The sequence below is a fragment of the Paracidovorax cattleyae genome (assembly GCF_900104515.1).
Classification (GTDB): Bacteria; Pseudomonadota; Gammaproteobacteria; order Burkholderiales; family Burkholderiaceae_C; genus Paracidovorax; species Paracidovorax cattleyae.
In genome coordinates this window covers 1-57671 of sequence record NZ_FNJL01000031.1, presented here as the reverse complement: position 1 = coordinate 57671, position 57671 = coordinate 1, and the positions used below count along the sequence as shown (strand labels likewise).

Genomic DNA, 57671 nt, shown 5'->3' with positions numbered 1-57671 from the left:
CCTTGCAGCGCACGCCGCAGGTACGGCCGCGCCACCTCGCAGGCCTCGGCGGTCAGCAGTTCCTCGATGGGCCGGCCCTGGATTTCCTCCTGCGTCATGCCGAGCCAGTCGAGATAGGCCTGGTTGGCGAAGCGGTTGCGCAGGTTGCGGTCCCAGTAGGCCACCAGCGAGGGCAGGTTGTCGAGGATGGTGCGCATGTCGTGCTGCGCGCGCTGCAGCTGGGCGGCCACGTTCTGCCGGCGCATCAGCTCGCGCGCGAACAGCAGGGCGAGGCCCAGGCACGCCGCCATGAGCAGGGCGGCGAAGCATCCCAGGATCACCGCGTTGCGCTGCCACTTCGAGAGGATGCTGTCCACCGACTGCGCCACGGACACCACGAGCGGGTAGTCGCCCACGTGCCGGAAGGCGTAGAGCCTGGAAATGCCGTCCTGCGCATCGCCCTGCAGCTCGGTGAAGTGCCCTTCGCGGCCCTGCACGAGGTGCTTCAGGTGGTGGGCGGTCATAGGCTGGCCGATGCCGGGAGCCTTCCCGGGGAATCGCGAGATCGAGGTGCCGTCCGTGCGGACGATCTCCGCCAGGCTCTGGGGCCCCAGACCGAGCGATGCGAACAGCTCGTTGAAGTAGTTGATCCGGATGGTGCCGACGACCACCCCGCCGAAGCTGCCGTCCTGGTTGAAGTAGGCGCGGCTCATGGCCAGGCTGTACTCGCCCGTCACCCGTCCCTGGATCGGCCGACCGATGTACACGCCCCGGTCCTTCTCGCGCATGTGGAACTGGAAGTAGTCCCGGTCGGCCAGATTGGGAATGCTCTTGGCAGGCGTAACGCCGGCCGATACCACCACGTTGCCCCCGGGGTCGATGACTGCCACAGAGCCCAGGCCCCGTGTGCGCAGCGAGTGGTCGAACAGCATGGCGTGCTGTACGTCGGGCGGCAGGCTGGGAAGATCCGGCCGGGCCAGGACCTCCACCACGCCCGCCAGCGAGTGGTCGAAACTGTCGAGCGTGCGCCCGATGTTCTGCTCGAGCGTGCGCGCGAGTGCCGCGTTGGCGTCGCGCGCGTAGTTCCATTCATCGTCGCGGATGGTCAGGATGGCCCGCGCGAAGAGCGCCCCGATGCCGACCGACAGCGCGACGGCCAGCAGGAGCATTCGGTAGTGCGGAGGCAGGCGCAAGGACATGTGCAGCGGGCGGCACGGGTCCGCGCGGAAACGGCAGGGGGAAGGGCTGCCGCGGCGCGGCGGGCTCCCCCGTATTGTCACCGCCCGTGGGTGTGCGGCGCAAACAGGTCCCAGGTGGCGATGAACAGCGCCGCGATGACCGGCCCGATCACGAAGCCCGTGAGCCCGAACAGCGACATCCCGCCCAGCGTGGAGATCAGCACGATGTAGTCGGGCATCTTGGTGTCCTTGCCGACCAGGACCGGGCGCAGCACGTTGTCCACCAGGCCGATGACGCCGATGCCGAAGGCCGCCAGGCCCGCGCCCTGCCAGACGGCGCCGGTGGCCAGCAGGTAGATCGCCACCGGTGCCCAGATGAGCCCGGCACCCACGGCGGGCAGCAGGGACAGGAAGGCCATGAGCACGCCCCAGAGCACGGGGGCCTGGATGCCCAGGAACCAGAAGGCGAGCCCGCCCAGGGCGCCCTGCGCGGCGGCCACCGCGATGTTGCCCTTGACGGTGGCGCGGATCACGGTGGTGAACTTGGTGGCCAGCTGGCGCTTGTGGCCTTCGTCCAGGGGCGTGGCCTCGCGGATACGCGCCGCCAGGGCCGGGCCGTCGCGCAGCAGGAAGAACAGCAGGTACAGCATGATGCCGAAGCTCACTACGAACTGCAGGGTGTTCTGGCCGAAGTCGATCGCCTTGCTGCCGACGAATTGCGTGGCCTGCACGGTGACGGACGACAGCCGCGCCTGCAGCTCGGACGCCGTGGTCAGGTTGAGCCGGTCGAGGATCTGCATGGCCCAGGAGGGCATGGCCTGCATCACCTGGTGGAAGTAGGCGGTGAAATCCAGTTGCCCGGAGCGGATGCGCTCGTACACCAGGCTGGCCTCCTGGACCAGGGAGACGGTGATCAGCGTCATCGGCAGGATGACGATCAGCAGGCACAGCGACAGGGTGCAGAGCGCTGCGAGGTTGGCCCGCCGGGGCATGCGTTGCAGCAGGCGGCGGTGCAGGGGCGCGAAGAGGATCGCGAGGATGATTCCCCAGAAAACCGCACCGTGGAACGGCCAGAGGATGGCCAGGAAGGCCAGGCTGACGGCGATCAGCAGGGCGATGAACGTGCGGTTCTGCAGCAGGGTGGTCTTCATGGCAGGGCGGTGGCGGAAGTTCGCGCAAATGTACGCGAGACGGCCGCTGCGCCCTGTGGGACACCGCCGTGTAGGCGCCGTCCTGCGATCGGTGGCACAATCGTGGGCGCAAGATTTAAGGCCCTTCCCCGAGCCACAGTCGCATCCGCCAACCGGTTCAGCCGTGTCGCGGAAGGTTTCACCAACCAGCTAATGCTTCCCGCAGGGAAGCGGAGGTCAGCGGAAATGAGCGAGACGACGTCCGTCTATCAAGCCTACCAGGGCAACACCTACCTCTTCGGCGGCAATGCGCCCTATGTCGAAGAGATGTACGAGAGCTATCTCGTCAACCCGGGCAGCGTGCCCGACACGTGGCGCGAGTACTTCGACGCGCTGCAGCACGTGCCCGCCGTGGATGGCTCCAACGCCAAGGACGTCCCCCACCAGCCCGTCATCAATGCCTTCGCCGAGCGCGCCAAGCAGGGCGGCACCCAGGTCGTGGTGGCCACCGGCGCCGATTCCGAACTCGGCCGCAAGCGCACCGCCGTCCAGCAGCTCATCTCCGCCTACCGCAACGTCGGTCAGCGCTGGGCCGATCTCGATCCCCTGAAGCGCACCGAGCGCCCCTCCATTCCCGAGCTGGAACTCTCCTTCTACGGCTTCACCGATGCCGACCAGGAGACCGTGTTCAACACCAGCAACACGTTCTTCGGCAAGGAATCGATGCCGCTGCGCGAGCTGATCAACGCGCTGCGCGAAACGTACTGCGGCACGATCGGCGTCGAGTACATGTACGCCTCCGACCAGAACCAGAAGCGCTGGTGGCAGGAAAAGCTCGAGACCATCCGCAGCAAGCCCAGTTTCAACGCCGAGAAGAAGAAGCACATCCTCGACCGCCTGACCGCCGCCGAGGGCCTCGAGCGCTTCCTGCACACGAAGTACGTCGGCCAGAAGCGCTTCTCACTCGAAGGCGGCGAGAGCTTCATCGCCGCCATGGATGAGTTGATCCAGTCGGCCGGCTCGCGCGGCGTGCAGGAGATCGTGATCGGCATGGCCCACCGCGGCCGCCTGAACGTGCTGGTGAACACCCTGGGCAAGATGCCCAAGGACCTGTTCGCCGAGTTCGACCACACCGCTCCGGAAGACCTGCCGTCCGGCGACGTGAAGTACCACCAGGGCTTCAGCTCCGACGTGTCCACCGCGGGCGGCCCGGTCCACCTGTCGCTGGCCTTCAATCCCTCCCACCTGGAAATCGTGAACCCCGTGGTGGAAGGCTCGGTGCGCGCCCGCATGGACCGCCGCGGCGACCCGCACGGCCAGCAGGTGCTGCCGGTGCTGGTGCACGGCGACGCGGCCTTCGCCGGCCAGGGCGTCATCCAGGAAACGCTGGCGCTGGCCCAGACCCGTGGCTATTCCACGGGCGGCACGGTGCACATCGTGATCAACAACCAGATCGGTTTCACCACCTCCGACCCGCGCGACAGCCGCTCCACGCTGTACTGCACGGACGTGGTCAAGATGATCGAGTCGCCCGTGCTGCACGTGAACGGCGACGATCCGGAAGCCGTGGTGCTGGCCACCCAGCTGGCCCTCGAGTTCCGCATGGAGTTCAAGAAGGACGTGGTGGTGGACATCATCTGCTACCGCAAGCTGGGCCACAACGAGCAGGACACGCCGGCGCTCACGCAGCCGCTGATGTACAAGAAGATCGGCCAGCACCCCGGCACGCGCCGCCTCTACGCCGACAAGCTGGCCACGCAGGGCCTGGGCGAGACGCTGGGCGACGACATGTCCAAGGCCTACCGCGCCGCCATGGATGCCGGCAAGCACACGGTCGATCCGGTGCTGACCAACTTCAAGAGCAAGTACGCCGTGGACTGGAGCCCGTTCCTGGGCAAGAAATGGACCGACGCCGGCGACACCGCGATTCCGCTCACCGAATGGAAGCGCCTGGCCGAGCGCATCACGACCATCCCGGAAGGCGTCACGCCGCACCCGCTGGTCAAGAAAGTCTATGACGACCGCGCCGCCATGGGCCGCGGCGAGATCAACGTGGACTGGGGCATGGGCGAGCACATGGCCTTCGCGTCGCTCGTGGCCAGCGGCTTCCCGGTGCGCCTGTCGGGCGAGGACTGCGGCCGCGGCACGTTCACGCACCGCCATGCCGTGATCCACGACCAGAACCGCGAGAAGTGGAACGAGGGCACCTACGTGCCGCTGCAGAACGCCAGCGAGAACCAGGCCCCGTTCGTCGTGATCGACTCCATCCTGTCCGAAGAGGCGGTGCTGGGCTTCGAGTACGGATACTCCTCCAACGACCCCAACACCCTGGTGATCTGGGAAGCGCAGTTCGGCGATTTCGCCAACGGCGCGCAGGTGGTGATCGACCAGTTCATCGCTTCCGGTGAAGTGAAGTGGGGCCGCGTGAACGGCATCACGCTGATGCTGCCACACGGCTACGAAGGCCAGGGCCCCGAGCACAGCTCGGCCCGCCTGGAGCGCTTCATGCAGCTGGCTGCGGACGCCAACATGCAGATCGTGCAGCCCACCACGGCCAGCCAGATCTTCCACGTGCTGCGCCGCCAGATGGTGCGCCACCTGCGCAAGCCGCTGGTCATCATGACGCCGAAGTCGCTGCTGCGGAACAAGGACGCGACCTCGCCGCTGTCCGAGTTCACGAAGGGCAGCTTCCAGACCGTGATCCCGGAGCAGAACGAAGCCATCGACAAGAAGGCCGACAAGGTCAAGCGCGTGATCGCCTGCTCGGGCAAGGTGTACTACGACCTCGTGAAGAAGCGCGAGGAAAAGGGCGCCGACGACGTCGCGATCCTGCGCGTGGAACAGCTCTATCCGTTCCCGCACAAGGCCTTCGCCGCCGAGATCAAGAAGTACCCGCACGCCACCGAGATCGTGTGGTGCCAGGACGAGCCGCAGAACCAGGGCGCCTGGTTCTTCGTGCAGCATTACATCCACGAGAACATGCTCGACGGGCAGAAGCTGGGCTACTCCGGCCGCGCTGCCTCCGCATCGCCCGCCGTGGGCTACTCGCACCTGCACCAGGAACAGCAGAAGGCGCTGGTCGATGGCGCGTTCGGCAAGCTCAAGGGCTTCGTCCTCGCCAAGTGAGCGCGTGAACTCCGACCCCGCGAACCGCATCCCACAGCGACACAACACGTTCTGAAAGAATCGAAAGAATCGTCATGGCTATCGTAGAAGTCAAAGTCCCCCAACTGTCCGAATCCGTGGCCGAAGCCACGATGCTCTCCTGGAAGAAGAAGGCCGGCGAGGCCGTCGCCATCGATGAGATCCTGATCGAAATCGAGACCGACAAGGTCGTGCTCGAAGTGCCCGCGCCGGCGGCGGGCGTGCTGGCCGAGATCGTGCAGGGCGACGGCGCCACCGTGGTGGCCGACCAGGTCATCGCCAGGATCGATACCGAAGGCAGGGCCGGCGCTGCTGCGCCCGCGCAATCCGCACCGACCGCTGCTGCCCAGGCTCCTGCCGTGGCCGCCGCCGCGGCCGACGCGGCTCCCGCCGCGGGCGGTTCGAAGGGCGACGTGGCCATGCCGGCCGCCGCCAAGCTGCTGGCCGACAACAACCTCTCCGTCTCGGCCGTGTCCGGCACCGGCAAGGATGGCCGCGTGACCAAGGGCGACGTGCTGGCCGCCGTGGCCGGTGGCGCTGCCGCCAAGCCTGCAGCCGCACCGAGCGCCATCCCCACGGGCGTGCCCGCCAAGTCGCTGCCCCAGGTGGCGTCGCCCGCCGCGCCGAACCTGGGCGACCGCCCCGAGCAGCGCGTGCCCATGAGCCGCCTGCGCGCCCGCATCGCCGAGCGCCTGCTGCAGTCGCAGTCCACCAACGCCATCCTGACCACCTTCAACGAGGTGAACATGGCCCCGGTGATGGACCTGCGCAAGAAGTTCCAGGACAGCTTCACCAAGGAGCACGGCACCAAGCTGGGCTTCATGAGCTTCTTCGTGAAGGCGGCAGTGCACGCGCTCAAGAAGTTCCCGGTGCTGAACGCCTCGGTGGACGGCAACGACATCGTCTACCACGGCTACTTCGACATCGGCATCGCCGTCGGCTCGCCCCGCGGCCTGGTGGTGCCGATCCTGCGCAATGCCGATCAGATGAGCTTCGCCGACATCGAGAAGAAGATCGCCGAGTTCGGCAAGAAGGCCCAGGAAGGCAAGCTCGGCATCGAAGACATGACCGGCGGCACGTTCTCGATCTCCAACGGCGGCACCTTCGGCTCGATGCTGTCCACCCCCATCATCAACCCGCCGCAATCGGCCATCCTGGGCGTGCACGCCACCAAGGACCGCGCCGTCGTGGAGAACGGCCAGATCGTGGTGCGCCCGATGAACTACCTGGCGATGTCGTACGACCACCGCATCATCGACGGCCGCGAAGCCGTGCTGGGCCTGGTGGCGATGAAGGAAGCGCTGGAAGATCCGGCCCGCCTGCTGTTCGATATTTGATGGACCAACCCCCTGAGGCGCCTTGCGCCTTCCCCCTTCTCTCGGCTTGCTGCGCAATCCGGGAAGGGGGACACCGCCGGCGCTGCGGGGCGGCCCTTGCGCGGCGGTCGCTGGCCTGGGCCGTGCGCATGGCGCGGGCAGGGGTGTTGCATAGCGCGGTGAAAACCGGAATCCATTGACGGACCCACATGCATGGTTGGCCTCGGGCCAACCGCGCGGTGGGTCTTTCTCCAACTGACACAGTGAGAACGACATGAGCAAACAATTCGACGTGATCGTCATCGGCGGCGGCCCCGGCGGCTACATCGCGGCCATCCGCGCGGCCCAGCTGGGCTTCAACGTGGCCTGCATCGACGAGTGGAAGAACGAGAAGGGCGGCCCCGCACCGGGCGGCACCTGCACGAACGTGGGTTGTATCCCCTCCAAGGCGCTGCTGCAGTCCTCGGAGCATTTCGAGCATGCCAACAAGCATTTCGCCGAGCACGGCATCACGGCCACCGACGTGAAGATCGACGTGGCCAAAATGATCGGCCGCAAGGACGCCGTCGTGAAGCAGAACAACGACGGCATCCTGTACCTGTTCAAGAAGAACAAGGTCAGCTTCTTCCATGGCCGCGGCTCCTTCGTGAAGGCAGCCGAGGGCGGCTACGAGATCCAGGTGGCCGGCGCCGCCCAGGAAACCCTCGTGGGCAAGCAGATCATCGTGGCCACGGGTTCCAACCCGCGTGCGCTGCCCGGCGTGCCCTTCGATGAAGAGAAGGTACTCTCCAATGACGGCGCACTGCGCATCGGCGCCACGCCCAGGAAGCTGGGCCTGATCGGAGCCGGCGTGATCGGCCTTGAAATGGGCTCCGTGTGGCGCCGCGTGGGTGCCGACGTGACGGTGCTCGAAGGCCTGCCCACCTTCCTGGGCGCGGTCGATGAACAGATCGCCAAGGAAGCCAGGAAGGCCTTCGACAAGCAGGGCCTGAAGGTCGAGCTGGGCGTGAAGATCGGCGAGATCAAGACGGGCGGCGAAGGTGTCACGGTGGCCTACACCGATGCCAAGGGCGAGGCCCGCGAACTGGCGGTGGACAAGCTCATCGTCTCCATCGGCCGCGTGCCCAACACCATCGGCCTGAACCCGGAAGCCGTGGGCCTGCAACTCGACGAGCGCGGCGCCATCGTGGTCGATGCCGACTGCAAGACCAACCTGCCCGGCGTGTGGGCAGTGGGCGACGTGGTGCGCGGCCCGATGCTGGCGCACAAGGCCGAGGAAGAGGGCGTGGCGGTGGCTGAACGCATCGCGGGCCAGCACGGCCACGTGAACTTCAACACCATCCCCTGGGTCATCTACACCAGCCCCGAGATCGCGTGGGTGGGCCGCACCGAGCAGCAGCTCAAGGCCGACGGCGTGCAGTACAAGGCCGGCACTTTCCCCTTTCTGGCGAACGGCCGCGCCCGCGCGCTGGGCGACACGACCGGCATGGTCAAGTTCCTGGCCGACGCGACCACGGACGAGATCCTGGGCGTGCACATCGTGGGCCCGATGGCCAGCGAGCTGATCTCCGAGGCCGTGGTGGCCATGGAGTTCAAGGCCAGCGCCGAGGACATCGCGCGCATCTGCCACGCGCACCCCTCGCTGTCCGAGGCGACCAAGGAAGCGGCCCTGGCCGTGGACAAGCGCACGCTCAACTTCTGACGGCGCCGATCGGGAGCGCGCCGCGCTTCCACGGGCTGCCGGTGCGCGCATCCGCGTGCCGGCAGCCGTTGTTTTTCATGTGGATGCGTGGATCGATTGCGTGGGAGAGACGTCCGTGAACGTGAAGCAGGCGTATGAGGCCGAGCTGGCCGCCAAGGGGTTCCGCAGCGACCCGGCACAGCTGAGGGCCGTCGAGGCGCTGCAGCGCTGCGCGGACGACTGGGCCGCGTACAAGGAGAAGCGTTCCAATGCGCTCAAGAAGCTCATCCACCGCCCCGACGTGCCGCGCGGCGTGTACATGTACGGGGGCGTGGGCCGCGGCAAGAGCTTCCTGATGGACTGCTTCTTCAACGCAGTGCCCATCCGTCGCAAGGTGCGCCTGCACTTCCATGAGTTCATGCGCGAGGTGCACCGCGAACTGGCGGGCCTGCAGGGCACGGTGAACCCGCTGGACGTGCTCGGCGAGCGCATCGCCAAGCGCTACAAGCTCATCTGCTTCGACGAGTTCCACGTGGCGGACATCACGGACGCCATGATCCTGCACCGCCTGCTGGCGGCGCTGTTCCACAACGACGTGGGTTTCGTCACCACGTCCAACTTCAAGCCCGACGACCTGTACCCGGGCGGCCTGCACCGCGACCGCATCCTGCCGGCCATCGACCTGCTCAACGAGAGGCTGGAAGTGGTGAACGTGGATAACGGTACCGACTACCGCCGCCGCACGCTGGAACAGGTCCGGCTCTACCACTGCCCGCTGGGCCCGCAGGCCGAGGCCGAGATGGAGGCCGCCTTCGACCAGCTCGCCGAAAGCCGCGACGAGGATCCGGTGCTGCACATCGAGGCGCGCGAGATCCGGGCGCGCCGCAAGGCCGGCGGCGTGGTGTGGTTCGATTTCGACGTGCTGTGCGGTGGCCCGCGCTCGCAGAACGACTACCTGGAGATCGCGTCGCAGTTCCATACCGTGCTGCTGTCCAACGTGCCCTACATGCCGGTGGCCATGGCGTCCCCGGCGCGGCGCTTCACCTGGCTGGTGGACGTGCTGTACGACCGGCGCGTCAAGCTCATCATGTCGGCCGCCGTGCCGCCCGAGCAGCTCTACACGGAGGGGCCGCTCGCGCACGAGTTTCCGCGCACCGTGTCCCGCCTCAATGAAATGCAGTCCAAGGAATTCCTGGCGCTCGAGCGACGGGTGGTGGACACGGGTCTGACCTGAAGTCGCCCGCAAAGGATTCCCGCATGCCCAACTCTTCCCCGTCTTCCGTTTTTCGCACCCTGGCACTGGCGGTGTCCTGGGCGCTGCTGACCGCCGCCGGCCCGGCGGTGGCGGCCGCCGCCCAGGACGACGCGGAGCAGGCCAGGTCCGCGTTCGAGGTGGCGCAGGCCGCCAGGACTGCGGAGCGCACGCGCATCCAGCAGGAGCGCCGCGCGCTCGAGGCGCGCAAGAAGAAGGAAGAGGCGGTCTGCTACCAGCGTTTCTCCGTGGAGGACTGCCTGGAGACCGTGCGTTCGCAGGTGCGGGACGCCGACGGGGTGCTGCGCAAGCGGGAGGTGGAACTGAACAATGCCGAGCGGCGCGAGAAGGCCACGCTGCGCATGCAGTCCATCGAGCAGAAGCAGGCCGAGCAGCGGCAGAAGATCGAGCGCGGCGAGCGCCCGGCGCCCATGCGCTCCGAGTCGCGTTCCCAGACCCAGGCCGAAGACCGCGCGCGGCGCGAGGAGGAGGCGCGCATCCGCGCGGCGCAGCAGCGCGCCCGGGAGGAATCCCACCGCAGCAGCGAGACCGAGCGCGCCGCCACGCAGCCGGCCCGCTCCGCGGAGGCACGGGCCCGCTACGAGGCCAAGCAGCAGGCTGCACGGGAGCGCCGGGAAAAGCGCGAACGCGCCAATGCCGAGTCCGCGGCTTCGGGCCGCAAACCGGCCGCCCCCTTGCCGGAGCCGGTCGATCCCGCTCCCCTGCCGGCGCCGGCCGGTTCCGCACCGGCCCGCTGACCGGGAGGACGCGTGGCGTCGCGGGACGCATGCATCCGCTCAGGCCAGCTCAGCGCTGGGCGGGCAGGGGCCGGGCGCCCACCGCTGCGGCGGCGTCGGCGAGCGTCTCGATCTTCACGATGGCGAGCGACAGGTTGTCGCCGCCTCCGCGTGCGCGGCTGCGCGCCTTATCGATGAGGAATTCGGTCGCTTCGCGCGGGGTGAGCGAGTCCACGACGGAGCCGAGTTCCGCGGGCGAGAAGTAGTGCCACACCCCGTCGCTGCAGGCCATCAGCGTGTCTCCGGGCACCAGCTGCGCGATGGTGTGGATGGCCACGGGCGGGTCGCTCTCGGTGCCCAGGCACCCCACCAGGATGTTCGAGTGCGGATGGGTGTTGGCCTCGGCCTCGGTGATCTCTCCCCGGTCCACCAGCGCCTGGACGTAGGAGTGGTCGCTGGTGCGGTGGACGAGCTGCGAACCACGGAAGTGGTAGATGCGGGAGTCGCCCGCATGCGCCCAGTAGCAGTCGCCGCGGGGGTTGATGAGGAAGGCTGCCACCGTGCTGTGGGGCTCCTGTTCCGCGGAAATGGCGGTCAGGCGGATCACGATGTGCGCTTCTTCCACCATGTGCCGGAGCATGGCGACCGAATTGTCGCTGTCGGGCGCGTAGCGCTCGAAGAGCTGGCGCGCGGTCATCATGACCTGGTCGGAGGCCTTGCGCCCCCCGCTGCGCCCGCCCATGCCGTCGGCCACCACGCCGAGCACGCAGCCGTTGTACCGGGGGTGCGCGATCAGCGCCACCTGGTCCTGCTGGTAGTCGCGGTCGCCTTTGTGGATACCGGTCGACGCAGTGAGGCGAAACGGTTTGTTCATGGCGTCATGGCGGTATCTGAAGGGGCGGGAAAAGGCCTGGGGCGGGCCGCACGCGGCCGGGAGCCCTATTATCGAGGGATGCACCGCGTTTTCTGTGAACTGTCTCGCGCCTGCGGCGTCCTGCGGGGCCGTGGTTGAGCGCCGGCGCGGAACACCCCGGCACGCTCCTGCAGGCAGTGTCGGCCGCTTTCGCGGAAGACGGGCCGCTGGCGATCGCGCAGGCGCGCTTCCAGCCGCGGGCGGGGCAGGCCGCCATGGCCGCGGCCGTCGCGGAAGCCATCGACCGGGGCGGAGCGCTCGTCGTGGAGGCCGGCACGGGCGTCGGCAAGACCTTCGCCTACCTGGTGCCCGCATTGCTCAGCGGGGAGCGCGTGCTGATCTCCACCGCCACCAAGGCGCTGCAGGACCAGCTGCACGGCCGCGATCTCCCCCGGCTGCTGCAGGCGCTGGCATTGCCCGCGCGCACGGCCCTGCTGAAGGGGCGCGGCAGCTACCTGTGCCTGCACCGGCTGGGCATCGCGCGCCAGCACCCTTCGGCGGCCGACACCGCCGTCGCCCGGTTGCTGGCCCGCGCGGAGGTGTGGGCGCAGGCGACCGCCACCGGCGATCTCGCCGAACTGCCGGGCTGGGACGAGCGATCGGCCGCCACGCCGCTGTTCACGTCCACGCGTGACAATTGCCTCGGATCGTCCTGCCCGCGCCTGCGTGAATGCCATGTGTACCAGGCCCGGCGCGAGGCGATGGCGGCCGACGTGGTGGTCATCAACCACCATCTTTTCTTCGCGGACCGCGCCATCCGCGGCTCGGGCGTGGCGGAACTTCTGCCCAGCGTGCGCGTGGTGGTGTTCGACGAGGCCCATCAGCTCAACGAGACGGGCGTGCAGTTCATGGGCACGCAGATGGGCTCCTCGCACTGGCTGGACCTGGCGCGGGACGTGCTGGCCGCGGGGCTGCAGTTCGCGCGGGGCCTGGCGGACTGGCAGGGCGCCGCTGCCGCGCTGGAGCGGGCCGCGCGCGACTGGCGCGTGGCCGCCGGAGCCCGTGCGCCGGGCACGCGGCTGCGCTGGGCCGGACCGGTGCCCGACGGCGTGGATCGCGCGGCCTGGGACGATGCCCTCGGCCGCTTGTCGGCCGCCGCGCGCGAGGCGCTGGCGGCGCTCGATACGGTCAGCGAGATCGCGCCCGATTTCGTGCGGCTGCACGAGCGCTGTGTGGAAGGGATGGAACGGCTCGCCCTGTTCCTGGACCCGGCTCCGCCGGACGCCGTGCGCTGGGTGGAGGTGGGGCAGCACCAGGTACGCGCCTGCCTGGTGCCCCTGGACATCGCGCAGCCGCTGCGCAGGCTGTGGTTTCCGCAGGAGCAGGCCGCGGAGCCGCCCGCCGATGCCGGTATCGACGGCACCCCCGGCACGCGGGATGACCTGCCCTGGATCGACGAGGGCGCCGACCCCGATCCTTGGGGGGCGCCCGGCCCCGCGGCGCTCTCCGGCGTGGTGCCCGGCCCGGGGACAGAGCGTCCGCGTGCCTGGGTATTCACCTCGGCCACGCTGGGCGACGACGCCTCGCTGAAATGGTTCACGTCGGCCTGCGGCCTGGAGGGCGCGCGGGTGCTGCAGGTGCCCAGCCCCTTCGACTATGCGGCCCAGGCGGCGCTCTATGTCCCGCGCCAGTTGCCTCCGCCGTCCGATCCGGGCCACGGGGCCGCGGTGGCGCGCTGGGCGGGCGATGCCGCGCGCGTGCTGGGCGGCCGCACGCTGGTGCTGACCACCACGCTGAAGGCCCTGCGCACGATCGGCGACGTGCTGCGCGAGCGCTTCCCGGACGGCTCCGGCATCGAGGTGCTGGTGCAGGGCGACTGGCCCAAGCGCCGGCTTATGGAACGCTTCCGCGAGGCCGATGCCGGCGGGGACCGCCCCGGCTGCGTGCTGGTGGCGTCCGCCTCGTTCTGGGAGGGGTTCGACGTGCCCGGCGACGCGCTGCAGCTGGTGGTGATCGACAAGCTGCCGTTTCCGCCGCCGGGCGATCCGGTGGTCGAGGCGCGGTCGCAGCGCCTGGAGCAGGAAGGGAAGAATGCCTTCCGGCATTTCGCGCTGCCCGACGCGGCCATCGCGCTCAAGCAGGGCGCCGGGCGGCTGATCCGCAACGAGCAGGACCGGGGCCTGCTGGCGGTCGCCGATGCCCGGCTGGTGACGATGGGCTACGGCAAGCGGCTGCTGGCCGCGCTGCCGCCCATGCGCCGGATTCAGGACGAGGCGGAGTGGAGCGAGGCGCTGCGCGGCCTGGCGGCCGTCACCAGACCTTCCACCACGGCTCCTCCTTCCCCTTGAACCCGTTGCGCATGTATTCGCTCTGGGGGTAGGAGGCGGCCATGACGCGCTGGGCATCGTCGCGCAGCTGGGTCATGCCGAGCGCGTCGTAGGACTTGACGAGGATGTAGAGCGCTTCCTCGAGCGCGGGCACGTCCTTGTAGTCGGCCAGGGCGATCTGCGCACGGCTGATGGCCGCCACGTAGGCGCCCCGCTGGTAGTAGTAGCGGGCCACGTGGACCTCGTACTGCGCGAGGGAGTTGACGATGTACGTCATGCGCTGCTGCGCGTCACGCGCGTAGCGCGAGTCGGGGAAGCGCGTGGTGAGCTCGCGGAAGGATTCGAACGAATCCTTGGCGGCCTTCTGGTCGCGCTCGGAGAGGTCCTGGCGCGACAGCCACGAGAACAGCCCGAGGTTGTCGTTGAAGTTGACCAGGCCCTTCAGGTAGAGCGCGTAGTCGTAGGCCGGGCTCGCGGGGTGCAGCTTCATGAATCGGTCCAGCGTGGCGATCGCCTGGGCCTTCTCGCCGCCCTTGTACTGGGCGTAGGCCTTCTCCAGCTGGGCCTGCTGCGCGAGCGGGGTGCCTGCGGCGCGGCCTTCGAGCTTCTCGAACAGCGGAACGGCCTTGTCGTAGGAGTTGCTGTTCAGCTCGTCCCGCGCCTCGGAATAGATGCGGTTGGGGCTCCAGCCCGCGGTCTTGTCTTCGGTGGTGCTGGAGCAGCCCGCGAGCACGCCTGCGGCAAGCAGGGTGGTCAAGAGCGGCAGGGAAAAACGCGGCATGGCAGCGGCTTTCTGACAATCGGGTAAAGGGAGGCCTGCGCACGCCCGGCGCGGTGCGGCGGGCTGCGGACAACGGGCCATTGTACCGGCCGCCCAGCACCCGGGCTCCGGGCCCGGGATGGGGCGGATTCCTACAATAGCCCCATGTTTGCCCATTTGCGCCTGCACACCGAGTTTTCCGTCGTCGACGGTACCGCCCGCATCGACGAAGTGGCCAAGGCGGCCTCGAAAGACGGCCAGCCCGCCCTCGCGATCACCGATCTCCACAACCTTTTCGGCGCCATCAAGTTCTACAAGGAGGCCCGTGGCAAAGGCGTCAAGCCCGTTCTGGGCGCGGAAGTCAGCATCGAGCCCGAGACCGCCGGCGGTGCGCCCGGCCGCATCCTCCTGCTGGCCCAGGGCCGTCAGGGCTACCTGAACCTCTGCGAGATGCTGGCGCGTGCCTGGACGCGCAATGTCGTCAAGAATGTGCCGCTGTGTACCTGGGGATGGCTGGAAGAGCTGGGCGGCGACCTGATCGCGCTGTCCGGCGCGCAGGCCGGCCCCGTGGGCCAGGCCTTCACCCGCGGCGACGATGATGGTGCGGCGCGCGTGGCGCTGCGGCTGGCCGGGCTGTTCCCGCACCGCTTCTACCTGGAGCTGCAGCGGGCCGGGCGCCCGGAGGACGAGCCGCAGGTGGTGGCGGCCGTGCAATTGGCCGCGCGCCTGCAGCTCCCCGTGGTGGCCACGCAGCCCACGCAATTCCTCACCGCCGACGACTACGAGGCCCACGAGGCCCGGGTCTGCATCTCGGAAGGGGAGATCCTCGCGAACCCGCGCCGGGTGCGCCGCTTCACCCGCGAGCAGTACTTCAAGTCGAGCGCCCAGATGGAGGCGCTGTTCGCCGACGTGCCGACCGCCATCGCCAACACGCTGGAAATCGCCAAGCGCTGCAACCTGACGCTGGTGCTCGGCAAGCCGCGCCTGCCGGACTTCCCCACGCCCAACGGCATGCCGATCGACGAGTACTTCCGCTACGCCTCGTTCGAGGGGCTGGAGGAACGCCTCGCGCACCTCTTCCGCAACGAGGCCGAGCGCGACAGGCAGCGCCCGCGCTACGTGGAGCGGCTGGAGTTCGAGCTGAACACCATCCTGAAGATGGGGTTCCCGGGCTACTTCCTCATCGTGGGCGACTTCATCCAGTGGGCCAAGGAGAACGGCTGCCCGGTGGGCCCGGGCCGGGGTTCCGGCGCCGGCTCGCTCGTGGCCTATGCGCTGAAGATCACCGACCTGGATCCGCTGCAGTACAACCTGCTGTTCGAGCGCTTCCTGAACCCGGAGCGGGTGTCCATGCCCGACTTCGACATCGATTTCTGCCAGTCCAACCGCGACCGGGTGATCGACTACGTGAAGGACAAGTACGGCAAGAACGCCGTGAGCCAGATCGCCACCTTCGGCACCATGGCGGCCAAGGCGGCGATCCGCGACGTGGGCCGCGTCATGGACATGAGCTACACCTTCTGCGACGGCATCTCCAAGCTGGTGCCGGGCAAGCCCGGCATGTCCTACACGCTGGCATACCCGCCCGAGGTGAAGAAGGAGGGCGACAAGAACAACTACGCGCTGGAGCTGGAGCCGATGCTCTACGAGCGCGTGCGCAAGGAAGAGGACGTCAAGACCGTCATCGAGATGGCGCAGAAGCTCGAGGGCATGACCCGCAACATCGGCATGCACGCCGGGGGCGTGCTGATCGCGCCGGGCAAGCTCACCGATTTCTGCCCGCTCTACCAGCAGCCGGGCAGCGAGTCGGCCGTGAGCCAGTACGACAAGGACGACGTGGAGGCCATCGGCCTCGTGAAGTTCGACTTTCTGGGCCTGGCCACGCTGACGATCCTGGAGATCGCGCGCGAGTTCATCATGAAGCGCCACAAGGGGCAGGAGAACTTCTCGTTCGAGAACATCCCGCTCGACGACGCGCCGACCTACCGGCTGTTTTCCGAAGGCAAGACGGAAGCCGTGTTCCAGTTCGAAAGCCGCGGCATGCAGGGCATGCTCAAGGAAGCGCGCCCGAGCCGGCTGGAAGACCTGATCGCCCTGAACGCGCTCTACCGCCCGGGCCCTATGGACCTGATCCCCACCTTCGTGAACCGCAAGCACGGCAAGGAGCCGGTGGAGTACCCGCACCCGCTGGTGGAGCCCGTGCTGGCCGAGACCTACGGGATCATGGTCTACCAGGAGCAGGTGATGCAGACCGCCCAGGTGCTGGGCGGCTACAGCCTGGGCGGCGCCGACATGCTGCGCCGGGCCATGGGCAAGAAGAAGGCCGAGGAGATGGCCGAGCACCGCGAGATCTTCCGCAAGGGCGCGGCCGAGAAGGGCATCGGCCAGGACAAGGCCGATGAGGTGTTCGACCTGATGGAGAAGTTCGCGGGCTACGGCTTCAACAAGTCGCATGCCGCCGCCTACTCCCTGCTGGCCTACCACACCGGCTGGCTCAAGGTGCACTACACGGCCGAGTTCTTCTGCGCCAACATGACGGTGGAAATGGACGACACCGACAAGCTGAAGGTGCTGTACGAGGATGCAGTCAAGCATTTCGGCATGACGTTCGAGCCGCCGGACGTGAACCGGGGCATGTACCGCTTCGAGCCGGTGACGGACAAGGTGATCCGCTACGGGCTGGGTGCGGTCAAGGGCACCGGCCAGCAGGCCATCGAGGCGATCATCGCCGCGCGCGAGGGCCGCGGCGTGGGCCCGCGCGGCGACACCAGGGGGCCGTTCGCCAGCCTGTTCGACTTTTGCGCGCGGGTGGACCGCACCCGGCTGAACAAGCGCACGCTGGAGGCGCTCATCAAGGCGGGCGCGTTCGACGGCATCGAGATGAATCGCGCGTCGCTCGTGGCGTCGATCGACCGGGCCTTCGATTTCGCCAACTCCCTGATCGCCAACGCCAACCAGGGCGGGCTGTTCGACATGATGGGCGACGATTCGCACGGCTCCAGCACCCAGGACCCGGCCCTGGTGGAGATGCTGCCCTGGGGCGTGAAGGAGCGGCTCACGCAGGAGAAGACCGCCGTCGGCTTCTACCTGTCGGGCCACCTGTTCGACGAGGTGGAAAAGGAGGTCCGCCGCTTCATCCGGACCCCGATCGAGGAGCTGGCCGACAGCCGGGAGCCGCAGATCATGGCGGGCATCGTGAGCGACTTCCGGGTGATCAACGGGCAGCGGGGCCGCCTTGCGCTGTTCAAGCTGGACGACAAGTCCGCCATGATCGAGGCCTCTGCCGACGAGAACGTGATCAATGCCCACCGCGACCTGCTCAAGGAAGACGAATTCGTGGTGTTGCTGGGGCGCCTGCAGCTCGACCATTTCAGCGGCGGCCTGCGCGTCAAGGTGATGCAGGGCTGGGATCTCGCCGGCGCGCGCGCCAAGTTCGGCCGCTACCTGCAGGTGGCGGTGGGCGACTGCGCACCGGACGTGCAGCGCCTGGTGCGCGAGTTCCCCCCGAAGCGCCAGGAGACGCCCGAGGGCGAGGTGCTGGTGCATGGCTTGCGGGTGCGCATGGGCGTGCGCTGCCGCTCCGAGGGGCAGGAGGCCGTGGCCGAACTGCAGCTCGGGGAAAGCAGCCGGTTCTTCCCCTCGGACGCGGCCCTGGCGGCCTGGGGCGCGGAGGCCGGCAGCGGGGCGGTGAACGTCGTGTACGACGCAGGCTGACATGGCGCGGGGGTGTGTTCCACGGTGCGGCCTTGAAATTCCGGCCGCCGGCGGCACCTGGGTCGGTGCGTTTCCCGCTGGCGGATTTCCGCCCATGCCGCACCGCATGCGAAACCGTGTCGCAAGACCGGAATTTGCACCCCGGCAACGGGCTTTTTCGGTCTGGGGCAAACTGTCCCGGACGCTCTAGAATGGTCCGCATGGCAACTAAACCACCCCCCATGACCCCGACGCCTCCCACGGGAGTGCCGTCGCGGGATGATGGCGGCTCGGTCGTGCTCGAGAGGCGCACGCAGAGGACCCAGCCGCCCCAGATGTACCAGGTGGTGATGCTGAACGACGACTACACGCCCATGGAATTCGTGATCGTCGTGCTGCAGGAGTTCTTCGGCAAGGACCGCGAAGCGGCCACGCAGATCATGCTCAAGATCCATCTGGATGGCAAAGGCGTATGTGGTGTGTATTCGCGCGACGTCGCCGCCACCAAGGTCGAACAGGTGCGCGAAGCCGCGCACAAGGCGGGCCACCCGCTGCAATGCCTGAGCGAGCCGGTTGAATAACCGGCCCCGGGTCCCGATCTACCGTTATCCCTTCCCCGCAAGCACAAAGGAGTTCACATGATTGCCCAGGAACTGGAAGTCAGCTTGCACATGGCCTTTGTCGAGGCCCGCCAGCAGCGCCACGAGTTCATCACCGTGGAGCATCTGTTGCTTGCACTGCTTGATAACCCCAGCGCAGCCGAGGTGCTGCGTGCATGCTCTGCCAACGTCGAGGACCTTCGCTCGTCGCTGGCCAATTTCATCAAGGACAACACACCGCAGGTGGCGGGCACCGACGAGGTGGACACGCAGCCCACGCTGGGATTCCAGCGGGTGATCCAGCGCGCCATCATGCACGTGCAGTCCACCGGCAACGGCAAGAAGGAGGTGACCGGCGCGAACGTGCTGGTCGCCATCTTCGGCGAGAAGGACTCGCACGCCGTGTACTACCTGCACCAGCAGGGCGTGACCCGCCTGGACGTGGTCAATTTCATCGCCCATGGCATCAAGAAGGGCGAGCCGCCGGAGCCCGCCAAGGCCGAGAACCCCTCGGAGGCCGAGGAAGGGGCTGGCGGCGAGCGCAGCGAGAAGGCCTCTCCGCTGGAGCAGTACACCCAGAATCTCAACGTGGCTGCCAAGGAAGGCAAGATCGATCCGCTGATCGGCCGCCACTACGAGGTCGAGCGCACCATCCAGATCCTCTGCCGCCGCCGCAAGAACAACCCGCTGCTGGTGGGCGAGGCCGGCGTGGGCAAGACGGCGATCGCCGAGGGCCTGGCCTGGCGCATCACGCAGAACGACGTGCCCGAGATCCTGGCCGAGGCCTCGGTCTATTCGCTGGACATGGGCGCGCTGCTGGCCGGCACCAAGTACCGCGGCGATTTCGAGCAGCGCCTCAAGGGCGTGCTCAAGTCGCTCAAGGACAAGCCGAACGCCATCCTGTTCATCGACGAGATCCATACGCTGATCGGCGCGGGCGCCGCCTCGGGCGGCACGCTGGATGCGTCCAACCTGCTCAAGCCGGCGCTCTCCAGCGGCCAGCTCAAGTGCATCGGCGCGACCACCTTCACCGAGTACCGCGGCATCTTCGAGAAGGACGCGGCCCTGTCGCGGCGCTTCCAGAAGGTCGATGTGGTCGAGCCGACCGTGGCCGAGACGGTGGACATCCTCAAGGGGCTCAAGAGCCGCTTCGAGGAGCACCACAGCGTGAAGTACGCCGCCGCGGCCCTGCAGGCGGCGGCGGAGCTGTCGGCCAAGTACATCAACGACCGTCACCTGCCCGACAAGGCCATCGACGTGATCGACGAGGCCGGCGCGGCCCAGCGCATCCTGGTGGCCAGCAAGCGCAAGAAGACCATCGGCAAGGCCGAGATCGAGGAAATCGTGGCGAAGATCGCGCGCATCCCGCCCGCGAACGTGTCCAACGACGACCGCAGCAAGCTGCAGACCATCGAGCGCGACCTCAAGAGCGTGGTGTTCGGCCAGGACAAGGCGCTGGAAGTGCTCGCCTCCGCGGTCAAGATGGCGCGCTCGGGCCTGGGCAAGGGCGACAAGCCGATCGGCTCGTTCCTCTTCAGCGGCCCGACCGGCGTGGGCAAGACCGAGGCGGCCAAGCAACTGGCCTACATCCTGGGCATCGAGCTGATCCGCTTCGACATGTCGGAGTACATGGAGCGCCATGCCGTGAGCCGCCTGATCGGTGCGCCCCCCGGCTACGTCGGCTTCGACCAGGGTGGCCTGCTGACCGAGGCCATCACGAAGAAACCGCACGCGGTGCTGCTGCTCGACGAGATCGAGAAGGCGCACCCGGACATCTTCAACGTGCTGCTGCAGGTGATGGACCACGGCACGCTGACGGACAACAACGGACGCAAGGCCGACTTCCGCAACGTCATCATCATCATGACGACGAACGCGGGGGCCGAGACCATGAACAAGGCCACCATCGGGTTCACCAACCCGCGGCAGGCCGGCGACGAGATGGCCGACATCAAGCGCCTGTTCACGCCCGAGTTCCGCAACCGCCTGGACGCGATCGTCAACTTCAAGGCGCTGGACGAGCAGATCATCCTGCGCGTGGTGGACAAGTTCCTGCTGCAGCTCGAGACCCAGCTCGCCGAGAAGAAGGTGGAAGTCACCTTCACCGACACGCTGCGCAAGCACCTGGCGAAGAAGGGCTTCGATCCGCTGATGGGCGCGCGCCCGATGCAGCGCCTGATCCAGGACACCATCCGCCGTGCGCTGGCCGACGAGCTGCTGTTCGGACGCCTGACCGAAGGTGGCCGCCTGACGGTGGACATCGAGGTGAAGACTGACGAAAAGGGTGTGGAAACGCCCGAGGTGCTGCTGGACATCCAGCCGCTGCCGAAGAAGGACCGTTCTGCCAAGTCCGAGCCCGCGGAACCCGAAGAGGCGACGGCGGACTGACGGTCCCGCCCGCCACGCGTCGGTGCCCTGCGGCACCGCGCCGAGCCCGCAGCCCTGCCAGGGGTTTGCGGGCTTTTTTTCGTTGTGCGCCGCGCGGGCTCTCCCGGTGCCGTCTGAAGCGCCATGAAATTTCCTGAATTGCGATGTCAGGTGGTCCGGGCGGCGTTGAAGCCCTCGGCACGCCATGCCATAGTGTTTCCGCCCCGAGGGCCGCGCGCCACTGCGCGGAAGGGGGAGAGCGCGGCGCGCCAGCGGGCCGCGTCCATCCATACCAACGAAAGATCCATTCCATGAAAAGAGCCATCCCTGTGGTCGCGCTCGCCGGCGCTTTCTGCCTGCCCTGCCTGGCCGATGACATGTCGCAGGCCGAAATCATCAAGACCCTGGAAGCCAACAACCTGGCTTCGCTGGTGCCTATGGTGCAGAAAGGGATCCTGGTGCTGAATGCCTCCGGCACCACGGTCAACAAGATGCAGTTGCAGCGTAGCGGCTTCGTTCCGCACGAGGAGGATGCCGCCTTGGCCCGGTACTGGTACCGCGGCATGCCCATCCAGGAGGTGAACGCCCTGGTCGCCAGCAGCTACAGCACCCTGGAGTGGAACGTGCCGAGTTTCGTCGGCATTGCACCGGGCTATTCGTATTCCTACTCCTATCTATCGATCAAGAGCCCCGGGGCGGTCGTGGAGTTCGGCACCGACGCACCGGGGTGGCTGTTCCAGCAATGGTCGGAAGACAATACCTGCCAGATCAAGGCGGAAGGCGGCGGCACCTACGGCCTGGGACTGGCGGGGACGTTTGCTTCCTGCACCGCTCGAAAGTTCCCTCCCGGCACCCGGGCGCTCGGCGAAGTATTCAGCCGGTGGATGGCATCGGCCGAGGTCACGACGAAGATCGTCTGGGTACTCGTGCCGCGCACATAGCGCTCCGTCCCGCGGGCGGATCACCGATGAAGTGCGCTGCGCCGCAGGCCCGGCCAGCGGCCCAGCATGTCAAATTCCGCATCGGCCCAGCGCCGGGCATCAGGGCGCCTGCAGGCGCTGCAGCAGACCCAGCGTGGGGTATCCGTCTGCTGGCTGCCCGATGCTGAGCTGGAAGCGGCGCAGTCCGGCGCGCGTGGCGGGGCCCATGACCCCATCGGCCGTTCCGGCCGCGAAGCCCCGGGCGTTGAGGGCGTTCTGCAGGTCGCGGGTCTGGCTGCGCGTCAGCGGCTGCAGGTCGCGCGGCCACGGGGCCGTCACGCCGGGGCCGCCGGCGATCTGGCGCGCGAGCAGGGCCACGCCCAGGGCGTAGCTGGTGGAGTTGTTGTAGCGCAGGATCACCCGGAAATTCGGCCCCACCATGAAGGCCGGCCCGCGTGCGCCCGCGGGCACGAGGATGGAGGCACCATCCAGCGCGGGCAGCGGCTGGCCGTCGATGGACTGCACACCTTCGTCCGCCCATTGGGTGGACGGGTGGCGCACGGCGAGCTCGGCGCGCTCGTAGTCGAAGCCCGGCGGCAGGCGCACTTCCACGCCCCAGGGCTGGCCGGCCTGCCATCCCATGCGCGACAGGAAGTTGGCCGTGGACGCGGCGACGTCCGGGACGCTGCCCCAGATGTCCCGGTGGCCGTCGCCGTCGGCGTCCACCGCGTAGCCCAGGAACACGGACGGCAGGAACTGGGTGTGGCCCATGGCGCCGGCCCAGGAACCGATCATGCGGTCGGCGGCGATATCGCCCTGGCCGATGATGCGCAGCGCGGCCAGCAGCTCACCGCGCGCCCAGTCGCGGCGGCGGCCCTCGTAGGCCAGCGTGGCGAGTGCATCGACGGTGCGGAAGCTGCCGAAGTTCGAGCCGTAGTTGCTCTCCATGCCCCAGATGGCGGTGATGACCTCGGCGGGCACGCCGTAGCGCGCGGCCGCGGCGTCCAGGGCGGCGCTCTGCTCGGCCAGCACGGCGCGCCCGCGCTGGATGCGCGTGGGCGACACGGCGCTGTCCAGGTAGGCCCAGGGTGGGCGCGTGAACTCGGGCTGGGAGCGATCGAGCTCGATCACCTGGGGCAGCCACTGCGCGCCGTCCAGGGCGGCGGCGACCGTTTCCGGGCGGATGCCGGCCTGCAGGGCCTCCTGGCGGAAGCCCGCGATCCACTGCGCGAAACCGGCCTGCTCGGCCTCGGCGGAAAGCGGGGCGGCATCGGCCACCGGCGCGGCGGGCGGGGCGGGGGCGGGCGTGGCGGCCTGCGTGCCCGGTGCGGGGACGGCCGGCGGTGCCGTATGGACGGGGACCGGTGCGGGGGGCGCCGTGGGGGAGGAGGCGCAGCCGGCCAGCAGGGCGCAGAGCAGGCCCGCTCCAGCGGCGGGCCACCACGGCCTGGCGGGCATGGCGTGGAGGCGGAAGGACGGACGGAGGGCGGAGGCGGGCGTCGTGTTGCTTCGTTGCATGCCCCATTGTCCACGCGCCGCGGCGGTGCCGGCATACTTGCGGGCTGGAGTTTTACGCGCCGCTGCGCTTCACCGATCCATGCACACGTTTTTCTGGCACGACTACGAGACCTTCGGCGCGGACCCGCGGCGCGACCGCCCCGCGCAGTTCGCAGGCATCCGCACGGATGCCGACCTGAACGAGATCGGCGAGCCGGTGATGATCTATTGCCGCCCGGCGCCGGACTACCTGCCCGACCCCGAGTCCTGCCTACTCACCGGCATCACGCCGCAACTGTGCCTGGAGCGTGGCCTGCCCGAGCACGAGTTCGCCGCGCGCATCGAGGCGGAACTGGCCCGGCCCGGCACGATCGGCGTGGGCTACAACACGATCCGCTTCGACGACGAGATCACGCGCTTCATGTTCTGGCGCAACCTGATCGATCCCTATGCGCGGGAATGGCAGAACGAATGCGGCCGCTGGGACCTGCTGGACGTGGTGCGCCTGACCTACGCGCTGCGCCCCGACGGCATCGAGTGGCCGCGCAAGGAGGACGGCTCTCCCAGCCTGAAGCTCGAGCACCTGTCGCGCGCCAACGGCCTGGTGCACGAAGCCGCGCACGATGCGCTGTCGGATGTGCGCGCCACGATCGCGCTGGCGCGGCTGATCCGGCAGCGCCAGCCGAAGCTGTTCGAGTTCGCGCTGGGCCTGCGCCGCAAGGACCGCGTGGCCGCGGAGCTGCGCCTGCCCGCCACGGCCGATACCGCGCGCCCCTTCCTGCACGTGTCGGGCATGTTCCCCGCCGACCGGGGCTGCCTGGGGATCCTGTGGCCCCTGGCCAGCCATCCGACCAACCGCAACGAGCTGATCGCCTGGGATCTGGCGCACGATCCCGCCGAACTGGCCGGCCTGGATGCCGTGCGCATCCGCGAGCGAATGTTCACGCGCACGGCCGATCTGCCCGAGGGCGTGGTGCGGCTGCCCGTCAAGAGCGTGCACCTGAACAAGTCCCCCATGGTGGTGGGCAACGTGAACACCCTCACGCCGGCCATGGCACAGCGCTGGGGCATCGACGTGGAGCGTGCCGCCGCCCATGCGGAGATCGCACGGGCACTGCCCGACATGAGCGCGATCTGGGCCGAGGTGTTCGCGCGGCCGAAGGAGGCGCCGGCCGATGTGGACCAGGACCTGTACGGCGGCTTCGTCGGCAATGAGGACCGGCGGCGGCTGCAGCGGCTGCGCACGCTGCCGCCGCAGGAGCTGGCGCTGGCCCGGCCGGGCTTCGACGACGAGCGCCTGGAGGAACTGGCCTGGCGCTTCCGCGCGCGCAACTTTCCCGAGACGCTGGACGAGGCCGACCGTGGGCGCTGGGAGGCGCTGCGCGTGGCGCGCCTCATGGAGGGCGAGGGCGGCGCCCTGACATTCGACGCGCTGTTCGCGCGGCTGGACACGCTGGGCGAAACCGCGGACGAGCGCGGCGAGGCGATCCTGGGGGCGCTGTACGAGTATGCAGAAAGCATCGCTCCCGATTTCTGACGGCATCGGGAGCACAGGCGAAGGGTTGCCCCTTCCGGTGTCCGGGTCCGTGTCCCTGCCGGCATCTGCCGGCGGGTTGGATGCCCTGCTGGCCTGGGCGCGCGCCTGCCCGCGGCTCTTCGTGCTGACCGGCGCGGGCTGCAGCACGGCGTCCGGCATTCCCGACTACCGCGACGAGGGCGGTGCCTGGAAGCGCTCCCCGCCGGTCACCTACCAGGCCTTCATGGGCGACGAGGCGGTGCGCCGGCGCTACTGGGCGCGCAGCATGATCGGCTGGCGCATCATGGGCGGTGCCGCGCCGGGGCCTGCGCACCATGCCCTGGCCGCGCTGGAGGCGATGGGCCGGGTGGAGATGCTGCTCACGCAGAACGTGGACGGCCTGCACACTGCCGCGGGGCAGCAGCGGGTGATCGACCTGCACGGGCGCATCGATACGGTGCGCTGCATGGCCTGCGAGGCGCGCATGCCACGCGCGGACCTGCAATCCTGGCTGGAGGACCGCAACCCGGCCTGGGCCGCGCTGACGGCCACTGCAGCGCCGGACGGCGACGCCGACCTGGACGGGCGCGACTTCTCCACGTTCGCGCTGCCGTCCTGCCCGCACTGCGGTGGCGGCCCCCTGAAGCCGGACGTGGTGTTCTTCGGCGAGAGCGTGCCGCGCGAGCGCGTGGAGGCCGCCCGGGCAGCCCTGGCCCGCTCCGATGGATTGCTGGTGGCCGGCTCCTCGCTGATGGTGTATTCGGGCTTCCGCTTCGTGCAGGCGGCCGTGGATTCCGGGCTGCCGGTGGCGGCCGTGAACCGGGGCGTGACGCGCGCGGACGCATTGATCGCGGTCAAGGTCGAGGACGACGTGGGCCGCGTGCTGGAGGCCCTGGCGCATGCGCTGGCACCATCCCGGGGAGTGCCGCCGGCCGCATGACCCGGTGGCACGGGCGGTTTTGCGCGACGGCGTCCGCCGATGGTGCTATGGTGGCCGGATAACGCCCGGGCCGCGCCGCGAGAGCGAGCCGGGGCACCTGAGGAGACAAACCCATGCAGAGCTCCCTCCATGGCGGGGAGGCGGCGCAGGCCGCCGCCTTCGCGCCGCTGCCTTCGGCCCGCGTGATCGCCGAGTCGCACGAGCGCTCCCGCTCCTTCGGCCTGCACCGGCACGCATCCGCCGACCTCCAGCCCCTGGCGCCCGACGCGCTCGCCTGGGCCGTGGCGTGCAACGACGCGCTCTGTGCGCATGCGCTCCCCGTCATGGAAACCCTCTCGGCGCAGATCGCGGGCACGCAGAGCATGGTGCTGCTTACCGACGCCCAGGGCGTGGTGCTGCACGCCCTGGGCGACGAGGAGTTCCTCGGGCGCGCCCACCGGGTCGCGCTGCGGCCCGGCGGCTCGTGGTCCGAGCGCAGCAAGGGCACGAACGCCATCGGCACGGCCCTGGCCCTGGGCGATGCGGTGCAGGTGAACGGCGACGAGCATTTCCTGGCCGCCAACCAGTTCCTCACCTGTTCCTGCGCGCCCATCTGCGACCCGCTGGGGCAGGTGATCGGCGCGCTCGACGTGAGCGGCGAGCGCCACCAGCAGAGTGCCCACACGCTGGCCCTGGTGCGCATGTCCGCCCGCATGGTGGAGAACCATCTCTTCGGCAAGGTCTATGAGGACGCGGTGCGGCTGCGCTTCCATGCACGCCCGGAGTTCCTGGGCACGCTGGTGGAGGGGCTGGCCGCGTTCACGCCGGAGGGCCGCTTCCTCGCGGCCAACCGCAGCGGGCAGTTCCAGCTCGGCATGTCGGCGAACGCATTGCAGGCACAGACCTTCCCGTCGCTCTTCGGCATGCCGATGAGCGCGCTGCTGGCCCATGCACGCGGCGCCATGGCCCGGCCGCTGCAGCTCGCGCTGCCGGGCGGGGTGGTGGTCAATGCGATGGTGGAGTTTCGCCCGAAGGGGGCTGCGGCCCTCGGCTGGATGGTGCAGGGGCGCGACGAGGACGTTTCTCCCGTGACCGCGCCTGCACCCGCGCCCGTGGCGCCAGCTTCCGCCGCGGCTGCGGCAACCCGGCCGCGGCCCACCGCCCCGGTTCCGGCCGGCAGTCCGAGGCTGTCCGGCCTGCGCTACCTGGATACGGGCGATGCGCAGCTGGCGCAGGTGATCGACCGCGTCTCGCGCGTGCTGGGCAGCGACGTGCCCCTGCTCATCCTCGGCGAGACCGGCACGGGCAAGGAACTGCTGGCCCGCGCCATCCACCAGGACGGTCCCCGCGCGCGCGGACCCTTCGTGGCGGTGAACTGCGCATCGATCCCGGAAACATTGATCGAGGCCGAGCTGTTCGGCTACGAGGAGGGCGCCTTCACTGGCGCGCGCCGCAAGGGTAGCGTGGGCAAGATCGCCCAGGCCCACGGCGGCACGCTGTTCCTGGACGAGATCGGCGACATGCCGCTGGCCATGCAGGCCCGGCTGCTGCGCGTGCTGCAGGAGCGCACCGTGGCGCCGCTCGGCTCGGCGCGGCAGATTCCGGTGGACGTGCATGTGCTGTGCGCCACCCACCGCAACCTGCGCGACATGATGGCCCGGGGACTGTTCCGCGACGATCTGTACTACCGGCTCAACGGGCTGGTGGTCCGCCTGCCGGCGCTGCGCGAGCGTTCGGACCTGCGCGTCATCGTGCAGCGCCTCCTGCAGGCGCAGGACCGGGAGCGGGCTGCCGAAGGCTCCGCACCCGGATGGCAGCGGCCGCGCCGGACGGCGCCCCTGCGGGTCTCGCCGCGGGCCATGGAGCTGTTCCTGCGGCACTGCTGGCCGGGCAACCTCCGCCAGCTCTCGAATGCGCTGCGCACGGCGGCGCTGATGGCCGGCGATGCGGACGAGATCGACATCGGGCACCTGCCGGAGGACCTGTTCGACGACGACCCTCCCACTGCCGCCTCCGCAGCCCCGGTGCCAGCAGGACACCTGGGCGATGCCACGCCCGGGGCGTCGGCATGGGGCGCCGAGCCCTGCCCGCCGGGCCGGGGCGCTGCACTCCGGTCCGCGCCGGCCGCGGTGCGCTCATGGGATGAGACGGTGGAGGATGCGCTGCGCCATGCGCTGTCGGTGCATGGCGGCAACGTGTCCGCCGTGGCGCGGGCACTGGGGGTGTCGCGCAATACGGTGTATCGGCGGCTGAAGGCCATGGACGAGGCGCCGGCCTGTCATTAACGTCCTGTACCGATTGCGCGGGGTCGGAATATGAATGGGTATATCTAATGCCCTGGAGCTTCGCTATCGCAACGGAGAAAGAGGTAAGTTGATCGTTTGTCGGTTTAACTACAGCTTTCAGTGGAAGGTGCCAACAAATATCAAAAATTACCAACTCCCAGCGCTCTAAGTTGTTGATCTATAAGGCTAATAAATGATTGTGTTGGTTTCTTCATAGATTGGCGGAAAGATAGCAAGGGCTGATCTCTGTCGTTGTGATGCCTCCGGTAATTTTTCGTGTAGAATGGTCTCGGCTCCGTAGACAGACTTTCTGCCATGTATCGTGGCACTTGACAACAACGTGAGGGCCTATGCCTCATCCTTATGAATCGACACAGCGTATTTGTATGTGACGATTGGTTCGCGTAAGAGTGTCTGCGGAGCCACCTTTACTGATGGCCATCACTTCCCTACTGTTGTGCTTTCATCACTGAGTCGGCTCAAGGCAGCTACGTCACGCGCTCATCTTGCGAGCATATTGGGCATTAAGCTGCAAGACCTGACATATCTTCTTTATAAAAAGCCTATATATAAAAAATATACTTCTTTTGAAATTCCAAAAAGGAGTGGCGGTAAGCGAAAGATAAGTGCGCCGATTGATTCTCTAAAATCGCTGCAGAGGAAAGTGGCAGAAGTTTTGCAGGAATGTATTTCTGAAATTGAAACCTCTACCAAAAAGATCAATCGTGCTGCTCATGGCTTTCGCCTCGATAAGAGCATACTCACCAATGCAGCAATGCATAGAAATAAGCGGTATGTTTTTAATATTGACTTAGAGGACTTTTTTCCTTCTATTACTTTTCCAAGAATCAGAGGATTCTTAACCTCAGATAAGAACTTCAACCTTGCTCCTGTTGTTGCAACCACAATCGCGCAAATAGCTTGCTTGGAAAGTAAATTGCCTCAAGGTAGCCCTTGCTCTCCCGTTATATCTAACCTGATAGCGGGAATTCTCGATGTGCATCTATCACGATTAGCAAAGGTAAATGGATGTACATATACGAGATATGCAGACGATATTACATTTTCGACCAATAAAAAAGATTTCCCAATTGCAATCGCTATTGAATCGCAGGGAAATGCCAATGTCTGGGTGTTGGGCAGGCAGCTTGCGGGGTTAATTAAAAAGTCAGGATTTTCTGTTAACGTGTCAAAAACACGTATGCAATATCGGACATCACGGCAACAGGTCACAGGTTTGGTCGTGAATAAAAAAATCAGCGCCCCTAATGAGTACAGGCATCAGGTGAGGGCTTATGTGAATTCACTTGTTCGGCGCGGTTTTTATATGGTTGATAATGGTGAAAAGGTGGAGGAGGGTGGTATTCAAAAATTACATGGGATGCTTGGCTTTATTCATGCGGTGGAAAGCGTTTACCGTACCGATCTGCAACGGCAGCCGTACAACTATCCGGGTGTGGTAATTGACGAAAGAAGGCCTACTGGAAATTTGTCAATATATCGTCGATTCCTTTTATATACCCGATTTTATGCTAACCATCAGCCGCTGTTAATATGTGAAGGGAAGACTGATAACGTTTATATTGGCAATGCTATTCATCAGCGAAAATCGGAATTTCCTTTGCTAATTAAAAAGAATGATGATGGCAAAGATGTGATCTCTTTTCAGTTTTTTAAATATGCTAGAAAGCATCGAAGAAAGAGTGATATATATTTGCCAAATTATTCTACCGCCATGATTTTGGGTAACGGTAGTGGTGGAGGACCTAATTTGGCTGGTTTGATGAGTGCATATAGGAGTGAGTTGAAAAAATTCACCTCTCCCGGTGGAAAGTGTCCAGTTATTTTTATTGTCGATAGTGATAGTGGGGGGAAGCCGGTTTTTAAAGTTATAGAGGGTATTACAAAGAAAAAACCAAGCGGTACAGAGCTATTTATTCACGTGTTTGAAAATGTTTATGTGATTCCTATATCAAAAGATGGTAAGTCAAATGTGAGCATCGAACATCTTTTCTCGGAAAATGATAAATCGATATTAATGGATGGGAAACCTTTTGATTTCTCGGGCGAATCGTCGGACTCTATCTTGGGTAAAGCTAGTTTTGCATACGATTTTGTTGCTAAATACCCTGAGAAGATTGACTGGTCTGGATTTTCTAGGTTGTTGAAATCTATAAGTGATATTCTTGAGCTACATAAAGCTTGAAAATAAAATTTTATTCAAATATTTTTTAGATTCATTTGCTTGAGGATTGTCTATCTTCGTGCGCGTCTGGGGCGGGGCGGTTTTATAAAAATTGGCAGAGTTCATTGGGTTATGGGTATATGCGCATATGGGCCATGCGGTGCATAGATGCATATGAATTTGCACCTTTAATGCAAAGAATTTTCTCCCCGGAAGTGGGTCTGTGAAAGTCGGTGGACCATACTAGTCTTCAAGGACGGCCTCTAGATAAATACCCAGCAATTGGGGCCTGCTTTCTATGAGGTGATTTTGAATATTCCCAAAAGAATATTTGTGATGCGTCTAGGTCACGATTGCTGTGGTGATAGCCTCCAATACCATGGCGTATAAAATGACTGCTTGGTCCACTTCATGATGCGCGCGTTTCTGCCCGCACACTCCATACCAAAAGTCCAACGGGGCAGGCCCAGAGGATGGACAGCACCCCCACGACGATCAGCGATTCGGGATCGGCCGTGCTCGCAAAAACGGCGACGGCGGCATTGAGCAGCCCTGCGACGGGCGCGATGGCGAACAGCCAGATCGCCGCCACCCCGTTGTGCTGGAGCTTCATGCAGGCGATTGGCACGAGGCAGAGCAGGGCGGGGCTGTAGATGAGCCAGGCCAGCAGGGCATTCCCTTCCCCGACGTAGGGCAGCCCGCTCGCCGAGAGGTGCAGGACGATGCCCCATGCCACGATCCCGACGGCCAGGCCCGCCAATCCGAGGAGATATCGCATGGGACGAGTGCAGTTCTCGTGGATGAGGCTGCGGCGCTGTCCGTCAGCCTGCCCCGCGCGGCGGCGGCCCCAGCGCCTCGATGGCCGCCCACTCGTCGTCGCCGTAGAGCCGTGAGCGGGTGAGGAATCGCAGCCCCGTGGGCCGTTCCAGCGAGAACATGCCGCCGTTGCCGGGCACGGCGTCGATGATCAGGTGCGTGTGCTCCCAGTAGGCGAACTGGGATCCGCTCATGTAGAAGGGCGTGCCGGCGATCTCCCCGAGCAGCACATCGGAATCGCCGAGCATGAATTCGCCGCGGGCGAAGCACATGGGCGCGCTGCCATCGCAGCAGCCGCCTGACTGGTGGAACATGAGCGGGCCGTGCTGTGCGTGCAGCCGTTCGATGAGGGCGACGGCCTCGGGCGTGGCCGAGACACGGGTTGCGGAAACGGGAGTTGCGGAAACGGGGGGCGCGGTCGTCGTCATGCGGTGTCTCCTGTCATGGGTCTGCGCTTCGTGCAGTGTGCCCGAAGCGCAGCGGCGGCACCCGTCCTGCGGCCAGCCCACGCCCTGCGCCAGTACGCAGGGCGTATCCGCCGAGGTCGTCAGTGCGCCGCCATGTCCAGCACGATGCGGCCCTGGATCTGGCCCTTGTGCATGCGTGCGAACACGTCGTTGATGTTCTCCAGCTTCTCGGTCGCCACGGTGGCCTTGACCTGGCCGCGGGCCGCGAAGTCCAGCGACTCCTGCAGGTCCAGGCGCGTGCCTACGATGGAGCCGCGCACGGTAATGCCCCGCAGCACCATGTCGAAGATCGGCAACGGGAAGTTGCCGGGCGGCAGGCCGTTGAGCGACACGGTGCCGCCGCGGCGCACCATGCCCAGCGCCTGCTCGAAGGCCTTGGGCGAGACGGCCGTGACCAGCGCGCCGTGGGCGCCGCCGATCTCCTTTTGCAGGTAGGCGGCAGGGTCGGCGGTCTTCGCGTTCACCGTTACGCTGGCGCCGAGCTTTTTCGCCAGTTCGAGCTTGTCGTCTTCCACGTCCACGGCCGCCACGTTCATGCCCATGGCCTTGGCGTATTGCACGGCCATGTGGCCCAGGCCGCCGATGCCGGAGATGACCACCCAGTCGCCGGGCCTGGCATCGGTCACCTTCAGGCCCTTGTACACCGTCACGCCGGCGCACAGTACCGGGGCGATGTCCACGAAGCCGACATCCTTGGGCAGGTGGCCCACGAAATTCGGATCGGCCAGTGCGTAGTCGGCGAAGCCGCCGTTGACCGAGTAGCCGGTGTTGCTCTGCGATTCACACAGGGTTTCCCAGCCGCCCAGGCAGTGGGTGCAGCATCCGCAGGCCGAATGCAGCCACGGCACCCCCACGCGGTCGCCTTCCTTCACGTGCTTCACGTTCCTGCCGATGGCGGCGACGAAGCCCACGCCCTCGTGCCCGGGAATGAACGGCGGGTTGGGCTTGACGGGCCAGTCGCCCTCGGCGGCGTGCAGGTCGGTGTGGCAGACGCCGGAGGCCTCGATCTTCACGAGGATCTGGTCATCGGCGGGCGTCGGCACCGGGGCCTCCTCGATGGTGAGGGGCTTGCCGAATTCACGCACGACGGCGGCTTTCATGGTCTTGGGAAGCATGGAACGGGAATCCTTTCTTTTGTCGGAAGGGTTGGAACCTCGAGCAGGTTCTCAACGGGGAGGGCTGGCTTCCACCATATGCCGCCCTCCCTCGGTCGCTGCTGATGCAGGTCAAGCCGTCAGAAGAAGCCCAGCTTGTTCGGGCTGTAGCTCACGAGCAGGTTCTTGGTCTGCTGGTAGTGGTCGAGCATCATCTTGTGGTTCTCGCGGCCGATGCCGGACTGCTTGTAGCCGCCGAAGGCTGCATGCGCGGGGTAGGCGTGGTAGCAGTTGGTCCACACGCGGCCGGCCTGGATGCCGCGGCCCATGCGGAAGGCGCGCGCACCGTCGCGGCTCCAAACGCCGGCGCCCAGGCCGTAGAGCGTGTCGTTGGCGATCTCCAGCGCTTCCTCCTCGGTCTTGAAGGTGGTGACGGACACCACCGGGCCGAAGATTTCCTCCTGGAAGATGCGCATCTTGTTGTGGCCCTTGAACACCGTGGGCTTGACGTAATAGCCGCCGGCCAGGTCGCCGCCGAGCAGGTTGCGTTCGCCGCCGATCAGGCATTCGGCGCCTTCCTTCTTGCCCAGGTCGAGGTACGAGAGGATTTTCTCCAGTTGCTCCTGCGAGGCCTGCGCGCCGATCATGGTGCCCTTGTCGAGCGGATGGCCCTGGGTGATGGCGGCCACGCGCTTCAAGGCGCGTTCCATGAAGCGGTCGTAGATCGATTCCTGGATCAGCACGCGGCTGGGGCATGTGCAGACCTCGCCCTGGTTCAGCGCGAACATGGCGAAGCCTTCCAGCGCCTTGTCGAAGAAGGCGTCGTCGGCGGCCAGCACGTCCTCGAAGAAGATGTTGGGGCTCTTGCCGCCCAGCTCCAGCGTGACCGGGATGATGTTCTGGCTGGCGTACTGCATGATGAGCCGGCCGGTGGTGGTCTCGCCCGTGAAGGCGATCTTCGCGATGCGGTTGCTGGAAGCCAGCGGCTTGCCGGCCTCGAGCCCGAAGCCGTTGACCACGTTGACGACGCCGGCGGGCAGCAGGTCGCCGATCAGCTCCAGCAGCACCAGGATGGAGGCGGGCGTCTGCTCCGCAGGCTTGAGCACCACGCAGTTGCCGGCGGCCAGGGCCGGCGCCAGCTTCCAGACGGCCATCAGGATGGGGAAGTTCCAGGGAATGATCTGGCCCACGACGCCCAGCGGCTCGTGGAAGTGGTAGGCCACGGTGTCGTGGTCGATCTCGCTGATGCCGCCTTCCTGCGCCCGGACGGCGCCCGCGAAGTAGCGGAAGTGATCGATGGCCAGCGGGATGTCGGCCGCCATGGTCTCGCGCAGAGGCTTGCCGTTGTCGATGGTTTCGGCTACCGCGATGGTCAGCAGGTTGGCCTCCATGCGGTCGGCGATCTTCAGCAGGATGTTGGCGCGGTCCGTCGTGGACGTCTTGCCCCAGGCCGCCTTGGCCTTGTGCGCGGCGTCCAGCGCGGCGTTCACGTCCTTGTCGTTGGAACGCGGAATCGAGGTGAACACCTGGCCGTTGATGGGCGAGCTGTTCTCGAAGTACTGGCCGTCCACCGGGGGAACCCACTGGCCGCCGATGTAGTTGCCGTACTGCTTCTTGTAGGGGTTGGCGATGCCGAGGTTGGCGATTTCTGCCATGTCCATGGTGCTTGTCTCCTGTGGTGGTGGAATGTCCGGGCGGCGCACCGTGCGCTCTCCGGTGCAGGACATTGCGCAAGCCGCATGCCAGCGCATGCGCCCCGTGTTCCATGCTCCGCAGAGGCCGTCCAGGTGCTCCATGTGTTCCGTTATGGAGCAGTGGCTGCGCAGCGGTGTTGCATGGCGGAGCGGCGCCCGCGAGAGGCGATGCCGGCCGGCCCGGGGGCGGAGGCCTGCTATGCGGCCCGCCCGCTCGCCCGGAAGGGGCTGTCGGCGTCACCCGGGGCACGCCGGCCGCTCTTGGTGTATAACCGCGCCTCCCCGGACACCCGCGGCGCCGCGCCCCGCGCCTGCCGGCCCCACCGTTTCATCCCCCGAGCATGACTGACCACTACGCCGCCCTCGGTCTGAGCGCGACCGCGAGCCTGGCCGACATCAAGAAGGCGTTCCGCCAGAAGGCGGCCTTCTACCACCCCGACCGCAATCCCTCGCCGGATGCGGCCGAGCGCTTCCGCGCGGCCCAGAAGGCCTACGAGGTGCTGTCGGACGATGCCGCGCGCCAGGCCTACGACGACAACCGCCGCCGCAACCTGCTCGACGATCCGCTCCAGACGGCGCGGGAGATCTGGCAGTCCTATTTCAAGAACGTGCTTTCCTCGTGAAACCCTCTCCTTTTTTCCATGACCTGCGCTCGGCCTACCAGGCCGAGCTCGACGACCTCGCCCAGGATTCCGAGGGCAAGGATGTGCTACGCAAGCGCCTCGCCCAGAAGCGCGGCGAGATCGCCTTCCTGGCCAGGATGATCGATTTCAGCCCCGAGATGGTCGCGGTGGCGTTCCACCAGGGCTTCCGCTTCCTCCGGCCGGCCGCGCTCGATCCGCTGCTGGGGCGGGGCAGGGTGGATGACCTGCCGGAATGGTCCGCGCTGGGCGGGGCGGTGGCGCTCGAGCCCTGGGCCCAGCCGCTGGCGGACGTGGTGCTGGCCGAACCGTCGGGCGCGCGCTTCCTGTCGCTGGCGGCGCTGCTCGAGTACCAGCGCCAGCACGCGCGCTTCGCCGGCCAGGGTGCCGGCAGCGCCGATGCCGGGGAGGGCGACGGGGAAGAGGGCGGAGACGAGGCGGAGCAGGGCGACGACGACGAGGCCCGCTGGAGTGCCGACGACGCCAGCGAGCCCCGCAGCCATGCCGACCGCGAGGAGGCTGCCGCCGACTGGATGGCCGACCTCGGATTCGACCGCAAGGAGTAATCGCCCATGTCACGACATCTCGCCCTCATCACCCAGACCCAGGCCCTGATCGCCGCTGGCGACATCGTGGGCGCCGAGTCCGCCCTGTCCCAGCTCGCCGACGACGAGGGCGACCGCGCCCTGGTCGAGGTGCTGGACGAGCTCGCACCCAAGGACGTGCTGGCCGTCATGCGCGAGTACGACGAATCCCGCGCCTCGGTGGTCAACATGCTGGTGACGCCCCAGCAGTTCGCCCGCGCGCTGGTGCTGGAGAAGCAGTATAAGGACGCCACGCACACCTACCTGCGCAGCATGGTGAACGCCGTCGTGTTCCGCGGTGACGTGGATCCGGTGGAGTTCCTCACCGCCATCGGCGACCTGGAAGGCGGCAGCGAGGCCCTGGCCCACTATTTCGCAGAGAAATGGAGCCGCCTGGAGGCATTCGCCCGCTCGGGGCTGTTCGACGCCACCGAAGACTACGGCCCGTCGCTGACCGAGGACCAGCTCTTCAACGTGGCCTATGCCCCGCCCAAGGTGGACCAGGACGAGGTGGCCGACCGCGACTGGATGCAGCTGGCCTGGCTGCTGCGCTACCAGTGCCCGGACCTGTTCATCGAGACCCTGCTGGTGCTGCGCGCCAAGGCGCAGGCCTACGACGAAGGGCTGGGCGAGGACGAGACCGGCACGGACGAGGACGACGACGGCAGGTTCGAGACCAGCGAAACCGACCGCGGCAAGGCCACGCCGGCCGCGCGCGCGTCCGACGAAGAGTCGGCGATCTGAGCCGGAGGCTGCCGCGATGAGCGTTTCCGATTCCAGCCCGGCCGCAGGGGGCGCGACGGCGCTGTCGCTGCACGACGGCCGCCCGTTCTTCGAGAAGGCCCTGGTACATGGCATCCGCCACGGCATCGTGCCCACCGAGCGGGTGGAGGCCATCGCGGCCGAAGCACCCAAGGGCATGGTGCAGATCGCCCGCTACTTCGGCACGGAGTTCCTGCGGCCCGACCTGGAGCGCGCGCGCGAGCGCATGGTGAACCTCGTGAGCCTCGACCTGATCGAGGACAGCGGCGGCGACCTCGGCCGCGCCGCGCAGAGCCTGCGCGAGCACAGCTTCCTGTCGCGCTCCAAGGCGGGATCGGACCGGCTGCGCCGCCTGATCGCGCTGCCGCAGAACAGCAATTTCGGGTTCCTCTCCACCACCGGCGAGCCGGACGTGCAGCAACTGTCGGTCTGGTCGCTGCGCAGCCATGCCGACTACCGCGCCGAGCTGGAGCGCCGCACCCGCATCGCCGCCGCGATCGAGGCCGCCCGCTGGTTCGCGGAGCGCCTGGACCTGGACGAAAACGCGCTGGAGGCGGCCGGCGCCGAGGCCGAGGCCGTGGTGCGCATGGGCCTGCTGTGGCACTGGATGCATCCCGCGGCCGAAGCCTGGCCGCATGCCGTGTCGTTCGAGAAGCGACTGTCCGCCATGCGGCGCAAGGGCATTCCCGCGCCGTCGCGCCTGCCGCTGCCCGGCGGCATGCCGGCCGAGGTGGCGGCCGTCGCGCAAGGGCACGTCGCGGCCGTGCTGGCGGACGCCGCGCGCACCCTCGACGCGGCCACGGCGCCCCGCGCACTGCTGCGGCCCATGGGCAGCTTCCGCGCGCGCTATTTCCTGGAGGACGATCCGCTCGCCGAGGTGGACGGCTACCACCAGGGGCTGGACGCCCTGCTGGAGGCCGGAGACGACGGCGAGACAGACCTCGCGCCTGCAAGCCGGACCTGGGAGCGGCTCACCCAGGGCCACGAGGACGAGCATTCGCTGCTCACGCTGTTCCTCTGCCTGGCGGCCGGCGTGCCGCGCAAGACCGTGCTGACCGAGAAGGCCGCCGCGAGCCTGGTGCGCCGCGTGCGCAAACAGGGCTGGCAGCCGGAGCTGGCTGAGGCATTCATCCGCACGCATGCGGCCGGTGCGCGCCAGGGCAGCTACCTGGCGCTCTGGAAGTCCTTCGTGGACGAGTCGGCGGCCACACTGCTCAACCACCGGGACGAGCGCCTGGAAGAGGCGCGCGCGCTGCTGCGCCGCGAATGCCACGTGGCGGACGGCGCGGAGTGACCGCTGCGCCGGCGCAGGATGCCGGGACGGCGGAGGCCTTCTGGCGCGACCCGGCGCTGCCCTTCGCCGAAAGCCGCCGCGCCTGCCGCAGCCGCGCCTGCTACCGGCCCCACCTGCATCCCACCTTCTCGATCGGCGCGGTGGACGGCGGACGCAGCGTGTTCACGGGAGCGGAGGGCGGCCCCGTCGCGCTGCGTGCGGGCATGCTGGTGTTCGTACCGGCCGGGCGCGTGCATGCCTGCAACCCGGCGCCGGGCTCCGCGTGGAGCTACCAGATGCTGCACCTGGATGCAGCGTGGCTCCAGGCGGTGCGCAGCGAGGCCGCCGCAACAGTGCCTAAGGACGGCGGCCCGGTACGCATCGTGGACGATCCGGCCTGCCATGCGCGCTTCGCACACCTGAACGCCCTGCTGTTTTCCCCGGCCGCGCCGCAGGACAAGGAGGCGGCACTGATCGAATTCATCGGCGACAGCGACGCGGTGCACGGCCTGCGCATTCCGGCGCCTGCTGCCGGCCCTGGCCTGCAGGAGCGGCTGCGCCCGGCGATGGAGCGCCTGCGCGACGCGCCCGCCGACAGCGCACCGCTCGATGAACTGGCCCGGCTGGCCGGCATGGGCCGCTACCAGCTGATCCGGGCGTTCAAGGCCTCCACCGGCATGACACCCCATGCCTGGCAGATGAACCTGAGGATCAACTGCGCGCGGGCGCGCCTGCAGGACGGGCACAGCCTCGCGGACGTGGCCCATGGCCTGGGTTTCGCCGACCAGGCCCATTTCCAGCGGATGTTCAAGGCGCATGCGGGCGTGACCCCGGGGCGGTTCCGCGCCTAGCTTTCCTCCGGGCGGGGCCCGGGGGCGCAATTTCATTCAATACGGCGCGCACGGCGGCCGGCACAGTGGCGGCCTCCCACAGCCCACTTTACGCCCGCATGGAACAGTTCCTCCTGATCGCCGCCGCGCATTTCCTCGCCCTGCTGTCGCCGGGGCCGGACTTCTTCCTGATCGCCCGCACCTCGCTGTCGGCCGGATGGCGGACGGCCAGCGGAGCCTGCGTGGGCATCGCGCTCGCCAACGGCGTGTTCATCGTGGCGGCGTTTGCCGGCCTGTCCGCGCTGCGCGTGGGCAGCCCGTGGTTCACCGGCATCCAGCTGGCCGGTGCTGCCTACCTGCTCTACCTGGGCGTGCTGTTCATGCGCCATGCGGGCCGCAGCCGCCTGGATGTCTCCGCTGCGGGGGCCGCCGGCGTTTTCGCGGCAGGGCACAGGGCCTGGTGGCGGGCCGCAGGCATGGGGTTTGTCTCGGCCGGGCTCAACCCGAAGAACGCTCTGTTCTATGCCAGCCTCGCGGCCATGCTGGCCGGGCCGCAGGCCACCCCGGGATGGAAGGTGTTCTACGGTGCGTGGATGTTCTGTGCCGTGCTGCTGTGGGATCTGGCGGTCGCCATCGCGATCGGCAACCGGGCCGTGCTGCGCCGCTTCGCGCGAGCGCTGCCCTGGCTGGAGCGGGTGTCGGGTGCCGTCCTGGTCCTGGCCGGCTGCCTCGTGCTCGCGATGCTCGTGCGCGCGGGATGAAAAAAGAGAAAGCCGCCCCGGCAATGCCAGGGCGGCTTGTCGTCGGCCCGTGGGCCGCGATGGCATCAGAGATCGCCGAACTGCGCCTGCGCGACCGTGGGCAGGTGGCTCTTGATGAAGCCCTGGATCGCGCTGCACGGCAGCAGGAACGGCCGCTGCGTGATCGCGCCGCCGTGGTCATGGATCATGGTGGCGATCTTGACGAACAGCTCCTGGGCGCTGCCTGTGAAATCGACGCTGAAGGGAGGGCAGGATGCCATGTGGGTGCTCCTTCTTGCAGGCGATGAGGGTGCCCGGGCTCAGCAGCAGCCGAACTTGTAGGTATAGATGGCGGTGTTGTTCAGGTAGATGGTGATCTTCGCGCCGCAGGGGATGATGCCGCAGGTGTCCACGCAGGCCTTCAGTTGTGCGCCGATTGGCACGGGAATCGGCAGCGTGAAGCACTTCTTGCCGAGGATCGGGATCTGCACGCAGACCTGGTGGGTGGCCGGGTCGTACGACGCATTCACGCAGACCTGGATGCGCAGCGCGTCCACATCCGTCAGTTGCGCGCGCAGGTTCTCGAAGTTGTCTGCCGAAGCAGTGTCTGCGAAGCCGGCCACAGCGAAATTCGGCACGTGGCCTTCGTTGCTGGCTGCCTTGGTTTGATTGCAATTGCAGTCGGACATGGTTTTTTCCTCTCTCGATTCGTTGCTGTTGAAGTCGGCCGGGGCCATGCAACTTGTCTGCTTCCGGCCGTAGGGGGTGCCCTCGCTTCGTTCGCGACGCCGTGGGGGACGGGATCGACAACGGGGTGAAGGGCAGGCGGATTCTGTGAGCCGTCGGCGTCTTCAGCCTTTAACTGCGTCTTTATTCTTCTGAAGGATCCTTAATCCCCTGGAATACAGGAACCTCCGGGTGCTGCCGGGGTATTCGAGGGCTGCGATTGCATCCGATTACATCGATGTCGTTCGCCGCGATGGCCGGGGGTAGAGTGCAGGCCGCGGGGAGGAAACCGCAGAGCCCGTCCGAGAAAGAAAACGATGGCCCCAGAATTCGCGTTTGACCATTTCGTACTGAAGGTGCGGGAGCGTCAATTGCTCTCGCACGGGTGCCCGGTGGCACTGGGCACCCGTGCCTTCGACGTGCTGTGCACGCTGGTCCACCGTGCCGGCACGCTCGTGACCAAGTCCGAGCTGTTCCGGCAGGTGTGGCCCGGCATGGTCGTGGAGGAGAACAACCTGCAGGTGCATGTGTCCGCCCTGCGCAAGCTCGTGGGTGCGGACCGCATCGTCACCATCCCCGGCCAGGGCTACCGGTTCGTGGCGCGCGTGGCCCGGCCTCCGGAGCCGGAGCAGGAGGCCCTTCCAGCCCCTCAGGCGCGCCTGCCCGATGCATCCACGGGCCGGTCGATCGCGGTGCTGCCTTTCGGCGCGGGCCCCGAGCCCGCCCAGCGCCATTTCGCCGACGGCCTGGCCGAGGATGTCATCCAGCGGATGTCCCGTTCGCGCTGGACCAGCGTGATCGCCCGCAACGCGACGCAGCGCTATGGCCACCCCCTGCCGCCCAACGCGGTGATTGCCCGCGAGCTGGGCGTGCGCTACCTCGTGGCCGGCCAGGCCCGCTTCCATGCGGGGCGGGTGCGCGTGACGGCCGACCTGATCGATGCACCGCGCAACGAGACCATCTGGACCGAGAGCTACGAGCGCCCGGCCGATGACCTGGCGGCGGCACAGTGCGGAATTTCCGCGGCCATCGCGAGCGCGGTGGAACCCGTCCACCTGCGCCGGGAGGAATGCCTGCACAGTGCCACGCCGCCGCAGGATGGCGAGTACTGGCCGCTGCTCATGCGGGCACGATGGCACTTCTGGCGCTCCGGCCGCGACCACCTGCAGCAGGCGGGGCACTACGCCCGCCGGGCGCTGCAGGCGCGCCCCGACGATGCACCCAGCCTGGCCCTGCTGGCCTTCGTGCACATGGCCCGCGTGTGGGCGGGACGCTCGGAATGCGTGCGCGTGGACGCTTCCGAGGCCCGGCGCCTGGCGCTGCGCGCGGTGGGCAGCGACGATACCGATGCCTTCGCCCACTTCACGCTCGGTACCGCGCTGTCGTTCTCCGGCCATTTCGCGCAGGCGATGTCGGAACAGGAACTGGCCCTGTCCATCTGCCCGCAGTTCGCTGCCGCCACCGGCGAGCTCGGTCGCCTGCTGGCCTTCAGCGGGCGCACCCGTGAGGCGGACGACCGTGCCCGGCAGGCCTGCGAGGCCAGCCCGCTGGATCCGCAGATGAGCCTGTGGATGCGCACGCGTGCGCTGGCCCGGTTCGTGGAGGGCGATTACCGCGGGGCCGAGGCCTTCGCCCTGCAGGCGCTCGCGCAGCGGCCGGACTGGCTGCTGAACCACTACCTGCTGGCAGCCTGCCAGGCCGCTGCCGGCCATAGGGCCGACGGGTGCCGCACCCTGGAGCAGGCCCGCCGCTTCGGCCCCTATCCGGCCGATGCGCTGAGGGCCGGCCATCCGTTCGCGGACGGGGCCGTGCTGGCGCACTACACGGACTGCCTGCGGCAGGCCGGATGGCGGGGATAGCCTGAGAACCAGTCCCCGGGTGGGGTGTGCCTCCGGTCAACAACCGTGCAGGAAGTCCACCTGCGCGGGCCGGTCCGGCAGCGACAGCGTGGCCGTGGGCACGGGGCTGCCTGCCAGCCGGTGTCCGCGCCGCCAGACGCCCAGCCGCGTGGCGCGCAGGCGGATGGCCTCCGCGGGCGTGCGCGCATGCAGCAGCACGAAATCCGCATGGCAGCCCGGGACGAGCCCGTAGCCCTCCAGGCCCAGCAGGCGGGCGGGGTTTTCGGTCACGGCGTCGAAGCACTGCCGCATCGCGTCCTGGCCCGTCATCTGCGCCACATGCAGCCCCATGTGCGCGGCTTCCAGCATGTCGGCGCTGCCGCCGCCATACCACGGGTCCATCACGCAATCGTGGCCAAAGGCCACCGTCAGCCCGGCCGCGAGCAGTTCGGGCACGCGGGTCATGCCGCGGCGCTTCGGGTAGGTGTCGTGGCGGCCCTGCAGGGTGATGTTGATGAGCGGGTTCGCCACCACGCCCAGCTGCGCCTCGGCCATCAGCGGAATCAGCTTGCTCACGTAATAGTTGTCCATGCTGTGCATCGACGTGAGGTGCGATCCCGTCGCACGGCCGTGCAGGCCCAGGCGGTGCGTTTCGTGCGCCAGGGTCTCCACATGGCGCGAGAGCGGATCGTCGCTCTCGTCGCAGTGCATGTCCACGCGCAGCCCGCGTTCGGCCGCGAGTTCGCAGAGCAGCCGCACGCTCTCTGCGCCCTGCGCCATGGTGCGCTCGAAGTGGGGAATGCCGCCGACCACGTCCACGCCCAGGTCCAGCGCGCGGCGCAGGTTGTCCAGGCCGCCTGGCGTGCGCAGCACGCCGTCCTGCGGGAAGGCCACCAGCTGCAGGTCCAGGTAGGGGGCCACGCGGCGCTTCACTTCCAGCAGCGCTTCCACCGGCAGCAGGCTGGGGTCGCTGGTGTCCACATGGCTGCGGATGGCCAGCAGGCCGCGCGCCACGGCCCAGTCGCAGTACGCCAGGGCGCGCTCCACGATGGCCTCCTGCGTGAGCAGCGGCTTGAGTTCGCCCCAGAGCGCGATGCCTTCGAGCAGCGTGCCGCTGGCGTTCACGCGCGGCAGGCCGTAGGAGAGCGCGGCATCGAGGTGGAAATGCGCATCCACGAACGGCGGGCTCAGCAGCATGCCGGCGGCATCCACCGTCTCGTGGGCGGGCGCGCGCAGCCCTTCGGTGATCTCCGCGATGCGGCCGTCCTGCACCGCCACCGACATGGAGGTGCGGCCGTCGGGCAGGGTGGCGTCGTGTATCAGCAGGTCGAGCATGGGGTCACCGTGTCGTGGGTCGGGAGTTGTCGAAGGGGCAGGCAGTGCCTGCCGGATTGCATATTCTGGGCCAGTCGCCCGGGCACGCGTTGCGGCTACGGCCAGCGCACCGCCACGTTCCAGCCGGAGGCCGACAGCAGCGGTTTGAGCACCGCCTCCGTGTTCGTCCGCGCTTCCCGCAAGGTCTCGGGCGTGGCGCAGGCCTGCGCGACATCCTGCTGTGCGATGCGCAGTGCGGCCTCGATCGCCTGGGTGCGGTGCTCCGATCCGGGCACCAGCGGCTCCAAACCGCTGCCATGCAGCGCATAGAAGTACGAGCCGCCCTCGTCGCGCGTGCCGTGGCTCACACGGGCCGACACGGTGCGCGGCGCGGGCAGCGCCAGCACGGCGGTGCGCGCGGCCGTGTCCACCTGTTCGTAGCGGGCGGCGCGCAGGTCGGTGCCCACCAGGCAGTCGCCGCGCGCGACCAGCAGCACGCGGGTCTCGCCGATCGGCAGCTCCCAGCGGGTCCAGGGAATGCCCTGCGTCATCGTGCGGTGGAATTCGATCACGTTGGCGTAGCGCACGCGCACGGACACGAGGTCGCCCAGGGATTCGACCGCGACCAGCGGCGGAGATGCCGGGGCAGGGGGCGCGGCACGGCGGCTGCCCAGGGTCCAGGTGGCCGCGGCCGCGAGAGCGGCGGCGAGCAGGAGGGCGGAAAGGGAGACGCGTCGCATGCCCCATTGTGGCCCTGCGGGTGGTATGGCCGCCATGGCAGGGTCTTCCGCGAGAGCCCGGAGCAGCGGCGGTCGGCGCGGTCGGCGCCGTGCCGCGGGAGCGTAAGCTGTGCGCTGCGCGGCGTTACCCAGCCGCCATCCCCGGCCTTGTCTTCGTCTTCCAGAGTCCGATCCCATGCAATTCGCCTACACCATCCTCTACGTCCAGGACGTCGCCCGGTCCATCGCCTTCTACGAAGCCGCCTTCGGCCTGCAGCGCCGCTTCCTGCACGAGGGCGGCGACTACGGCGAGATGGAGACGGGCGCGACCACGCTGGCGTTCTCGTCCCACCAGCTCATGGCGCAATTGGGCAAGAACCCGCGCCGCGCCAGCGCCGACGCACCCAGCTTCGAGATCGCCCTGACGACGGACGACGTGCCCGCGGCCCTGGCCCGCGCCGTGGCCGCCGGCGCCCGGCAGGTGCGCGCGCCGGAGCGCATGCCCTGGGGCCAGACCATCGCCTACGTGGAAGATGGCGACGGCGTGCTGGTGGAACTGTGCACGCCCGTGCAGGCGGGTTGAGAACCTGCGCGCCCGGTGGTGTTCAGGCCGCTTGCAGGGACGCGCGCCACGCCGTGCGCATGAGCCGGTAGAGCACGTGCGGGCGCAACGCATGGCCCTCGGGCACGGACGGATGCTCGAACGTCTCCGCGGGCGACTCCCGCATGCCCAGGCGCGCCATCACCGCCTGGGAGCGCCGGTTGCGCTGCGCGGTGAAGGCGACGATCTCCCTCTGCGCCCGGTCCAGTGGCGCCGGGAAATGCTCCATCACCACGGGATCGGCATTGAGCGCAGCGAACGGCGCGCGGTCCGCGGGCGTCCACGGGCGCAGGCGCAGCCGGGGCGAGCGCAGCAGTGCCGGGTCGATGGAGGCGGGGGCGGGGGCGGGGGCGGGGGCGTCCGGCATGTGGTCCGGAGCGGCGGGGGCTGACACAGTGTTCTGCATCCGCCGATGGTAGTGCGCCACGTGCCTGGGACTAGGGTGGCCCGCCGTGTGCGGGCTCTCAGCGTTCTCCCTTGCGATACGGCTTCATTAACGCCTGCGGGTATGCGGCCTTGCGGGCCACCAGCACCAGCGCCAGGATGGACAGCAGGTAGGGCAGCATCAGGTACACCTGATAGGGCAGCCAGGCGTCGCCGGCCTGCTGCAGGCGCAGTTGCAGCGCATCGAAGAACGCGAACAGCAGGGCGCCGAGCAGCGCTTTGCCGGGCCGCCACGAGGCGAACACCACCAGCGCCACGCAGATCCAGCCGCGGCCGTTGACCATGTTGAAGAAGAATGCATTGAACGCCGACAGCGTGAGGAAGCTGCCGGCCACACCCATGAGCGCCGAACCTGCCACGATCGCGCCGGTGCGCGTGGCCGCCACGGAAATCCCCTGGCCCTCCGCCGCCTGCGGGTTCTCGCCGACCATGCGCACCGCCAGGCCCAGCGGCGTGCGGTAGAGCGCCCAGGCCAGCAGCGGCGCCAGCAGCAGGGCGAGCAGCGTGAGCGGCGTCTGCGCAGAAAGGATGGGCACTCCCAGCCATTCCATCGGGGCGAACGGCGCAATGGTGGGCGGCGTGTTCACCTTCGGGAACCCGACGCGGTAGCCGTAGTAGCTGAGCGCCGTGGCCAGCAGCGTGATGCCGAGCCCGGAGACGTGCTGCGACAGCGCCAGCCCCACGGTGAGCCAGGCATGCAGCAGGCCGAACACGGCGCCCGTGAGCGCCGCCACCGCCACCCCCGTCCACAGGCCATGCCCCGCATACACGGTGAGCCAGCCGGTGAAGGCGCCCGCCACCATGATGCCTTCGATGCCCAGGTTCAGCACGCCCGCGCGCTCGCACAGCAGCACGCCCAGCGTGCCGAGAATGAGAGGCGTGGCCACGCGCAGCGTCGCGATCCAGAAGGCCGGATTGACCAGGATATCGAGCAGTTCATTCATGCCGTCACTCGCGGTTCGCCGGAGGCTGATGCATTGGTTATACCCGCGGCCTGACGCCAGTGCCGCCGCGCAAGGGCCGTCCCGCCGCACTGGCGGCGTCCTCCTTCCCGCGCGCAGCGCGAGAGAAGGGGGAAGCGACGAAGTCGCTCAGGGGGATGTCGTTTCATCTCCATCGCACCCGGTACTGGGCCAGCAGCCCCGCCATCAGAACCGCGATCAGCGAGGCGGCCACGATCACGTCGGCGATGTAGGTGGGCACGCCGATCGCGCGGCTCATGCTGTCCGCGCCGACCAACACGCCGGCCACGAAGATGCCCGCCGCCACCACGCCCAGCGGATGCAGCCCGGCCAGCATGGCGATCACGATGCCGCTGTAGCCGTAGCCCGGCGACATGTCCAGCGTCACATAGCTGGTGCGGCCCGCGACCTCGATGGCGCCGGCCAGGCCTGCCAGCCCGCCCGAGAGCAGGGCCACCAGCACCACGGTGCGCGTGACCGGCACCCCGGCGAACGCCGCGGCCCGCGGGTTGGCGCCCGCCGCGCGGATGTCGAAGCCCGGCACCGTGCGCGCGAGCAGCGCCCAGAGCAGCACGGCCAGGCCCACGGCGAACAGCAGGCCGGTGTGCAGGCGCGAGCCTGGCACCAGGCGCGAGAGTTCCAGGTCGCCCTGCAGCGCGACGCTCTGCGGCCAGCCCAGCGCCAGCGGGTCTTTCATGGGGCCGTCGAGCAGGGCCGACACCAGCAGCAGCATCACGAAGTTGAGCAGCAGCGTGGTCACCACCTCGTCCACGCCCAGGCGCGCCTTCATCAGCGCCGGGCCCAGCAGCAGCGCGGCGCCGGCCAGGGCCGCCGCCAGCATCATCAGCGGGAACAGCACCCACGGCGACCACTCCAGGCCCGTGCCGCCGTGCATGCCGCCCACGGCCACGGCGGCGATGGCGCCGGCATACAGCTGCCCTTCGGCGCCGATGTTGAAGAGACGCGCGCGGAAGGCCACGGCTGCGGCGAGCCCGGTCAGGATCAGCGGCGTGGCGCGCGTGAGCGTCTCGGTGAGCGCGAAGACCGAGCCGAACGCGCCTTGCGCCAGCAGCGCATACGTCCGGCCCACGGGCGCGCCGGCCCACAGCACCAGCAGCGAGGAGACGAGCAGCGTGAAGGCCACGGCGCCGATGGGCGCGGCCACGTAGGCCGCGGCGGAAGTGCGGTGGCGTTTTTCGAGTCTCATGGGATGTTCGGTGCGCGGCCCGCGCCAGTGCCTTCGCCGGCCATGGCCAGGCCGATGGCCTCGCGCGTCCATTGCCCGGCAGGCAGCGCTTCGGTCAGGTGCCCGCCATGCATCACCGCCACGCGGTCGCCCAGATGCAGCACCTCGTCCAGGTCGTCGGAGATGAGCAGCACGGCCGCCCCCGCGTCGCGCGCGTCGATGAGCTGCTGCTGCACGAAGGTGACGGCGCCGATGTCCAGACCCCAGGTGGGCTGGTGGGCGACGATAAGCCGCGGAGGTTCGGGATCGTGTGGATCGGGCGACAGCAGCGCCCGCCCGAGGATCAGCTTCTGCATGTTGCCGCCTGACAGCGACCTCGCCGGCACGTCCGGACCGCCGCCGCGCACGTCGAAGGTCTCGGCCACGCGGCGCGCATGCTGGCGTGCGGCGCGGCGCTTGATCCAGCCGGTGGTGAACCAGGGATGCGAGAACCAGCGGCTGCCCAGGCGTTCGGAGACGGCGTTCTCCCACACCGGCAGGTCGCCCACCACGCCCACGGCATGGCGGTCCTCGGGAATGCGGGCCACCCCCTGGGCGACGAGGCGCTGGGGCTGCGCCGGAAGCGGCCTGCCCTGCAGCAGGGCGCTGCCCCGCGTGGGCAAGCGCACGCCGCACAGCACGTCGGCCAGGGCCACCTGGCCATTGCCGGACACGCCCGCGATGGCCGTGATCTCGCCTGCGCGCAGCGTGAGATGCACGCCGTGCAGTGCATCGCGCCCGCCCGCGGTATGGACATCCGCGAGGGTGCAGACGGCATCTCCCACCCGGCGCGCGGGCCGTCGCTCGGCGCGCTCGACCGCATGGCCCACCATCCACTGCGCGAGCTGCGCCTGCGTGGTGCCCTGTGCGGGGGCCTCGGCCACCAGCCGGCCCTGGCGCAGCACGGCCACGCGGTGCGACACGCGCAGCACCTCGCCGAGCTTGTGGCTGATGAAGATGATCGACAGGCCCTCGGCCACCATCTGCCCGAGCGTGGCGAAGAGCGCTTCGCTCTCCTGCGGCGTGAGCACGGCCGTGGGCTCGTCCAGGATCAGGATGCGCGCGCCGCGGTAGAGCGCCTTGAGGATCTCCACCCGCTGGCGCTCGCCCACGGAAAGATCGCCCACGCGGGCATCGGGCACCACGGGCAGGCCGAAGCGCCGCGACACCTCCAGCAGCCGGGCGCGTGCTGCGCTGCGGCGCGAAAACGGCTGCCACAGCGGCTCGCTGCCCAGCAGCACGTTGTCCAGCACGCTCAGGTTGTCGGCCAGCGTGAAATGCTGGTGCACCATGCCGATGCCCGCCGCCAGCGCCGCGCGTGGCTGGCCCGGCGGAAGCGGTCGGCCGAACGCCTCGATGCTGCCGGCGTCCGCCACGTAGTGCCCGAACAGGATGGACATCAGCGTGGACTTGCCTGCGCCGTTCTCGCCCAGCAGCGCCAGCACCTCGCCGCGCGCGAGCGTGAGCGAGATGCCGTCGTTGGCCACCAGGCTGCCGAAGCGCCTGGTGATACCGGCGAGGCGCAGTACGGTGTCCGGCGCAGCGGCCGGCAGGGGGGCGGACATGGGAGGCGGGGCTCCGCCTTACTTGGCCGTGGATTTGGGCTGGCTGTCGTCCACCTTCACGGTGAATTTACCGGCAAGGATCTCGGCCTCGCGCGCCTTGACCTTGGCCACCACGTCGGCCGGCACCTTCTTCTCGAACGTGCCCAGGGGCGCGAGGGACGAGCCCTTGTGCTTCATCATCGAGTACGGGCCGTAGTCCTCGGCCGTGAACTTGCCGGCCTTCACGAGCCCGATGGCGCGGTCCACGCTGGGCTCCATGTGCCACAGGGCGGAGGCGACCACGGTGTCGGGGTACTGGGGCTGCGTGTCGATCACGTTGCCGATGGCCAGCTTGCCCTTTTCCCTGGCCGCGTCACTCACGCCGAAGCGCTCGGCATACAGCACGTCCGCGCCCTTGTCGATCATCGCGAAGGTGGCTTCCTTGGCCTTCGGGGGATCGAACCAGCTGTTGATGAAGGTGATGGTGAATTCCACCTTCGGGTTCACTTCCTTCGCGCCGGCCATGAAGGCATGCATCAGGCGGTTGACCTCGGGGATCGGGAAGCCGCCGACCATGCCGATCTTGTTGGTCTTCGTCATGCCGCCCGCGATCATGCCGGTGAGGTAGGCGGGCTCCTGGATGTAGTTGTCGAACACGCTGAAGTTCGGCGCCTGGGGCTTGCCCGAGGAGCCCATCACGAAGGCGGTCTTGGGAAAGTCCCTGGCCACCTTGCGGGCCGCGGCCTCCACGCCGAACACCTCGCCGAAGATCAGCTGGTTGCCGCCGTTGGCGTACTCGCGCATCACGCGCTCGTAGTCGGCATTGGCCACGTTCTCGCTGCTCTTGTACTCGATCTCGCCGCGCGCCTCGGCGGCCTTCAGCGCCTTGTGGATGCGGCTCACCCACTGCTGCTCATAGGGCACCGTGTAGATGCCCGCCACCTTGAGTCTGGCCTGGGCAAAGGCCGCCACGGGCGCGAGGCCCAGCGTGGCGGAGATGGCCAGGGAGGTGCAGAGCAGGCGGCCGGTGAAGAGGCGGCGGGTGGTCATCGCGGGTTCCTTGGGTCGAGAGAGAGAAGTGACGTAACGATAGGGTCGGCGGACTCAAGCAGGATGCATGCCACTTGAGCTCGGCGCCCGTCCCTTGTTTGGTGCCTTGGGTGTATAGCGGGCTTTTTAGTCTGCGAGCAAGGAGGCTATCCCTTGCTCGGAGCAGAGTTCAATTTTTTACAAAAAAATACGTTACTTGGCATTCTTTCACTTAACTGAAACAAGCTGTTTTCCCATAACATTGTTCCGTTCTAGGGAATCTGAAAATAGTTCGGGGTGGGGGTTGAATGAACGGAAATAGCCGCGGAGCGGAGGCGGAAGCGCGCGCGCTGCCTACGGGGGCGCTCGATTTGAAAGAACAGCAGGACGCGGAAGAGGGGATGGCCTACGGTCCATTGCACGCCCTGTGCCTGGTCGCCCGGCTGCACCACATTGCCTGCGATCCTGCGACGCTCGCCCACCGGCTGGGGCTGGCGGCCAACGACCGCATCGGCGCGCAGGAGTTGCTGCAGGCTGCAAAGCTCATCGGCTTGAAGGCCAGGAAGGTCCGCACCAGCGCCGCGCGGCTGCCGCTCAGCCCGCTGCCCGCGATGGCGCTCGTGGCTGACGATGCGCCGTCGACGCGGCCATCCGGAACGGTCAAGGCCGTCGTGGTGGCGCAGTGCGACGGCCAGCGGGTGCTGCTGCAAGACCCTTCCGGCGCCGGCGAGCAGGGCCGCCCGACCATCGAATCCGTGGAGGACTTCACCAGGCGCTGGACGGGTGAGCTCATCCTGGTCTCCAGCCGTGCCAGCCTGGCGGGCGAACTCGCCAAGTTCGATTTCTCCTGGTTCATTCCCAGCCTGGTCAAGCACCGCAAGCTGCTGGGCGAGGTGCTGTTCATCTCGCTGATGCTGCAGCTGTTCGCGCTGGTGAGCCCGCTCTTCTTCCAGGTCGTGATGGACAAGGTGCTGGTGCACCGCGGGCTCACCACGCTGGACGTGCTGGTCGCGGGGTTGGTCGTGGTGGTGGTCTTCGAGAGCCTGCTCAACGGATTGCGCAGCTACGTCTTCAGCCACACGACGAGCCGCATCGACGTTGAACTGGGCGCGCGCCTCTTCAGGCACCTGGTCCAGCTGCCCCTGGCCTACTTCCAGGCCCGGCGGGTCGGAGACTCCGTGGCGCGGGTGCGCGAGCTGGAGAACATCCGCAGCTTCCTCACGGGCAATGCGCTCACCGTGGTGCTCGACGTGCTGTTCTCCATCATCTTCATCGGCGTGATGCTGGTGTACAGCGTGCCGCTCACGCTCATCGTGCTGGTGAGCCTGCCGCTCTACGTGGGCTTGAGCCTGGCCGTCGTGCCCATCCTGCGCAGGCGGCTCGACCACAAGTTCGCGCGCGGCGCGGAGAACCAGGCCATGCTGGTGGAGACCGTGACGGGCATCCAGACCGTGAAGGCGAGCGCGCTGGAGCCCTCCTTCGCGCGCCGCTGGGACAACCAGCTGGCCGCCTACGTCAGCGCGAGCTTCAAGACGCAGAACCTCGCCTCGTGGGCCCACGAGGGTGTCGGCCTGATCGGCAAGCTCGTCAACGCCGCCACGCTCTGGTACGGCGCCCACCTCGTGATGGATGGCGGGCTGACCGTGGGACAGTTCGTGGCGTTCAACATGTTCGCCCAGCGGGTCTCACAGCCCATCATGCGCATGGCGCAACTGTGGACGGACTTCCAGCAGACCGGCATCTCCATGGCCCGGCTGGGCGACATCCTCAACACGCGCACCGAGGTGCCGGCCAGCAGCGCCGCGCAACTGCCGGCCCTGCGCGGCCGCGTCACACTCGACGGCGTGCATTTTCGCTACCGGCCCGAGGCCGCGCCCGTGCTCTGCGGCGTACAGCTCGACATCCGCCCCGGCGAGGTGATCGGCATCGTGGGCCGCTCGGGCTCCGGCAAGAGCACGCTCACCAAGCTCGTGCAGCGCCTGTACGTGCCCGAGCAGGGGCGCATCCTCGTGGACGGCATTGACATCAGCCTGATCGACGCCGCCCAACTGCGAAGGCAGGTCGGCGTGGTGCTGCAGGAGAACCTGCTGTTCAACCGCAGCGTGCGCGAGAACATCGCCATCGCGGACCCCGCGGCGCCCATCGAGGCGGTGGTGCACTCCGCGCGCCTGGCTGGTGCGCACGACTTCATCAGCGAACTGCCCGAGGGCTACGACACCATCGTCGGCGAGCAGGGGGCGGGCCTGTCGGGTGGCCAGCGCCAGCGCATCGCGATCGCCCGCGCGCTCTTCACCAACCCGCGCATCCTCATCCTCGACGAGGCCACGAGCGCGCTCGACTACGAAAGCGAGGCGATCGTGCAGCGCAACATGGCGCACATCTGCCAGGGCCGCACGGTGATCATCATCGCCCACCGGCTCTCGGCCGTGCGGCATGCGCACCGCATCATCGTCATGGACAAGGGCCGCATCGTCGAAGCCGGCCCCCACGATGCACTCATCCAGCGGCCGCAGGGCCTGTATGCGCACCTCTGGCGCATGCAGGGCGGCGGAGCGGGCAACGTGCCGCCGCTGCAGCCTGGCGCGCAGACGGTGCAGGGGGCGGCCGCATGAGCGCGGGCACCCCCATGCACAGTGCCAACGAGCCGGCCATCCCCCACGAACCCGCACACACGCCAGCCCCGCGCCACCCCGCCATCGAACTGCTCGCACGCTACCGGGACATCCTGCGCGTGGCCTGGGCGCATCGCCACGAACTCGCCGGGCCGCGCCGGCTGGCCGACGAGCAGGCGTTCCTGCCGGCCGCATTGAGCCTGCAGGAGACCCCCGTCCATCCCGCACCGCGGCGCCTTGCCTGGGCGCTCATCGCGCTCTTCCTCATCGCGCTCGCCTGGTCCATATTCGGCAAGATCGACATCGTTGCCGTGGCCTCCGGCCGCATCATCGTGAGTGACCGCACCAAGCTCGTGCAGCCGTTGGAAAACAGCGTCATCCGGCGCATCCTGGTGCGCGAGGGCGACCACGTGGAGGCGGGGCAGGCCCTAGTGCAGCTCGACCCCACGGCAGCGCAGGCCGACAAGACCAGCTTCGACGAAACCCGGCGCTCGGCGCAATCCGAATGGCTGCGCACGCGCGTGCTGGGAGACCTGGTGTCGCGCGCCGCGCGGGGAGACGGTGGCCTGCGCGGTGCGGAAGCTGCGCTGCCCAAGGCACTGGTGCCCAAGGAGTGGAGCGCCGAGGATGCGGACAACGCCCGGGCCCAGCTGGCCGCCGAGTGGAGCGACGTTACGGCCCGCCTCTCGAAGTTCGCGGCCGAGCGGGCGCGCCGCGAAGCGGAGATCGCCACCGTGCGCGCCATGATCGACAAGCTCGAGGCCACCCTGCCCATCGTGCGGCAGCGCGAGCGCGACTTCCAGGCGCTGGCGGACCAGGGGTTCATGTCCGGCCACGCCAACCAGGACCGCATGCGCGAGCGCATCGAACTCGAGCGCGACCTGGGCACGCAGCAGGCGCGGCTGCGCGAGGCGCAGGCGGCCCTGCAGGAAACGCAGCAGACGCGGGATGCCTACCTGGCAGAAACCCGCCGCACCTTGAGCGAGCGGCAGTCCCAGGCCGAACTCAAGCGCCTGCAGAGCGCGCAGGAATGGAACAAGGCCGCATTGCGCGAGCGCCTCGCCACCCTGGTGGCGCCCGTGAGCGGCACCGTGCAGCAACTGGCCGCGCACACCGAGGGCGGCGTGGTGACCGAAGCGCAGGCGCTCATGGTCATCGTGCCCGACGGGGCGCACGTGAGCGCCGAGGTCACGCTGGAGAACAAGGACATCGGCTTCGTGGAGCCCGGCCAGGACGTGACCATCAAGCTGGAGACCTTCCCCTTCACGCGCTACGGCACGGTGCCCGCGCACGTGGAAACCGTCACGCGCGATGCCGTCAACGACGAAAAGCGCGGAGCGATCTTCCCGGCGCTGCTCAAGCTCGACCATGCGTTCATCAACGTGGATGGCAAGGACATCAAGCTCGCGCCGGGCATGAACCTGACAGCGGAGATCAAGACGGGCCAGCGCCGGGTCATCGAGTACCTGCTGAGCCCGATCCAGAAGGCGGGCAGCGAGAGCCTGCGCGAGCGTTGATCAACCAATCGATAAATGAATCCAGAAGGAAGGGACGAAGAGCATGAACCAGGAAAGCTTGGAGAACGCCATCGCTGTCGTACTGCGTGCGGCCCATGTGCGCGACACGACTGGAGATGAGGACGACGCCGCAGTGCGGGGCACCGCTGGAGCGATGGGACGGCACGGATCACTGCGCGACGCACTCGCTGCAGTGATCGCCGCATGGCCGCAGACACCCGGACTGCCATCGTTGCAGGACGTTGAAGTGGCGCAAGTCAAACCCATCGCCGTGTCGGACGCCATCGATGACGGATGGGCAAGCACGCGGCCGACGCTCTTCCAGCCCGATCAAGGCGAAGAGGGGCAGGCGGGCGTGTACGAAACCAAGCCTTGGAAACTTGAGTTGGGGGATGACGCCTATCCGACTGCTACGGGGACGGCGAATGTTGGCGCCGATCTCGCAAAGGCATTGATGGGCGCTGCGGCTGGCGCTGGTGTAGCTGGCAGTTCTGCGCTCACTGCTGCACTGAACGGGACGACTTCCACGGTGGGCGGTTCCGCAGGTCTGGAGGGCAGCGTGCAGCAGTTGGTGCAGGCGATGGCGGGATTCTCGCTGCGGGGGGCGGGGCACGTGACTCCAGGCGCTTTGCTGCCTGATCTGACGATTTCGTTGATCGCGAACCCGCAGATTTAGGTAACCGCTCTTACTTGTTCGGCAGAAGCTCGTAGTACGACTCCGATTAGGCGGCTGCGGATATAGGAGCCGATCAACTTGGGTTTCATTGAAGGCACTGAGTTGAAGTTATATATTTCGGTGTGAAAAATGACACGAAATTGAATATCGTCTGTTTTATTTGAATAATATGTAAAGTAGTTTATGAGAATATTGTTAACCTCTGAATTTTTGCTGGCGTATGCAATTGGGTTTTTCTGCATTTACCTGCCTGATGGTTTTTATAAAAATTTTTTGGCAGAAAATCTGGTGATTTTTATGAGATCTATTATTCCATCTGTAAATGGTTATTGGGAGAAATCGATATTTCCTGAAGTCTCCGCCTTCTATCTCTCCGTTCAACCGCTTATATTTTTGCCTGCTTTTATTCGGATGATAAAAGAGAAAGACATATGCTTTGACAATGGGGGATTGGACGGGGTTTATTTGTATATAAAGAAAAAAAGATTTCCATCGCTAATTGCTATATTGGGTGTTGTTCTTTTTGTATTGCTGGCATTTGTTTTTTATGCTCAACCTGGATATCAATTTGGTCTCATGCCTGTAAATGAGAAAAGATGGGCGTTAGGAATTTTTGGGCCTATTGTTGGCTTCGGTTCTGTATATTTTTCGCTGGCACTTGCTTGGCATTATTTTTCTGTTTTTCTCAGAACTTTGAGGGATTAATATGGCTTGGACTGATTGGAGTAAATGGGATACGGCTGGACAGGTTGGGGGGATACTCGGGCAAAGATTAGAGAGCGCTGCCAGCTTTTTTCAAAATACATCCGAACAGCTGCTTAGGCAAGCAGCTACCAGTGCTTCTCGAGCAGAAATGTATAGGGCGGCTTGGCAAACGCTGGATGGCTTGACAACAGCCGCAATGCATGATTTGAATGCAATTGCCCCTGGCGCGCTGGATGTGCAGATAGCCGGCAGAGTACAAGCACTGAAGGTCGAACTATCAAAAGCAGATGCTTTTATTCGAAGTGCTGCGCAAAACGTATTCGCGGCAAATCAAATTGAAGCCCTCGGTAAGAATCTGGGTGCAATCATAGGTGCAGCAGAATTGTTGTACAAAATGAAAGGAGACAACTTTACTACCTATGACTTTGGTGAAACTGGTCTTGGTTTAGTTGGTGCATCAATCGGTGTAGGTTTGGCTACCCTTGTTGGCGCCCCAGTCGTGGCTACTTTTGCTGTAGGAATAGGGGCAGGTTTTGCTTCTAAATGGCTTTGGGAAAAGAAGATAGCGCCTGAGTTGGGTTGGTCTGATAAAAACAGCCCTCTATTTTGGGATGCATTATTCGATGCGATGGGCCTAAATCCTAGTCCCGATGCCAGCTTGAACCTCAAATATCTTGCTGCACGTAACTGGACACCCCCACGCGACCCCCTCGTCCTGGACCTGGACGGCGACGGCATAGAAGCCGTGGGCATCGATCCTTCCCGCCCCATCCTCTTCGACCACGACGGCGACGGCACCAGGAACGCCACGGGTTGGATCAAGGGTGATGACGGCATCGTGGTGCTGGACCGCAACGGCAACGGCCTGATCGATTCGGGGCGCGAGCTGTTCGGCGACCAGACGCTGCGCGAGGGAGCGCAGGCGGGCCAGGGCATGTTCTATGCCAACGGCTACGAAGCCCTGGCAGGGCAGGACGGCAATGGCGATGGCGTGATCGACGCGGCGGACACGGCCTACGGCCAGCTGCGGATCTGGAAGGACGTGAACCAGGACGGCATCAGCCAGGCGGGCGAGTTGCACACGCTGTCCGATCTGGGCATCGCGCGGCTCAACGCCAAGGGCCAGCGCAGCAGCATCGACCTGGGCAACGGCAACACCCAGCCCTGGAGCGGCAGCTTCACGCGCATGGACGGCAGCCAGGGCATGAGCGGCGTGGCAGAAGTCTCGGGCAGCCTGCTGCTGGCCAGCAACAATTTCTATCGGGAGTTCCCCGACGACCCGGTGCCGACCGCCGCGGCGCAGGCCCTGCCGCAAATGGGCGGCGCGGGCTGGGCGCGCGACCTGCGCGAAGCCATGAGCCTGGGCAACGACAAGTCGCAGGCGCTGCAAGACAAGGTGCAGGCCTTTGCTGCGGGCACGACGCGCGATGCACAGATGGCGGCGGTCGATGGGCTGATCACCGAGTGGGCGCGGTCTTCGGGCAAGCTCGTGGAGACCTTGCGTTTCCACAGCCTGTATTTCGATGCGGCCACGCACCAGTGGGACATCGCCACACCCGACACGCCCATCGACCCACGCCACCTGCCCGGCACGGAAGGCACGTTGTCGGCGGATATGCCCGACGTGGGAACACTGTGGACGGATCCGACGACGGGGCAGCAAAGGCCGCTGACCGAGGAGGACCGGACGGCGCTGTACAAGAAGATCAATGCGCTGGAGGTGTTCAACGGCACGCGCTTCGTGACCTTCGACCGCAACGTGCGTCCGGATTCCAGCGAAGGCAGTGGTGGTACGCCGGTAGGCGGCAGCTCGGGCAGTGGCAGCGGGGGCGGGGGCAGTGGCGCAGAGGCCGACCTGACCTACCGGGTGTCCGCCCGCCTTTCCACCACCCAGCTGGAACTGCTGGCACAGAGCTATGAGCAATTGCGCGAGAGCGTGTATGCGGCGCTGGTGACGCAGACGCGGCTCAGGCCGTACCTGGACAGCGTGGAGCTGGTGGTGGACGAGAAGGGGGTGCGCTTTGATACGTCGGCGCTGTCGTCGATGCTGGATGCGAAGAAGGGCGCCAGCGAGCGTGATGCCATCATCGACTTGGTGGAGTTGAACCGGTACCAGGGCAAGTTGCTCGATGCCGTGGGATTCGATGTTGCGAAGTCTCTGTCGGATTGGGTGTATGCCCTCCCGGAAGGGAGTGCCTTGAGGGCAGAGATCGAGGCGTTTCATGTCTATCTGGCCGGAGTGGCCCAGGGAACATCGGGCGCTGACATCTACCTGGGTGATCAGACCGCCAATATTTTTGCCGGAGGCGCCGGAGATGACCTGATGCGGGGAGGCGCTGGCGATGACCAGTTGCAGGGTGGTCAGGGCAATGACACGCTCAAGGGCGGAGAAGGCGACGACCAACTGCGTGGCGACGAGGGCGATGACGTGCTCGAAGGCGGTGCGGGCAACGACTACCTGCATGGCGGCTTCGGCAACAACACGTTCATCTTCGGGCGAGGCGACGGCCAGGACCGTAT

Annotated in this window: 45 protein-coding genes (1 of these 45 running past the window's edge); 27 read left to right on the top strand and 18 right to left on the bottom strand. The window is 67.1% G+C overall.

Annotated elements, in window-relative coordinates:
- A protein-coding gene (locus BLR05_RS20875; RefSeq protein WP_092838374.1) for a diguanylate cyclase domain-containing protein crosses the window boundary here: on the bottom strand, positions 1-1178 show its 5' portion. 1132 nt of this gene lie to the left of the window's left edge; 1178 of the gene's 2310 nt are visible here — the first part of the coding sequence; the start codon lies at positions 1176-1178; its stop codon lies beyond the left edge, outside the window.
- Between the two features lie 77 nt (positions 1179-1255).
- Positions 1256-2308, bottom strand: a complete 1053-nt coding sequence (locus BLR05_RS20870; RefSeq protein ID WP_092838371.1) for an AI-2E family transporter — start codon at positions 2306-2308, stop codon at positions 1256-1258.
- Between the two features lie 225 nt (positions 2309-2533).
- Between BLR05_RS20870 and BLR05_RS20865 the strand changes: the two genes are divergently transcribed.
- The 5 genes from BLR05_RS20865 (at position 2534) to BLR05_RS20845 (ending at position 10438) form a co-directional block, all read left to right on the top strand.
- Positions 2534-5413, top strand: a complete 2880-nt coding sequence (locus BLR05_RS20865; protein WP_092838369.1) for a 2-oxoglutarate dehydrogenase E1 component — start codon at positions 2534-2536, stop codon at positions 5411-5413.
- A gap of 74 nt (positions 5414-5487) precedes the next feature.
- Entirely contained in the window at positions 5488-6768 is a 1281-nt protein-coding gene (odhB, locus tag BLR05_RS20860; protein ID WP_092838366.1) for a 2-oxoglutarate dehydrogenase complex dihydrolipoyllysine-residue succinyltransferase, read from the top strand.
- Positions 6769-7021: 253 nt separating this feature from the next.
- Positions 7022-8449, top strand: a complete 1428-nt coding sequence (gene lpdA / locus BLR05_RS20855) for a dihydrolipoyl dehydrogenase (protein WP_092838363.1) — start codon at positions 7022-7024, stop codon at positions 8447-8449.
- Between the two features lie 115 nt (positions 8450-8564).
- Complete coding sequence (zapE, locus tag BLR05_RS20850) at positions 8565-9662, top strand: cell division protein ZapE (protein ID WP_092838408.1); 1098 nt, start codon at positions 8565-8567, stop codon at positions 9660-9662.
- Positions 9663-9685: 23 nt separating this feature from the next.
- Positions 9686-10438, top strand: coding sequence for a hypothetical protein (locus tag BLR05_RS20845; protein ID WP_092838360.1), 753 nt, complete (start codon positions 9686-9688; stop codon positions 10436-10438).
- Positions 10439-10487: 49 nt separating this feature from the next.
- Here the strand turns inward: BLR05_RS20845 and BLR05_RS20840 are convergent, their stop codons facing one another.
- Positions 10488-11291 (bottom strand): PP2C family protein-serine/threonine phosphatase, encoded by an 804-nt coding sequence (locus BLR05_RS20840; RefSeq protein WP_092838357.1) that lies wholly within the window; start codon positions 11289-11291, stop codon positions 10488-10490.
- 134 nt (positions 11292-11425) lie between these two features.
- Here BLR05_RS20840 and BLR05_RS20835 point away from each other — a divergent pair, with 134 nt between their 5' ends.
- Complete coding sequence (locus BLR05_RS20835; RefSeq protein WP_092838354.1) at positions 11426-13618, top strand: ATP-dependent DNA helicase; 2193 nt, start codon at positions 11426-11428, stop codon at positions 13616-13618.
- Here the strand turns inward: BLR05_RS20835 and BLR05_RS20830 are convergent.
- Positions 13581-14378 (bottom strand): outer membrane protein assembly factor BamD, encoded by a 798-nt coding sequence (locus BLR05_RS20830; protein ID WP_092838351.1) that lies wholly within the window; start codon positions 14376-14378, stop codon positions 13581-13583. The genes BLR05_RS20835 and BLR05_RS20830 overlap by 38 nt on opposite strands.
- A gap of 144 nt (positions 14379-14522) precedes the next feature.
- Here BLR05_RS20830 and dnaE point away from each other — a divergent pair, with 144 nt between their 5' ends.
- The 4 genes from dnaE (at position 14523) to BLR05_RS20810 (ending at position 21957) form a co-directional block, all read left to right on the top strand.
- Positions 14523-18071, top strand: a complete 3549-nt coding sequence (gene dnaE / locus BLR05_RS20825) for a DNA polymerase III subunit alpha (protein WP_092838348.1) — start codon at positions 14523-14525, stop codon at positions 18069-18071.
- 200 nt (positions 18072-18271) lie between these two features.
- Positions 18272-18631, top strand: a complete 360-nt coding sequence (clpS, locus tag BLR05_RS20820) for an ATP-dependent Clp protease adapter ClpS (RefSeq protein WP_377778027.1) — start codon at positions 18272-18274, stop codon at positions 18629-18631.
- A 57-nt stretch (positions 18632-18688) separates the two neighbouring features.
- On the top strand, positions 18689-21037 hold the full coding sequence (gene clpA / locus BLR05_RS20815) for an ATP-dependent Clp protease ATP-binding subunit ClpA (RefSeq protein ID WP_092838342.1): 2349 nt from the start codon (positions 18689-18691) through the stop codon (positions 21035-21037).
- Between the two features lie 290 nt (positions 21038-21327).
- Complete coding sequence (locus BLR05_RS20810; RefSeq protein ID WP_143015968.1) at positions 21328-21957, top strand: hypothetical protein; 630 nt, start codon at positions 21328-21330, stop codon at positions 21955-21957.
- A gap of 99 nt (positions 21958-22056) precedes the next feature.
- Here the strand turns inward: BLR05_RS20810 and BLR05_RS20805 are convergent, their stop codons facing one another.
- Entirely contained in the window at positions 22057-23394 is a 1338-nt protein-coding gene (locus tag BLR05_RS20805) for a lytic murein transglycosylase (RefSeq protein ID WP_244160145.1), read from the bottom strand.
- A gap of 139 nt (positions 23395-23533) precedes the next feature.
- Here BLR05_RS20805 and sbcB point away from each other — a divergent pair, with 139 nt between their 5' ends.
- The 4 genes from sbcB (at position 23534) to BLR05_RS20785 (ending at position 30359) form a co-directional block, all read left to right on the top strand.
- Positions 23534-24970, top strand: coding sequence for an exodeoxyribonuclease I (gene sbcB / locus BLR05_RS20800; RefSeq protein ID WP_092838334.1), 1437 nt, complete (start codon positions 23534-23536; stop codon positions 24968-24970).
- The gene (locus BLR05_RS20795) at positions 24942-25889 is read left to right on the top strand and encodes an NAD-dependent protein deacetylase (RefSeq protein ID WP_192883903.1); all 948 of its coding nucleotides are present in this window, start codon (positions 24942-24944) and stop codon (positions 25887-25889) included. The genes sbcB and BLR05_RS20795 overlap by 29 nt, the downstream gene beginning before the upstream one ends.
- Before the next feature lie 113 nt (positions 25890-26002).
- A complete protein-coding gene (locus BLR05_RS20790; protein ID WP_092838331.1) occupies positions 26003-28153 on the top strand; it encodes a sigma-54-dependent Fis family transcriptional regulator in 2151 nt (716 codons plus the stop codon).
- 388 nt (positions 28154-28541) lie between these two features.
- The gene (locus tag BLR05_RS20785; RefSeq protein WP_167361311.1) at positions 28542-30359 is read left to right on the top strand and encodes a retron Ec67 family RNA-directed DNA polymerase/endonuclease; all 1818 of its coding nucleotides are present in this window, start codon (positions 28542-28544) and stop codon (positions 30357-30359) included.
- 388 nt (positions 30360-30747) lie between these two features.
- On the opposite strand, the gene BLR05_RS20780 is transcribed toward BLR05_RS20785, so the two are convergent.
- The 4 genes from BLR05_RS20780 to adh form a co-directional block, all read right to left on the bottom strand.
- Complete coding sequence (locus BLR05_RS20780; RefSeq protein WP_092838328.1) at positions 30748-31116, bottom strand: hypothetical protein; 369 nt, start codon at positions 31114-31116, stop codon at positions 30748-30750.
- A 43-nt stretch (positions 31117-31159) separates the two neighbouring features.
- Positions 31160-31582: a DUF779 domain-containing protein gene (locus tag BLR05_RS20775; protein WP_092838325.1), complete on the bottom strand. Its 423-nt coding sequence runs from the start codon at positions 31580-31582 to the stop codon at positions 31160-31162.
- A 119-nt stretch (positions 31583-31701) separates the two neighbouring features.
- Positions 31702-32736 carry an alcohol dehydrogenase AdhP gene (adhP, locus tag BLR05_RS20770; protein WP_092838322.1) on the bottom strand — a complete coding sequence of 345 codons (1035 nt, stop codon included), beginning with the start codon at positions 32734-32736 and terminating at the stop codon, positions 31702-31704.
- Positions 32737-32855: 119 nt separating this feature from the next.
- Positions 32856-34376: an aldehyde dehydrogenase gene (gene adh / locus BLR05_RS20765; protein ID WP_092838319.1), complete on the bottom strand. Its 1521-nt coding sequence runs from the start codon at positions 34374-34376 to the stop codon at positions 32856-32858.
- Positions 34377-34750: 374 nt separating this feature from the next.
- Between adh and BLR05_RS20760 the strand changes: the two genes are divergently transcribed.
- The 6 genes from BLR05_RS20760 (at position 34751) to BLR05_RS20735 (ending at position 39260) form a co-directional block, all read left to right on the top strand.
- Positions 34751-35032 carry a DnaJ domain-containing protein gene (locus tag BLR05_RS20760; RefSeq protein WP_011796297.1) on the top strand — a complete coding sequence of 94 codons (282 nt, stop codon included), beginning with the start codon at positions 34751-34753 and terminating at the stop codon, positions 35030-35032.
- A complete protein-coding gene (locus tag BLR05_RS20755; protein ID WP_092838315.1) occupies positions 35029-35616 on the top strand; it encodes a hypothetical protein in 588 nt (195 codons plus the stop codon). Before BLR05_RS20760 ends, BLR05_RS20755 begins: the two co-directional genes overlap by 4 nt.
- 6 nt (positions 35617-35622) lie before the next feature.
- The gene (locus BLR05_RS20750) at positions 35623-36378 is read left to right on the top strand and encodes a hypothetical protein (RefSeq protein ID WP_092838313.1); all 756 of its coding nucleotides are present in this window, start codon (positions 35623-35625) and stop codon (positions 36376-36378) included.
- Positions 36379-36394: 16 nt separating this feature from the next.
- Positions 36395-37690: a hypothetical protein gene (locus BLR05_RS20745; RefSeq protein ID WP_092838310.1), complete on the top strand. Its 1296-nt coding sequence runs from the start codon at positions 36395-36397 to the stop codon at positions 37688-37690.
- The gene (locus BLR05_RS20740; RefSeq protein ID WP_092838307.1) at positions 37687-38520 is read left to right on the top strand and encodes a helix-turn-helix transcriptional regulator; all 834 of its coding nucleotides are present in this window, start codon (positions 37687-37689) and stop codon (positions 38518-38520) included. Before BLR05_RS20745 ends, BLR05_RS20740 begins: the two co-directional genes overlap by 4 nt.
- A gap of 98 nt (positions 38521-38618) precedes the next feature.
- Positions 38619-39260, top strand: coding sequence for a LysE family translocator (locus tag BLR05_RS20735; protein ID WP_092838304.1), 642 nt, complete (start codon positions 38619-38621; stop codon positions 39258-39260).
- A gap of 65 nt (positions 39261-39325) precedes the next feature.
- Here the strand turns inward: BLR05_RS20735 and BLR05_RS20730 are convergent, their stop codons facing one another.
- Together BLR05_RS20730 and BLR05_RS20725 are read right to left on the bottom strand one after the other, a co-directional pair.
- Positions 39326-39520 carry a hypothetical protein gene (locus BLR05_RS20730; RefSeq protein ID WP_092838301.1) on the bottom strand — a complete coding sequence of 65 codons (195 nt, stop codon included), beginning with the start codon at positions 39518-39520 and terminating at the stop codon, positions 39326-39328.
- 39 nt (positions 39521-39559) lie between these two features.
- The gene (locus BLR05_RS20725; RefSeq protein WP_143015967.1) at positions 39560-39928 is read right to left on the bottom strand and encodes a hypothetical protein; all 369 of its coding nucleotides are present in this window, start codon (positions 39926-39928) and stop codon (positions 39560-39562) included.
- 354 nt (positions 39929-40282) lie between these two features.
- On the opposite strand from BLR05_RS20725, the gene BLR05_RS20720 reads away from it, so the two are divergent.
- Positions 40283-41824 (top strand): winged helix-turn-helix domain-containing tetratricopeptide repeat protein, encoded by a 1542-nt coding sequence (locus BLR05_RS20720; protein ID WP_092838296.1) that lies wholly within the window; start codon positions 40283-40285, stop codon positions 41822-41824.
- Positions 41825-41860: 36 nt separating this feature from the next.
- Here BLR05_RS20720 and BLR05_RS20715 read toward each other — a convergent pair whose 3' ends face one another.
- Together BLR05_RS20715 and BLR05_RS20710 are read right to left on the bottom strand one after the other, a co-directional pair.
- Positions 41861-43138, bottom strand: coding sequence for an amidohydrolase family protein (locus BLR05_RS20715; RefSeq protein WP_092838293.1), 1278 nt, complete (start codon positions 43136-43138; stop codon positions 41861-41863).
- Positions 43139-43233: 95 nt separating this feature from the next.
- On the bottom strand, positions 43234-43857 hold the full coding sequence (locus BLR05_RS20710; RefSeq protein ID WP_092838290.1) for a DUF4230 domain-containing protein: 624 nt from the start codon (positions 43855-43857) through the stop codon (positions 43234-43236).
- A gap of 175 nt (positions 43858-44032) precedes the next feature.
- On the opposite strand from BLR05_RS20710, the gene BLR05_RS20705 reads away from it, so the two are divergent.
- Positions 44033-44419, top strand: coding sequence for a VOC family protein (locus BLR05_RS20705; RefSeq protein WP_053843650.1), 387 nt, complete (start codon positions 44033-44035; stop codon positions 44417-44419).
- A gap of 22 nt (positions 44420-44441) precedes the next feature.
- Here the strand turns inward: BLR05_RS20705 and BLR05_RS20700 are convergent, their stop codons facing one another.
- The 5 genes from BLR05_RS20700 to BLR05_RS20680 form a co-directional block, all read right to left on the bottom strand.
- Positions 44442-44804: a GNAT family N-acetyltransferase gene (locus BLR05_RS20700; protein WP_092838399.1), complete on the bottom strand. Its 363-nt coding sequence runs from the start codon at positions 44802-44804 to the stop codon at positions 44442-44444.
- Between the two features lie 97 nt (positions 44805-44901).
- Positions 44902-45825 (bottom strand): ABC transporter permease, encoded by a 924-nt coding sequence (locus BLR05_RS20695; protein WP_092838287.1) that lies wholly within the window; start codon positions 45823-45825, stop codon positions 44902-44904.
- 163 nt (positions 45826-45988) lie between these two features.
- The gene (locus tag BLR05_RS20690) at positions 45989-47050 is read right to left on the bottom strand and encodes an ABC transporter permease (RefSeq protein ID WP_092838284.1); all 1062 of its coding nucleotides are present in this window, start codon (positions 47048-47050) and stop codon (positions 45989-45991) included.
- Positions 47047-48633 carry an ABC transporter ATP-binding protein gene (locus BLR05_RS20685; protein ID WP_092838281.1) on the bottom strand — a complete coding sequence of 529 codons (1587 nt, stop codon included), beginning with the start codon at positions 48631-48633 and terminating at the stop codon, positions 47047-47049. Before BLR05_RS20685 ends, BLR05_RS20690 begins: the two co-directional genes overlap by 4 nt.
- 18 nt (positions 48634-48651) lie before the next feature.
- On the bottom strand, positions 48652-49662 hold the full coding sequence (locus BLR05_RS20680) for a BMP family protein (protein WP_092838278.1): 1011 nt from the start codon (positions 49660-49662) through the stop codon (positions 48652-48654).
- Between the two features lie 287 nt (positions 49663-49949).
- Here BLR05_RS20680 and BLR05_RS20675 point away from each other — a divergent pair, with 287 nt between their 5' ends.
- The 5 genes from BLR05_RS20675 to BLR05_RS20660 form a co-directional block, all read left to right on the top strand.
- Positions 49950-52253 carry a type I secretion system permease/ATPase gene (locus BLR05_RS20675; RefSeq protein ID WP_092838275.1) on the top strand — a complete coding sequence of 768 codons (2304 nt, stop codon included), beginning with the start codon at positions 49950-49952 and terminating at the stop codon, positions 52251-52253.
- The gene (locus BLR05_RS20670; RefSeq protein ID WP_092838272.1) at positions 52250-53770 is read left to right on the top strand and encodes an HlyD family type I secretion periplasmic adaptor subunit; all 1521 of its coding nucleotides are present in this window, start codon (positions 52250-52252) and stop codon (positions 53768-53770) included. Before BLR05_RS20675 ends, BLR05_RS20670 begins: the two co-directional genes overlap by 4 nt.
- A gap of 43 nt (positions 53771-53813) precedes the next feature.
- The gene (locus BLR05_RS20665) at positions 53814-54446 is read left to right on the top strand and encodes a hypothetical protein (RefSeq protein ID WP_092838269.1); all 633 of its coding nucleotides are present in this window, start codon (positions 53814-53816) and stop codon (positions 54444-54446) included.
- Positions 54447-54638: 192 nt separating this feature from the next.
- Positions 54639-55151: a hypothetical protein gene (locus tag BLR05_RS26090; protein WP_143015966.1), complete on the top strand. Its 513-nt coding sequence runs from the start codon at positions 54639-54641 to the stop codon at positions 55149-55151.
- Between the two features lie 658 nt (positions 55152-55809).
- Positions 55810-57671, top strand: a 1862-nt coding sequence (locus BLR05_RS20660; protein ID WP_434802843.1) for a calcium-binding protein, incomplete at its 3' end; no start/stop codon positions are given.

What these genes read in the sequence shown, in the direction of transcription:
- adhP (WP_092838322.1), bottom strand. Translation starts at nt 32,736, where the DNA reads ATGCTTCCCAAGACCATGAAAGCCGCCGTCGTGCGTGAATTCGGCAAG.
- BLR05_RS20805 (WP_244160145.1), bottom strand. Translation starts at nt 23,394, where the DNA reads ATGCCCGCCAGGCCGTGGTGGCCCGCCGCTGGAGCGGGCCTGCTCTGC.
- BLR05_RS20670 (WP_092838272.1), top strand. Translation starts at nt 52,250, where the DNA reads ATGAGCGCGGGCACCCCCATGCACAGTGCCAACGAGCCGGCCATCCCC.
- BLR05_RS20720 (WP_092838296.1), top strand. Translation starts at nt 40,283, where the DNA reads ATGGCCCCAGAATTCGCGTTTGACCATTTCGTACTGAAGGTGCGGGAG.
- BLR05_RS20665 (WP_092838269.1), top strand. Translation starts at nt 53,814, where the DNA reads ATGAACCAGGAAAGCTTGGAGAACGCCATCGCTGTCGTACTGCGTGCG.
- odhB (WP_092838366.1), top strand. Translation starts at nt 5,488, where the DNA reads ATGGCTATCGTAGAAGTCAAAGTCCCCCAACTGTCCGAATCCGTGGCC.
- BLR05_RS20700 (WP_092838399.1), bottom strand. Translation starts at nt 44,804, where the DNA reads ATGCCGGACGCCCCCGCCCCCGCCCCCGCCCCCGCCTCCATCGACCCG.
- BLR05_RS20790 (WP_092838331.1), top strand. Translation starts at nt 26,003, where the DNA reads ATGCAGAGCTCCCTCCATGGCGGGGAGGCGGCGCAGGCCGCCGCCTTC.
- lpdA (WP_092838363.1), top strand. Translation starts at nt 7,022, where the DNA reads ATGAGCAAACAATTCGACGTGATCGTCATCGGCGGCGGCCCCGGCGGC.
- BLR05_RS20750 (WP_092838313.1), top strand. Translation starts at nt 35,623, where the DNA reads ATGTCACGACATCTCGCCCTCATCACCCAGACCCAGGCCCTGATCGCC.
- BLR05_RS20705 (WP_053843650.1), top strand. Translation starts at nt 44,033, where the DNA reads ATGCAATTCGCCTACACCATCCTCTACGTCCAGGACGTCGCCCGGTCC.
- BLR05_RS20760 (WP_011796297.1), top strand. Translation starts at nt 34,751, where the DNA reads ATGACTGACCACTACGCCGCCCTCGGTCTGAGCGCGACCGCGAGCCTG.
- BLR05_RS20680 (WP_092838278.1), bottom strand. Translation starts at nt 49,662, where the DNA reads ATGACCACCCGCCGCCTCTTCACCGGCCGCCTGCTCTGCACCTCCCTG.
- BLR05_RS20690 (WP_092838284.1), bottom strand. Translation starts at nt 47,050, where the DNA reads ATGAGACTCGAAAAACGCCACCGCACTTCCGCCGCGGCCTACGTGGCC.
- BLR05_RS20810 (WP_143015968.1), top strand. Translation starts at nt 21,328, where the DNA reads ATGAAAAGAGCCATCCCTGTGGTCGCGCTCGCCGGCGCTTTCTGCCTG.
- BLR05_RS20745 (WP_092838310.1), top strand. Translation starts at nt 36,395, where the DNA reads ATGAGCGTTTCCGATTCCAGCCCGGCCGCAGGGGGCGCGACGGCGCTG.
- clpS (WP_377778027.1), top strand. Translation starts at nt 18,272, where the DNA reads ATGGCAACTAAACCACCCCCCATGACCCCGACGCCTCCCACGGGAGTG.
- BLR05_RS20830 (WP_092838351.1), bottom strand. Translation starts at nt 14,378, where the DNA reads ATGCCGCGTTTTTCCCTGCCGCTCTTGACCACCCTGCTTGCCGCAGGC.
- BLR05_RS20780 (WP_092838328.1), bottom strand. Translation starts at nt 31,116, where the DNA reads ATGCGATATCTCCTCGGATTGGCGGGCCTGGCCGTCGGGATCGTGGCA.
- BLR05_RS20730 (WP_092838301.1), bottom strand. Translation starts at nt 39,520, where the DNA reads ATGGCATCCTGCCCTCCCTTCAGCGTCGATTTCACAGGCAGCGCCCAG.
- BLR05_RS20685 (WP_092838281.1), bottom strand. Translation starts at nt 48,633, where the DNA reads ATGTCCGCCCCCCTGCCGGCCGCTGCGCCGGACACCGTACTGCGCCTC.
- BLR05_RS20845 (WP_092838360.1), top strand. Translation starts at nt 9,686, where the DNA reads ATGCCCAACTCTTCCCCGTCTTCCGTTTTTCGCACCCTGGCACTGGCG.
- BLR05_RS20865 (WP_092838369.1), top strand. Translation starts at nt 2,534, where the DNA reads ATGAGCGAGACGACGTCCGTCTATCAAGCCTACCAGGGCAACACCTAC.
- dnaE (WP_092838348.1), top strand. Translation starts at nt 14,523, where the DNA reads ATGTTTGCCCATTTGCGCCTGCACACCGAGTTTTCCGTCGTCGACGGT.
- adh (WP_092838319.1), bottom strand. Translation starts at nt 34,376, where the DNA reads ATGGACATGGCAGAAATCGCCAACCTCGGCATCGCCAACCCCTACAAG.
- BLR05_RS20840 (WP_092838357.1), bottom strand. Translation starts at nt 11,291, where the DNA reads ATGAACAAACCGTTTCGCCTCACTGCGTCGACCGGTATCCACAAAGGC.
- BLR05_RS20715 (WP_092838293.1), bottom strand. Translation starts at nt 43,138, where the DNA reads ATGCTCGACCTGCTGATACACGACGCCACCCTGCCCGACGGCCGCACC.
- BLR05_RS20775 (WP_092838325.1), bottom strand. Translation starts at nt 31,582, where the DNA reads ATGACGACGACCGCGCCCCCCGTTTCCGCAACTCCCGTTTCCGCAACC.
- BLR05_RS20710 (WP_092838290.1), bottom strand. Translation starts at nt 43,857, where the DNA reads ATGCGACGCGTCTCCCTTTCCGCCCTCCTGCTCGCCGCCGCTCTCGCG.
- BLR05_RS20695 (WP_092838287.1), bottom strand. Translation starts at nt 45,825, where the DNA reads ATGAATGAACTGCTCGATATCCTGGTCAATCCGGCCTTCTGGATCGCG.
- clpA (WP_092838342.1), top strand. Translation starts at nt 18,689, where the DNA reads ATGATTGCCCAGGAACTGGAAGTCAGCTTGCACATGGCCTTTGTCGAG.
- sbcB (WP_092838334.1), top strand. Translation starts at nt 23,534, where the DNA reads ATGCACACGTTTTTCTGGCACGACTACGAGACCTTCGGCGCGGACCCG.
- BLR05_RS20795 (WP_192883903.1), top strand. Translation starts at nt 24,942, where the DNA reads ATGCAGAAAGCATCGCTCCCGATTTCTGACGGCATCGGGAGCACAGGC.
- BLR05_RS20725 (WP_143015967.1), bottom strand. Translation starts at nt 39,928, where the DNA reads ATGTCCGACTGCAATTGCAATCAAACCAAGGCAGCCAGCAACGAAGGC.
- BLR05_RS20675 (WP_092838275.1), top strand. Translation starts at nt 49,950, where the DNA reads ATGAACGGAAATAGCCGCGGAGCGGAGGCGGAAGCGCGCGCGCTGCCT.
- BLR05_RS20870 (WP_092838371.1), bottom strand. Translation starts at nt 2,308, where the DNA reads ATGAAGACCACCCTGCTGCAGAACCGCACGTTCATCGCCCTGCTGATC.
- BLR05_RS20735 (WP_092838304.1), top strand. Translation starts at nt 38,619, where the DNA reads ATGGAACAGTTCCTCCTGATCGCCGCCGCGCATTTCCTCGCCCTGCTG.